Source organism: Thalassospira sp. CH_XMU1458, from assembly GCF_037027205.1.
GTDB lineage: Bacteria > Pseudomonadota > Alphaproteobacteria > Rhodospirillales > Thalassospiraceae > Thalassospira > Thalassospira tepidiphila.
The window spans coordinates 914776-972446 of sequence record NZ_JAYMDW010000002.1 but is presented as its reverse complement, the minus strand read 5'-3'; the positions used below and the strand labels follow the sequence as shown (position 1 = coordinate 972446).

The 57671-nt window shown below is 54.8% G+C and carries 51 protein-coding genes and 4 tRNA genes (1 of these 55 running past the window's edge); 43 read left to right on the top strand and 12 right to left on the bottom strand.

Annotation, left to right across the window (positions count from 1 at the left end; genetic code table 11):
* Positions 1-101, bottom strand: the 5' end (the start) of a protein-coding gene (locus WBY09_RS11960) for a cupin domain-containing protein (protein ID WP_286791197.1). The gene continues 268 nt to the left of window position 1, outside the view; the window shows 101 of its 369 coding nt (coding positions 1-101); the start codon lies at positions 99-101; the stop codon falls past the left edge of the window.
* Positions 102-362: 261 nt separating this feature from the next.
* Between WBY09_RS11960 and WBY09_RS11955 the strand changes: the two genes are divergently transcribed.
* The gene (locus tag WBY09_RS11955) at positions 363-1322 is read left to right on the top strand and encodes a PfkB family carbohydrate kinase (RefSeq protein WP_286791198.1); all 960 of its coding nucleotides are present in this window, start codon (positions 363-365) and stop codon (positions 1320-1322) included.
* Between the two features lie 149 nt (positions 1323-1471).
* Positions 1472-3121 carry a glucose-6-phosphate isomerase gene (gene pgi, locus WBY09_RS11950; RefSeq protein WP_336232789.1) on the top strand — a complete coding sequence of 550 codons (1650 nt, stop codon included), beginning with the start codon at positions 1472-1474 and terminating at the stop codon, positions 3119-3121.
* A gap of 6 nt (positions 3122-3127) precedes the next feature.
* Here the strand turns inward: pgi and WBY09_RS11945 are convergent, their stop codons facing one another.
* Genes WBY09_RS11945 through WBY09_RS11935 form a run of 3 tightly spaced genes read right to left on the bottom strand, consistent with a single transcriptional unit; the run spans position 3128 to position 4681 of the window.
* Positions 3128-3415 (bottom strand): DUF3253 domain-containing protein, encoded by a 288-nt coding sequence (locus tag WBY09_RS11945; RefSeq protein ID WP_286791200.1) that lies wholly within the window; start codon positions 3413-3415, stop codon positions 3128-3130.
* Positions 3412-3606 (bottom strand): DUF2256 domain-containing protein, encoded by a 195-nt coding sequence (locus WBY09_RS11940; protein ID WP_197147377.1) that lies wholly within the window; start codon positions 3604-3606, stop codon positions 3412-3414. The genes WBY09_RS11945 and WBY09_RS11940 overlap by 4 nt, the downstream gene beginning before the upstream one ends.
* Positions 3607-3634: 28 nt before the next feature.
* The gene (locus WBY09_RS11935) at positions 3635-4681 is read right to left on the bottom strand and encodes an NAD(P)/FAD-dependent oxidoreductase (RefSeq protein WP_197147378.1); all 1047 of its coding nucleotides are present in this window, start codon (positions 4679-4681) and stop codon (positions 3635-3637) included.
* A 194-nt stretch (positions 4682-4875) separates the two neighbouring features.
* On the opposite strand from WBY09_RS11935, the gene WBY09_RS11930 reads away from it, so the two are divergent.
* The 3 genes from WBY09_RS11930 (at position 4876) to WBY09_RS11920 (ending at position 8876) form a co-directional block, all read left to right on the top strand.
* The gene (locus tag WBY09_RS11930; RefSeq protein ID WP_336232787.1) at positions 4876-6471 is read left to right on the top strand and encodes a choice-of-anchor I family protein; all 1596 of its coding nucleotides are present in this window, start codon (positions 4876-4878) and stop codon (positions 6469-6471) included.
* A 162-nt stretch (positions 6472-6633) separates the two neighbouring features.
* Positions 6634-7368, top strand: a complete 735-nt coding sequence (locus WBY09_RS11925; RefSeq protein WP_063086944.1) for a response regulator — start codon at positions 6634-6636, stop codon at positions 7366-7368.
* 8 nt (positions 7369-7376) lie between these two features.
* Entirely contained in the window at positions 7377-8876 is a 1500-nt protein-coding gene (locus WBY09_RS11920; RefSeq protein ID WP_063086945.1) for a sensor histidine kinase, read from the top strand.
* An 81-nt stretch (positions 8877-8957) separates the two neighbouring features.
* Here the strand turns inward: WBY09_RS11920 and WBY09_RS11915 are convergent, their stop codons facing one another.
* The 4 genes from WBY09_RS11915 to WBY09_RS11900 form a co-directional block, all read right to left on the bottom strand.
* Positions 8958-10070 (bottom strand): ABC transporter ATP-binding protein, encoded by a 1113-nt coding sequence (locus WBY09_RS11915; protein ID WP_336232786.1) that lies wholly within the window; start codon positions 10068-10070, stop codon positions 8958-8960.
* 4 nt (positions 10071-10074) lie between these two features.
* The gene (locus tag WBY09_RS11910) at positions 10075-10962 is read right to left on the bottom strand and encodes a carbohydrate ABC transporter permease (protein ID WP_063086947.1); all 888 of its coding nucleotides are present in this window, start codon (positions 10960-10962) and stop codon (positions 10075-10077) included.
* Positions 10955-11863: a carbohydrate ABC transporter permease gene (locus tag WBY09_RS11905; RefSeq protein WP_286791202.1), complete on the bottom strand. Its 909-nt coding sequence runs from the start codon at positions 11861-11863 to the stop codon at positions 10955-10957. Before WBY09_RS11905 ends, WBY09_RS11910 begins: the two co-directional genes overlap by 8 nt.
* A gap of 97 nt (positions 11864-11960) precedes the next feature.
* Positions 11961-13223 carry an ABC transporter substrate-binding protein gene (locus WBY09_RS11900; protein ID WP_063086948.1) on the bottom strand — a complete coding sequence of 421 codons (1263 nt, stop codon included), beginning with the start codon at positions 13221-13223 and terminating at the stop codon, positions 11961-11963.
* Positions 13224-13489: 266 nt separating this feature from the next.
* Here WBY09_RS11900 and WBY09_RS11895 point away from each other — a divergent pair, with 266 nt between their 5' ends.
* The 3 genes from WBY09_RS11895 to WBY09_RS11885 all read left to right on the top strand — a co-directional run bounded on the left by WBY09_RS11895 (position 13490) and on the right by WBY09_RS11885 (position 16951).
* On the top strand, positions 13490-14692 hold the full coding sequence (locus tag WBY09_RS11895) for an adenylate/guanylate cyclase domain-containing protein (protein ID WP_336232784.1): 1203 nt from the start codon (positions 13490-13492) through the stop codon (positions 14690-14692).
* A 310-nt stretch (positions 14693-15002) separates the two neighbouring features.
* The gene (locus WBY09_RS11890; RefSeq protein WP_008891829.1) at positions 15003-15167 is read left to right on the top strand and encodes a DUF1127 domain-containing protein; all 165 of its coding nucleotides are present in this window, start codon (positions 15003-15005) and stop codon (positions 15165-15167) included.
* A 236-nt stretch (positions 15168-15403) separates the two neighbouring features.
* Complete coding sequence (locus WBY09_RS11885; RefSeq protein ID WP_336232782.1) at positions 15404-16951, top strand: cryptochrome/deoxyribodipyrimidine photo-lyase family protein; 1548 nt, start codon at positions 15404-15406, stop codon at positions 16949-16951.
* Positions 16952-16954: 3 nt separating this feature from the next.
* On the opposite strand, the gene WBY09_RS11880 is transcribed toward WBY09_RS11885, so the two are convergent.
* Positions 16955-18532: a cryptochrome/photolyase family protein gene (locus WBY09_RS11880; protein ID WP_286791205.1), complete on the bottom strand. Its 1578-nt coding sequence runs from the start codon at positions 18530-18532 to the stop codon at positions 16955-16957.
* Between the two features lie 263 nt (positions 18533-18795).
* Here WBY09_RS11880 and bfr (WBY09_RS11875) point away from each other — a divergent pair, with 263 nt between their 5' ends.
* From bfr (WBY09_RS11875) to WBY09_RS11855, 5 genes are all read left to right on the top strand, one after another.
* On the top strand, positions 18796-19272 hold the full coding sequence (gene bfr / locus WBY09_RS11875) for a bacterioferritin (protein WP_008891826.1): 477 nt from the start codon (positions 18796-18798) through the stop codon (positions 19270-19272).
* Between the two features lie 21 nt (positions 19273-19293).
* Entirely contained in the window at positions 19294-19785 is a 492-nt protein-coding gene (bfr, locus tag WBY09_RS11870; RefSeq protein ID WP_286791206.1) for a bacterioferritin, read from the top strand.
* Positions 19786-19959: 174 nt separating this feature from the next.
* Positions 19960-22431: a heavy metal translocating P-type ATPase gene (locus WBY09_RS11865; protein WP_286791207.1), complete on the top strand. Its 2472-nt coding sequence runs from the start codon at positions 19960-19962 to the stop codon at positions 22429-22431.
* A gap of 9 nt (positions 22432-22440) precedes the next feature.
* Entirely contained in the window at positions 22441-22830 is a 390-nt protein-coding gene (gene cueR / locus WBY09_RS11860; RefSeq protein WP_286791208.1) for a Cu(I)-responsive transcriptional regulator, read from the top strand.
* 30 nt (positions 22831-22860) lie between these two features.
* Complete coding sequence (locus WBY09_RS11855) at positions 22861-23337, top strand: c-type cytochrome (RefSeq protein WP_286791209.1); 477 nt, start codon at positions 22861-22863, stop codon at positions 23335-23337.
* Between the two features lie 74 nt (positions 23338-23411).
* Here the strand turns inward: WBY09_RS11855 and WBY09_RS11850 are convergent, their stop codons facing one another.
* Both WBY09_RS11850 and WBY09_RS11845 read right to left on the bottom strand, forming a co-directional pair.
* Positions 23412-24524 (bottom strand): sensor histidine kinase, encoded by a 1113-nt coding sequence (locus tag WBY09_RS11850; protein ID WP_197147385.1) that lies wholly within the window; start codon positions 24522-24524, stop codon positions 23412-23414.
* 35 nt (positions 24525-24559) lie between these two features.
* Positions 24560-25810, bottom strand: a complete 1251-nt coding sequence (locus tag WBY09_RS11845) for a D-amino acid dehydrogenase (protein WP_197147386.1) — start codon at positions 25808-25810, stop codon at positions 24560-24562.
* A gap of 195 nt (positions 25811-26005) precedes the next feature.
* Here WBY09_RS11845 and WBY09_RS11840 point away from each other — a divergent pair, with 195 nt between their 5' ends.
* From WBY09_RS11840 to WBY09_RS11790, 11 genes are all read left to right on the top strand, one after another.
* Positions 26006-27469, top strand: coding sequence for an NAD(P)H-hydrate dehydratase (locus tag WBY09_RS11840; RefSeq protein WP_336232779.1), 1464 nt, complete (start codon positions 26006-26008; stop codon positions 27467-27469).
* 149 nt (positions 27470-27618) lie between these two features.
* The gene (locus WBY09_RS11835; protein ID WP_336232778.1) at positions 27619-29025 is read left to right on the top strand and encodes a malonyl-CoA decarboxylase; all 1407 of its coding nucleotides are present in this window, start codon (positions 27619-27621) and stop codon (positions 29023-29025) included.
* Positions 29026-29192: 167 nt separating this feature from the next.
* Positions 29193-29277: transfer RNA gene (locus WBY09_RS11830), tRNA-Leu, on the top strand.
* A 113-nt stretch (positions 29278-29390) separates the two neighbouring features.
* On the top strand, positions 29391-30863 hold the full coding sequence (gene tig / locus WBY09_RS11825; RefSeq protein WP_336232777.1) for a trigger factor: 1473 nt from the start codon (positions 29391-29393) through the stop codon (positions 30861-30863).
* A gap of 44 nt (positions 30864-30907) precedes the next feature.
* Complete coding sequence (gene clpP, locus WBY09_RS11820) at positions 30908-31537, top strand: ATP-dependent Clp endopeptidase proteolytic subunit ClpP (protein ID WP_008891816.1); 630 nt, start codon at positions 30908-30910, stop codon at positions 31535-31537.
* Between the two features lie 301 nt (positions 31538-31838).
* Positions 31839-33104 (top strand): ATP-dependent Clp protease ATP-binding subunit ClpX, encoded by a 1266-nt coding sequence (clpX, locus tag WBY09_RS11815; RefSeq protein ID WP_008891815.1) that lies wholly within the window; start codon positions 31839-31841, stop codon positions 33102-33104.
* Positions 33105-33245: 141 nt separating this feature from the next.
* Positions 33246-35657: an endopeptidase La gene (lon, locus tag WBY09_RS11810; protein ID WP_008891814.1), complete on the top strand. Its 2412-nt coding sequence runs from the start codon at positions 33246-33248 to the stop codon at positions 35655-35657.
* 263 nt (positions 35658-35920) lie between these two features.
* Positions 35921-36193: an HU family DNA-binding protein gene (locus tag WBY09_RS11805; RefSeq protein ID WP_008891813.1), complete on the top strand. Its 273-nt coding sequence runs from the start codon at positions 35921-35923 to the stop codon at positions 36191-36193.
* Positions 36194-36304: 111 nt separating this feature from the next.
* Positions 36305-36381: transfer RNA gene (locus WBY09_RS11800), tRNA-Val, on the top strand.
* A gap of 272 nt (positions 36382-36653) precedes the next feature.
* Positions 36654-36730: transfer RNA gene (locus tag WBY09_RS11795), tRNA-Val, on the top strand.
* 180 nt (positions 36731-36910) lie between these two features.
* Positions 36911-37591 carry a hypothetical protein gene (locus WBY09_RS11790; RefSeq protein WP_336232776.1) on the top strand — a complete coding sequence of 227 codons (681 nt, stop codon included), beginning with the start codon at positions 36911-36913 and terminating at the stop codon, positions 37589-37591.
* Positions 37592-37710: 119 nt separating this feature from the next.
* Here the strand turns inward: WBY09_RS11790 and fliG are convergent, their stop codons facing one another.
* Positions 37711-38730 (bottom strand): flagellar motor switch protein FliG, encoded by a 1020-nt coding sequence (fliG, locus tag WBY09_RS11785; protein WP_008891232.1) that lies wholly within the window; start codon positions 38728-38730, stop codon positions 37711-37713.
* Positions 38731-39041: 311 nt separating this feature from the next.
* Between fliG and WBY09_RS11780 the strand changes: the two genes are divergently transcribed.
* The 19 genes from WBY09_RS11780 (at position 39042) to mce (ending at position 57625) form a co-directional block, all read left to right on the top strand.
* Positions 39042-39118 (top strand) — tRNA-Asp (locus tag WBY09_RS11780).
* Between the two features lie 284 nt (positions 39119-39402).
* The gene (locus WBY09_RS11775; protein WP_008891231.1) at positions 39403-39768 is read left to right on the top strand and encodes an NADH-quinone oxidoreductase subunit A; all 366 of its coding nucleotides are present in this window, start codon (positions 39403-39405) and stop codon (positions 39766-39768) included.
* Complete coding sequence (locus tag WBY09_RS11770) at positions 39759-40301, top strand: NuoB/complex I 20 kDa subunit family protein (protein ID WP_040823994.1); 543 nt, start codon at positions 39759-39761, stop codon at positions 40299-40301. Before WBY09_RS11775 ends, WBY09_RS11770 begins: the two co-directional genes overlap by 10 nt.
* Positions 40302-40320: 19 nt before the next feature.
* A complete protein-coding gene (locus WBY09_RS11765; RefSeq protein ID WP_008891229.1) occupies positions 40321-40950 on the top strand; it encodes an NADH-quinone oxidoreductase subunit C in 630 nt (209 codons plus the stop codon).
* Positions 40950-42128 carry an NADH-quinone oxidoreductase subunit D gene (locus tag WBY09_RS11760; RefSeq protein WP_064781505.1) on the top strand — a complete coding sequence of 393 codons (1179 nt, stop codon included), beginning with the start codon at positions 40950-40952 and terminating at the stop codon, positions 42126-42128. Before WBY09_RS11765 ends, WBY09_RS11760 begins: the two co-directional genes overlap by 1 nt.
* Positions 42125-42787, top strand: coding sequence for an NADH-quinone oxidoreductase subunit NuoE (nuoE, locus tag WBY09_RS11755; protein ID WP_063089383.1), 663 nt, complete (start codon positions 42125-42127; stop codon positions 42785-42787). Before WBY09_RS11760 ends, nuoE begins: the two co-directional genes overlap by 4 nt.
* A 1-nt stretch (position 42788) precedes the next feature.
* The gene (gene nuoF / locus WBY09_RS11750) at positions 42789-44069 is read left to right on the top strand and encodes an NADH-quinone oxidoreductase subunit NuoF (protein ID WP_008891226.1); all 1281 of its coding nucleotides are present in this window, start codon (positions 42789-42791) and stop codon (positions 44067-44069) included.
* Positions 44070-44096: 27 nt separating this feature from the next.
* Positions 44097-46157 carry an NADH-quinone oxidoreductase subunit NuoG gene (nuoG, locus tag WBY09_RS11745; RefSeq protein WP_336232775.1) on the top strand — a complete coding sequence of 687 codons (2061 nt, stop codon included), beginning with the start codon at positions 44097-44099 and terminating at the stop codon, positions 46155-46157.
* Between the two features lie 87 nt (positions 46158-46244).
* Positions 46245-47258 (top strand): NADH-quinone oxidoreductase subunit NuoH, encoded by a 1014-nt coding sequence (gene nuoH / locus WBY09_RS11740; protein WP_008891224.1) that lies wholly within the window; start codon positions 46245-46247, stop codon positions 47256-47258.
* 31 nt (positions 47259-47289) lie between these two features.
* A complete protein-coding gene (nuoI, locus tag WBY09_RS11735) occupies positions 47290-47778 on the top strand; it encodes an NADH-quinone oxidoreductase subunit NuoI (RefSeq protein ID WP_008891223.1) in 489 nt (162 codons plus the stop codon).
* An 83-nt stretch (positions 47779-47861) separates the two neighbouring features.
* Complete coding sequence (locus WBY09_RS11730) at positions 47862-48470, top strand: NADH-quinone oxidoreductase subunit J (RefSeq protein WP_008891222.1); 609 nt, start codon at positions 47862-47864, stop codon at positions 48468-48470.
* Positions 48470-48778: an NADH-quinone oxidoreductase subunit NuoK gene (nuoK, locus tag WBY09_RS11725; RefSeq protein ID WP_007089416.1), complete on the top strand. Its 309-nt coding sequence runs from the start codon at positions 48470-48472 to the stop codon at positions 48776-48778. The genes WBY09_RS11730 and nuoK overlap by 1 nt, the downstream gene beginning before the upstream one ends.
* Positions 48779-48785: 7 nt before the next feature.
* On the top strand, positions 48786-50789 hold the full coding sequence (nuoL, locus tag WBY09_RS11720; protein ID WP_336232774.1) for an NADH-quinone oxidoreductase subunit L: 2004 nt from the start codon (positions 48786-48788) through the stop codon (positions 50787-50789).
* A 6-nt stretch (positions 50790-50795) separates the two neighbouring features.
* A complete protein-coding gene (locus tag WBY09_RS11715) occupies positions 50796-52313 on the top strand; it encodes an NADH-quinone oxidoreductase subunit M (protein ID WP_008891220.1) in 1518 nt (505 codons plus the stop codon).
* Between the two features lie 11 nt (positions 52314-52324).
* Positions 52325-53764, top strand: coding sequence for an NADH-quinone oxidoreductase subunit NuoN (gene nuoN / locus WBY09_RS11710; protein ID WP_232308431.1), 1440 nt, complete (start codon positions 52325-52327; stop codon positions 53762-53764).
* A gap of 2 nt (positions 53765-53766) precedes the next feature.
* The gene (locus tag WBY09_RS11705) at positions 53767-54525 is read left to right on the top strand and encodes a biotin--[acetyl-CoA-carboxylase] ligase (RefSeq protein ID WP_197147392.1); all 759 of its coding nucleotides are present in this window, start codon (positions 53767-53769) and stop codon (positions 54523-54525) included.
* A gap of 43 nt (positions 54526-54568) precedes the next feature.
* Positions 54569-55363: a type III pantothenate kinase gene (locus tag WBY09_RS11700; protein WP_008891217.1), complete on the top strand. Its 795-nt coding sequence runs from the start codon at positions 54569-54571 to the stop codon at positions 55361-55363.
* Between the two features lie 73 nt (positions 55364-55436).
* Positions 55437-57113 carry a ribonuclease J gene (locus WBY09_RS11695; protein ID WP_197147393.1) on the top strand — a complete coding sequence of 559 codons (1677 nt, stop codon included), beginning with the start codon at positions 55437-55439 and terminating at the stop codon, positions 57111-57113.
* 107 nt (positions 57114-57220) lie between these two features.
* On the top strand, positions 57221-57625 hold the full coding sequence (mce, locus tag WBY09_RS11690) for a methylmalonyl-CoA epimerase (protein ID WP_008891215.1): 405 nt from the start codon (positions 57221-57223) through the stop codon (positions 57623-57625).
* Positions 57626-57671: the final 46 nt, after the last annotated feature.

Here is a 57671-nt window from a genome sequence, read left to right as displayed (position 1 = left end):
TTGAGATATTGGTCATTCACTTCACCAATGATCTTCGGCGACCAATAGTCGGTAATTTGATCAAAACTTTGCATCAGATTGCGTGCGACGAGTGTGCTCATGAAAATGCCCTGTTGTCTGCTAGTGTGGTTTGGTTTTGATTTCGCGACTTTATATCCGGGGCGATTTTCGCACTGAAGTCCTAATCTTTTTGGGCCAAGCCTTTTGCGCAAGAATGTGAAAAGCCGATATGCTGGCGAATGCGACGCCGCGTTCGATTAGCATTTGTCTGACGCGTTGAATCGATTTAAAAGGCGGTGGGTCCCACAGACCACATACTATTGATCCGCCGAATTTGCGGACAATTCGAACGGAGAAACGTCATGACAGCCAAAGCTGTTTGTCTTGGGGAACTGCTGATTGATTTTGTTCCGACCGTGACCGGAACCGGCCTTGCCGATGCGCCGGCCTTTGCCAAGGCGGCCGGGGGCGCACCGGGCAATGCGGCTGTGGGGTTGCAGCGTCTGGGTATTGAAACCGGTTTTATCGGTAAACTCGGCGATGATGCCTTTGGCCATTTTCTGGTCGATACCCTTAAGGCCGACAATGTCGATACATCGGGCATTGTTCTGACCAAGGAAGCCTTGACCGGGCTTGCATTCGTCTCCCTGCGTGCCGACGGGGAACGCGAATTTTCATTCTATCGCAGCCCGTCAGCCGACATGTTGCTCAGCATTGATGATCTTGATCAGGACATGCTGAAATCAACCGATCTGTTCCACTACGGAACGCTTTGCATGATTGATGATGACCCACGCGCGGCGACGCTTGAGGCGATCAAGATCGCGCGTGAAAACGGCGCGATCATTTCGTGTGACCCGAACCTGCGCCTGCCGCTGTGGCCGAGTGCGGAAAAGGCACGTGAAATCCTGCGCCTTGCAATCAGTCAGGCCGATGTCGTCAAGATGTCGGACGAGGAAATCACCTTTGTCTCCGGCAAGGATGACCTTGAAGAAGGCATCAAGGATCTGTGGTGTGATCAATGGCGCGCGATGATTGTGACCTACGGTCCCAAGGGATCGCGTTACATCACGCCGGCCTTTGATGGCTTTGTACCGTCCTTTGAAATCACCGCGGTCGATGCCACCGGGGCAGGGGATGGCTGCACGGCTGGCTTCCTGTCGCGCCTTTTGAAGGATCCGGAACTTCTGGGGTCTGAAGAAAAACTTGCAGCCGCGTGCCGCTTTGCCAATGCGGTGGGCGCGATCACGGCAACCAAACGTGGTGCCATCAACGCATTGCCGACGGAAAAAGAAGTCGAAGACTTTCTTTCGAACCGATAAGATCGCAGGCGTAAATGAAAAATCACGCGGCGGCCATAATCTTGCCGCCGCGTGCTGCAAACTGTCCCACACATGGTTTGAAACGCGTGTTAGCCTGTTGGCGATAGCACCGCATTGTTATGAATAAATTTGAATGGGCCGAGGGTGGTATGTCTGCTGATAAAATGACCGCAAGCTGGGATAAACTCGATCAACTGGGCGCGGAAGTTTCCGAAAAACTCAATCTGCGTCAGGCCTTTGCCGACGATCCTGCGCGCTTTGAACGATACAGTGCGGCCCTCAATGACCTGTTTGTTGATTACTCCAAAAACCTGATCACCGACGATGTGATGGCGGCCCTGGTCGAGCTTGCCAAGGCGGCCAATGTTGAAGGCTGGCGCGACCGGATGTTTAAAGGTGATCGGATCAATGTCACCGAAAACCGCGCGGTCTTGCATACAGCACTTCGCAATCTTGATGGCGGCCCGGTCGAGGTTGACGGCGAAGACGTCATGCCTGCGGTCAAGGAAGTGCTTGGCCGTCTGAAAGACTTTGCAGCACGTGTCCATTCTGGTGAATGGAAGGGGCATACCGGCAAGAAAATCACCGATGTGGTCAATATCGGTATTGGGGGCTCCGACCTTGGCCCGGTCATGGTCAACGAGGCGCTGCGTCCATATCACATCGATGGCATTCGCTGCCATTTTGTGTCGAACGTTGATGGCGCGCATATTGTCGATACGCTGAAATTCCTTGATGCGGAAACGACGCTTTTCATCATTGCATCCAAAACCTTCACCACAGACGAAACGCTAACCAACGCTTATTCGGCGCGTGACTGGCTTGTCGGCATGCTGAAAGACGAAGCCGCCGTTGCCAAGCATTTCGTTGCCGTCTCAACTGCGCTGGACAAGGTCGCGGCATTTGGCATTGATACCAACAACGCATTCGGTTTCTGGGACTGGGTTGGTGGACGTTACAGCCTGTGGTCGGCAATCGGTCTGCCGATCATTCTGGCCGTCGGGTATGACAAGTTCGAAGAATTGCTGCGCGGTGCGCAGTCAATGGACAACCATTTCAAAACAGCCCCGATTGAAACCAACATTCCAATGATCCTTGGTCTGATCGGGGTGTGGTATCGCAATGTGCTGGGCGCATCGAGCCAGGCGATCCTGCCCTATGATCAGCACCTGTCACGCCTGCCGGCCTATCTGCAGCAGGCCGATATGGAAAGCAACGGCAAATCAGTCACCCGTGACGGCAAGCCGATTGCCTATGAAACCGGCCCGATCATCTGGGGCGAACCGGGCACCAATGGCCAGCATGCATTTTATCAGCTGATACATCAGGGCACGGAGCTGATCCCGGTTGACTTCATTATGGCGGCCAATGCGTTGCATCCGTTGGCCAACCATCATGACAAGCTGGTGTCGAACTGCCTTGCACAGTCAGAGGCATTGATGCGCGGCAAGACCGAGGACGAAGTCCGCGAAGAGCTTTCTGGCAGTGACCTGTCACCGGCCGAGATTGATGTGCTGGCACCGCAAAAGGTGTTTGATGGCAACAAGCCCAGCACCATGATCCTCTATAAGCAGCTTGATCCGTTCACCCTTGGCCGGTTGGTCGCGATGTATGAACATAAAATCTTTGTTCAGGGCATCATCTGGAACGTCAATTCCTATGACCAGTGGGGCGTTGAACTTGGCAAGCAACTTGCCAAGGAATTGCTTCCGATGGTCGAGGGCAAGGAAGATGCCGGTGCCCGCGATGCATCGACCGCCGGTCTGATCAAACGCCTGCATGCATTGCGTGGCTCATAAGCTGGCTTAGTCGTCCTGATCATCGGTGACGATGCGCAATCGATAATGACCCGAAGGGCGGTTTTGGCCATGGCTGATGCCGCCCTTTTCAAATGTCAGTTTGCGCTCGGTACATAGTTGCTCTGCGACCTGATGCACGCGCGGCATCAAATCCCGCCAGTATGAGCCAAAGGTTTTGGCAACTTCGGACGGGCATATCGTTCTGTCTGGCCCGCGCTCTGTTGCCAGATCAATCACGCGCTGGCGCAGGATGGCATAGGTTGGCTGATCTTCGTCTTTTTGGTCAAACATCATGACACTTGGTTCTGCATGTCGGTTTTTGCAGGCTGCTTTCGCTGGCGTCGGCACCGGTCAGAGCAATACTGAACCTCGTCCCAGCAATCCTTCCATTTGCGCCGCCAGTTAAAAGGCCGCGCGCATGTCACGCAGGTTTTCTGCGGCAAATCTGATTTGCTGTGACGATGTCCATTGGCATTTTTCGGCATGACACTGCGTTCGGATCAAGTTTGTCGATTATCCGATCAGTGCTTCGACCATGGCATGTGCCGCTGTTCGGCCACTGCGCCAAGCCGCCTCGACCCGTGCGCCAAGGCACCAATCCCCTGCGGCAATCACCCGGCCATTCATGCCATTAAGGTGACTTTTGCCAAGCGGCAATTCAGTCCGCGCATAGCGCCAACGATGGGCCTGAACCGAATGAAGTTCTGGCAGTTTGACACCACTGACATCACGAAGGGCAGCCAGCAGCTTTTCAATCACGCGGTCCTTGTCTTCTTCAAGGTGCTGACGTGACCATTCCGGGCTGGCATGCAGCACCCACGGATCGGGTGTGCGACGGTGGAACATGTCATCGTTCTGGCTGCTGCGCGCGGCCCAGCTGATTTCGGGGCTCGGATACAGCATCGCGTCAAAGCCGGTCGGAAGCGGGGTTTCAAAGGCGGCCATAACCGCCCAGCACGGAGCCATGACAACCTCGTCAATCGGGGCATAGCGCGGGGCAAGCGGGCGCAAAAGATCGGCGGTCTGCGGGGCAGGGGCGGTAACGATCACACCATCAAACGGGCCGTATGTGCCGTCCAGATCATCATGGAGCATAAAACTGCGCGGGCCGTTCGGCTCGATGCCGATAATACGGTGTTGCTTCTGGATCGGGAAGGTGTCGACCAAGGGGCGGATCAGTTTGTTCATCTGCGGCGCACCCTGATACCAGGGCTCTTCGGCAAGGTTGCCGACATGGCGCGCGATCGGTGAAAGTGCCGCACCGGATTGTGCGGGGGCGGACGTTCCGCGATGAAGGTTGGGCGACCAGTTCTGGGCGGCGTTAAACTCGGTTGCTTCTTGCAAAAACGCATTAAACCCCGGATCACGCGCCGTCACATATTGCGCACCATGATTGAAATGACCAAAGTCGGTGCGCCGTGACGCCAGACGCCCGCCAAGACCGCGGCTTTTTTCAAACACCGTTACGTTCATTCCAATGCGGTGCAGCGTGCTGGCCGCTTTTAGGCCCGCCATTCCGGCACCAATGATCGCAATATTCACGTTTGACATCCGTGGCATGTGTGGCTCCTGTCTGGGTCGCGGGGCAAGTCCCGACGGATTGTTTAAAGTTATAGTTTCGATACGAAACCAGACCGGAATTGGAGCAGTCCCACCGATAAGAAATTTATGAAACTGTCACGACCGGGTCATGAAACCGTTACAACAAACACGCAGTCTGCCTGCTTTGATTACGGTTATTCCAAGGGGAAAACATGCGTTCTTCATTGATGGCGACAGCCGCTGTTTCGTTGCTTCTGACAGCCTGTGCAGGCACGGCACCCAACCAAACCAAGATGGCGGGTGACGTCATGAATGCGGGTGCGCATCCGATCACGATTGTGCCGATGGGCGAATATCGTACCGGGATGCTAGATGAAAGTGCGGCGGAAATTCCGGCATTTGATCCGGTGTCAAAGCGCATCTTTGTCGTCAATGGCGCGGACAAAGTGGTCGATATTCTTGATATGTCTGATCCGTCCGAACTGACCAAGATCGATGCGATTGATCTTTCCACCTGGGGCAAGGGTGCCAACAGTGTTGCCATCAAAAATGGCGTTGTCGCCGTGGCCGTGGAAAATACCGATAAGCAGGCACCGGGTCAGGCCGTTTTCTTTGATACCGATGGCGGGTTTATTTCAGCGGTCACCGTGGGCGCACTGCCCGACATGATCAAGTTCTCCCCGGATGGGAAATATGTTCTGGTCGCAAACGAAGGCGAGCCGAATGACGCATTCACCAATGATCCGGAAGGTAGTGTTTCGATCATTTCCATGGCCGGTGGTGCAGAAAACTTGTCCGATGATGACGTCCGCACGGTTGATTTCAAGTTCCTGAATGATGGCAAGCTGCCCTATGGCATGCGGACGTCCAATCCGGGTGCTTCAAGCGTGGCACAGGATGTGGAGCCGGAATATATCGCCGTCTCCAAGGACAGCAAAACAGCCTATGTGTCGTTGCAGGAAAACAACGCGATTGCGATTATCGATATCGACACTGCAACAGTCAAAAACGTTGCCGGTCTTGGCTTCAAGGATCATTCGGTTCATGCCTTTGATGCCAGCGACAAGGACGGCAAGATCAATATCCGCACTTGGCCGGTGATGGGCATGTTCATGCCTGACACCATCGATGCAATCAATATTGATGGCAAGGAATGGGTCCTGATCGCCAACGAAGGCGATTCACGCGACTATGACGGCTACAGCGAGGAAACCCGCGTTGGCAAACTGACGCTTGATCCGGTGGCCTTCCCAACCGCAAGCACCCTGCAAAAGGATGAAAATCTTGGTCGTTTGAAGACCACAACCGCGCAGGGCGACGTTGATGGTGATGGCGATTTCGATGTCATCTATAGCTATGGCGCACGGTCGTTCTCGGTGCTGGATGCGGACGGTGAAATGGTCTTTGACAGTGGTGATGCGTTTGAGCAGATCCTGGCGGCGAACTATCCCAATGTTTTCAATTCCTCGGATACTGAAAACTACAGCCGTGACAACCGCTCCGATGACAAGGGCCCGGAGCCAGAAGGCATTGCAAGTGGCTATGTCAATGGCACGCCCTATGCCTTTATCGGGCTGGAACGTCAGGGCGGCTTCATGGTCTATGACCTGACCAACCCGACCAACCCGCAATTCGTCACCTATCACAGTGATCGTCGTTTCTCAGGCAATCCGGAAAATGATACTGCCGGTGAACTGGCCCCCGAAGGCCTGCAGTTTGTTGATGCCAAGGACAGCCCGACCGGCAACGCAATGCTGGTGGTGGCATCGGAAGTATCTGGTAGCACCAAGGTTTATGACCTGAAGTAACCCGATTACAGCCCTGATTACTGGATATGGGGAAGCCGGGCATTGCCCGGCTTTTTCCTTTTTAAACGCCAGATGGAAAACGGTTCAAACCGGTGGCGATATCGACTAAACTCCCGCCGCGGTCGGGGACATGGCCGATGAATATCAGGGGAGTTCGGGACACTGACGACGCGACGTGAACCACATATTCTGGTCGTTGATGACGACCAGGAAATCCAGAAGCTTTTGAAGAAGTTCCTGTTACAACACGGTTTTCGCATTACCACCGTGTCCGACGGCAATGAAATGCATCGTGCACTGCGCGACTGGAAAATCGATCTGGTGATTCTTGATATCATGTTGCCGGGCGAGGACGGCTTTGCGCTGTGCCGGGATGTTCGACGGACCTCCAAGGTGCCGATTGTCATGCTGACCGCGGTGGGCGAGGATACCGATCGTATTCTTGGCCTTGAACTTGGTGCAGATGATTACCTGACCAAGCCGTTTAATCCGCGTGAATTGCTGGCCCGTATCCGTGCGGTGTTCCGGCGCTTTGAAACGGGGGCGGTTGGGCCGTCTGATAACGAAGTCGCCCCGGCGCACAAGATCATTTTCGGTGAATGGACGCTTGATATCGGATCACGCGAATTACGCGATGCTGATAATGTTGCCGTGCATTTGTCGACCGGCGAGTTTTCGTTGCTTCTGGCTCTGGTCAAAAACAACAAGCGGGCGCTGTCGCGTGAGCAGCTTGTTGATATTGTGCGCGGACAAAGCTCGCTGCCGTTTGATCGCAGTATCGATATCCAGATCAGCCGCCTGCGCCGCAAAATCGAAAAAGACGCCAAGAACCCGAAACTGATCAAGACAGTGCGCGGCATCGGCTATCAGTTCTGCGCCGACACCCAAACGATTTAGGCCGACCCATGGCCGATATGTTCGCAAAATTCAGCAACTATATGCGCCGCTACAAGCCGCGCACGCTGGGCGGGCGTATCTTTCTTTTGATGATGCTGGGCGGGCTGATCATTGCAGCCCTCAGTGCCATGGCATCCTATTATGTTATCGAGCGGGACGAACGCATTGGTCGGGCCTATACGCTGGGCTTTACCATTCGCGAACTGGTACGGATCGCCGAAAACCCCGAATTTGAAGAAAACATCATCGATATTGCTGCGCGCGATGGCATGACGATGCGCATCCTGCCATCCGATGATGTCGGGACCTTGTTACTGTTTTCCAGACCCGCACAGCACATCGCCATGCCGGTCCGACTGGCCAATACCGGTTGGCCGACCTCGGTCAAGGTGCATTTCGAACGCGGTCGTTTGAGTGCCGAACAGCGCGCCACGATCGAGGCCACCGAAAATCCCAGCCTGTTCTTTGCCGAATTGTCGCGTGAAATCGCGCGTCTTGGCCTCGAGGCACAGGTGGAAATCATGATGCCGTCGGGCAAGCGCATTCTGGTGCACCATAACGAGTTGTGGGCGAATTATTCGTCCCCGTCGCTGGTCTTTCTGATGTTCCTGATGGGGGTGGCCGCGGTTCTTGTCGTGTTTGCCGGGCTTGCCGATTTGTTGGCAGGCCCGTTCAAGCGCCTGACACGTGCGATCATTGACCATGCTGATGATGTCAGCGGCCCACCGGTCGAAGAACGAGGGCCCACAGAGGCGCGGTCAATGGCCGCGGCTTACAACGATTTGCGCGAACGTATTTCACGGATGCTGGGCGATCGCACCCGGATGCTGGCCGCCATTTCGCACGATTTGCGCACGCCCAGCACGCGGTTAAGGCTGCGCGCCGAATTCATTGAAAATGATGAACTGCGCGAGACCGTTTTGCGCGATCTTGATGAAATGGACAGTCTGCTGAATGACGCGCTTGATTTCCTTGGTGACTGGATCGCCAAGGAGGAAGAACGCACGGTTGACTTCATTTCCGTGCTTGAGGCCATCTGTGATGATTACGCCGATCTTGGCCGCCCGGTGAGCTTTGCCGGGCCGCAGCCCTTGCAGTTCAGCTCGGTCCATACGGTGTTCGGCGGCAATGATGATGCCCATTCCTTTGAGGGCAAACGCAGCATCCGGTTGTCTTGCCGTCCCGGCACGTTAAAGCGGGCCTTTACCAACCTGATTGAAAATGCCCTGAAATACGGCCATCGGGCCAATGTCAGTTTGGAAGCAACGGCGGATACGGTTTTGGTCACCATTCGTGACGAGGGGCCCGGGATTCCGGTTGAGCATCAGGACAAGGTTTTCCTGCCGTTTTATCGTGTCGAAGGATCGCGGGCACGCAGCACCGGCGGCAGTGGCCTTGGGCTGTCGATCGTGAAAACGGTGATCGATGCCCATGATGGGCGCATCGAGCTGCGCAATATGCCGGGAAAAGGTCTGGAAGTTATCGTGTCCCTGCCGCGCAGGGTTTAGGGCCATTCGGCACAGTACCGGACAGAGCAGGGCCCAAAAAGAAGAATGGCGGGTGGCCCCCAGAACCACCCGCCAATCAGATCAGATCCGCAACTCGGTATCCGGGTCAAACAGACTGATCTGAGACATGTCGGCCGAGAACGTCATGCTCTCGCCCGGTTTCGGTTGACGGTCCGGACGGACGCGCGCGACGATTTCCTTACCGGCAATTTCGATCACGGTCATGGTGTCGGCACCGGTCGGTTCAATCACTTCGACCTTGCTGTCGAAATTGACATACTGGCTGTCCGGTTCGTCCGACCCGGTACGTTTGTGGGTCAGGGCTTCGGGGCGAATGCCAAACACGACATCCTTGCCGATATAACCACGATAGCTTTCCGGCGCCTCAAACAGCGGCAGGATAATCGGGTTGCCATCGCGCGGGATGGTCAAGGCCAGCTTGCCGTTGTCTTCGGTCAGGGTCGCATCAATGAAGTTCATCGACGGCGATCCGATGAAGCCGGCAACAAACATGTTGTTCGGGCGTTCATAGATGTTCTGCGGCGTATCGAACTGCTGCAGGATACCGTCCTTCATCACCGCGATGCGCGACGCCAGGGTCATGGCTTCGATCTGATCGTGGGTGACATAAACGATGGTCGAGCCAAGACGCTGATGCAGCTTCTTGATCTCGGTCCGCATGTCGACACGCAGTTTCGCATCAAGGTTTGAAAGCGGTTCGTCAAACAGGAAGATATCCGGATCACGCACAAGCGCGCGGCCCATGGCCACACGTTGACGCTGACCACCCGAAAGCTGGGACGGTTTGCGATCCAGAAGTGCTTCGATCTGAAGCAGTTTGGCAACATCGGCAACGGCCTTGTCACGTTCCTGATTGGAAACGCCACGGATTTCGAGGCCAAAGGTGATGTTCTTGCGCACCGTCATGTTCGGGTAAAGCGCATAGGACTGGAACACCATGGCGATGTTACGGTCTTTGGGATGCACGTCGTTGATAACGCGATCCCCAATGCGGATTTCCCCGTCGGTGGCTGTTTCCAGACCTGCAATCAGGTTCAGAAGGGTCGATTTGCCGCAACCCGACGGACCAACAAGGACGAGAAACTCGCCATCGTCAATCGCCAGATTGATTTCCTTGAGAACTTCGACAGGGCCAAAAGCCTTGCGAACTTTATCGAGGGTGAGTGATGCCATTTGCTTATCCCTTCACCGAGCCGGCGGTCAGGCCGCGGACGAAGTATTTGCCAGCGAGAACATAAACCAGCAACGTCGGAAGGCCGGTCAGCAGGGCTGCTGCCATATCAACGTTGTACTGTTTCACGCCGGTTGTGGTGTTGACGATATTGTTGAGTGCGACGGTCATCGGTGCATTTGCGCCAGAAGCAAACGAGGCACCGAACAGGAAGTCGTTCCAGATCTGGGTGAACTGCCAGATGACCGAAACCACGATGATCGGGGTCGAGATCGGCAGAATAATGCGCCAGAAAATGGTGAAGAACCCGGCACCGTCAATGGTGGCTGCCTTGACCAGTTCGTCCGGGATTGAAACGTAATAGTTCCGGAAGAACAGGGTGGTAAAGCACAGGCCGTAAACGACGTGGACCAGAACAAGGCCCGGGGTCGAACTGGCAAGACCAAGCTTGCCAAGAACCTGTGACATCGGCAGCAGAACGACCTGGAACGGAATGAAGCAACCAAACAGCAGCAGGGCAAAGACGATGTTCGCCCCCTTGAACCGCCACTTGGTCAGCGCATAGCCATTGATCGCACCAAGGAAGGTCGAAATCAGAACGGCGGGGATCGCCATTTTGACCGAGTTCCAGAAATAGATTTTGATCCCGGTACATTCGACACCAACACAGGCCTCGTTCCATGCATAGTTCCATGCATCAAACGTCACCACGCGCGGCAGCGAAATCAGCGACCCTTCACGAATTTCGTCGAGTGATTTCAACGAGGTCGAAATCATGACGATCAGCGGGAAAAGGTAATAGGCCGCAAACAGGATCAGAATAAGATACAGCAACCCGCGCAGAACGGTATGCTTCCAGCCTGCATCGTGGCTATAGGTCTGAATATCAGCCATTTTTCTTGCCTCCGCGCAGTTCGGAATACAGATACGGCACAATGATCGCCATAACGGTTGCCAGCATCATCATGGCACTGGCCGCACCAACACCAAGCTGGTTACGCTGGAAGGCCATCGTGTACATGAAGGTTGCCGGAAGATCGGATGAATAGCCCGGGCCACCACCGGTAAGCGCAATGACAAGGTCAAAGCTTTTGACCGCCAGGTGGGCCAGAACGACGATCGCACTCAGGAAAACCGGGCGGATCGACGGAATGATGATACCAAAATAGATCCGGGGCAGGCTGGCACCGTCCATATAGGCTGCGCGAATGATGTCCTGATCGACGCCGCGCAATGCCGCAAGGAACATTGCCATGACAAAGCCCGATGCCTGCCAGACTGCTGCGATCACAACCGTGTAGATCGCCATGTCCGAATTGACCAGCCAGTCGAACTTGAAGCTCGTCCAGCCGAGGTCATGCATCATGCTTTCAAGGCCAAGGCCCGGATTAAGAAGCCATTTCCAGACAGTACCCGTCACGATGAAGGACAGGGCCATCGGATAAAGGAAGATCGTACGAAGCGCACCTTCGGCGCGAATACGCTGATCAAGAAGAACTGCCAGAAGGCACCCGATGATCAGGCAGGTCGCGATAAACAGACCACCAAAGATCAGCAGGTTTTCAATGGCAACATGCCAGCGTTCCATCTGCCACAGACGTTCATATTGCCGAAGCCCTGCCCAATCCCAGACGGGAAGCATGCGCGACTTGGAAAACGCCATATAGCCGGTCCACAGGATGAACCCGTAGACAAAAAACAGGGACGCAGCAAAGGACGGAGCAACAACGATCTTGGACAGATGGCGCTGGATGCTGGCCGTCAGGTTGCTTTCGGTGCTTTGAGAAGCCCCCATAACCTTTGCCTCAAAAGTTAAATGAGTGGGAAACAGGCCCCGGAAATTCCGGGGCCTGCAAATTGCTCATATCTCAGATTGTACTGATCAGATGAGATTAGTCTTTGGCCAGTTCAACAGCTTCGACCAGACGCGAGACGGCTTCGTCAGACGACATGTCGGAGTTGAAATGTGCGGTCACGACGTCAACGATCGCACCTGCAAGGTGGCCACGAAGCGCCATGCCATGTGCCATGGACGGAAGGAAACCACCGGCTTCCTGTGCGGCCTGAAGGTCAGCTTCGGACTTCTTGGCGCAATCGTCGAACTTATCAAGCGAAACGCCTGAACGTGCCGGGATCGAACCTTTGAGAAGGTTGAAGGTTTCCTGGAACTTCTCGCCAACAATCAGTTCGGCAAGCAGTTTCTGGCCTGCGACCTTGTCGTCGCCCGAAACGTTGAACATTGCAAAGCTGTCAACGTTGAACAGGTAGCCGTTTTCAGACGGGGTTGCTGCACAGATGAAGTCTTTGCCCGGTACTTTGCCAGCAGCAAGGAATTCGCCTTTTGCCCAGTCACCCATGATCTGCATGGCGGCTTCGCCATTCATGACCATTGCAGTTGCAAGGTTCCAGTCACGACCCGGGAAGTCGGCATCGACATAACCACGGATTTTGCGCATCTGGTCAAACACCGCTTTCATGGTGTCGGAGTTCAGTGCGTCTTCGTCGAGATCAACCAGAGCACTCTGGAAGAATTCCGGGCCGCCAAGGCCAAGAACGACGGTTTCAAAGACGGTTGCGTCCTGCCACGGCTGACCACCATGGGCAACCGGCGTGATGCCAGCAGCCTGAAGTTTGTCAGCAAGGGCGTTGAACTCGTCCCAGGTGGTCGGTGCGGAATCGGCACCAACTTTTGCCAGAAGGGTCGGGTTTGCCCAGATCCAGTCAACGCGGTGAACGTTTACCGGAACAGCAACATAGTCGCCTTCGTATTTCATAACGTCCTGGATCGCAGCCGGGATAACGTCATCCCAACCTTCAGCAGCGGCAACGTCATTGAGATCAGCAAGGGCACCCTGTTCGGCCCATTCCTGAATTGCCGGACCTTTAAGCTGAACAGCAGCCGGTGCATCACCCGACAGAACGCGCGAACGCAGAACGGTCATGGCTGCATCGCCAGCACCACCAGCGACCGGGCTATCAACCCAGGTGCCGCCATTGGCTTCAAAATCTTCTTTAAGGGATGCGACAGCTTTTGCTTCGCCGCCCGAAGTCCACCAGTGCAGGACTTCAGCAGTCGGCTCGGCATGAGCAAAGTTAGCAGTCGCGAGTGCAGAAAACGCCACACCAGTGGCGAGGATGGTTTTGCGCAGATACATCTAGGTTTCCTCCCTGGCTTTTAACCATTTGCAGCGACAACATGCTGCGAGAAGGGGCACAATGCATCCACAAAACTGTAACAGGGCGTTTCCAGATTGCGAACTGAAACACTTTGTTACAAAATTGGCAATATACATCGCTAATATATTGCAGAGCAGCAAAAACAATTAGGGCGTTTGTCGGCATTAAAGCTGTGACGCATCGGAATAAGTGCATCGAATTTGGTCGTGATTATCATGTGATAGCAGGGGAATAGAGGACGACCATGTGGAATAGCGCACCTGTTATCGACTGGATTGCCAAAGAAGGCCGCCTGATCGAGGATGCAAATGCCTTCCTTGACCAACTGATGACCCGGATCAACGCCCAAGGATTTCATATCGCACGCATGCGCTGCTCGATGGAGGCGCTCCATCCGCAAGTCGCCGTCTGGTCGTTTCTTTGGGATCGTGAACACGGGGCCCGTCTGTGGGAGGCCATCCATGGCATTCATGAAAGCGGTTCTTACATCGGAAGCCCGGTCGAAGACGTGAACCTGCATGGTGGCCCGGTGCGCATTCACCTTGCAAAGGTCAATCCGGCCGATCATCACCCGCTTGTCGGCGAGCTGATCGGTATGGGGTTGACCGACTATTATTGTACGCGCATTCGGTTCAGTGGCGGACGCTGGTGCGTCATGACCATCGCGACAGATCAGCCCGACGGTTTCGATGAGGCAGAAATCGCTTGTTTTGAAGGGTTGCTGGATCACGTTGGTGGGGTGCTTGAACTGCATGTGACCAAACGGATCGAACATTCGTTGCTTGATACCTATCTGGGCGAACGCACGGGCGCGCGGGTCATGCATGGTCATATTCGTCGCGGCGACGGTGAAACCATTCGTGCAGCCCTTTGGTTCAGTGACGTGCGCGATTTTACGGTTATGACCGAAACCCTGTCGGTCGAACAACTGCTTGACAGTCTTAATGTCTATTTCGAAACGGTTGAACGTGCCGTGCGCGCCCATGGGGGCGAAATTTTGCGTTTTGTCGGCGATGCGATGCTGATTGTCTTTGCCCAGGAAAACAATCAATCAGCCGAAAATGTCTGCGAAAACGCCGTGCTTGCAGCTGAGGCCGCCTTGGCGGATCTGGAAAATGTCAACCGGAAACGTTTGAAAGAAGGGCTGCCAATCCTTCGCTTTGGCGTCGGGCTTCATTACGGCGAAGTGGTCTATGGCAATGTCGGCGGTACCCACCGACTGGATTTCACCGTGATGGGGGTGGCGGTAAACCGGACAGCCCGTCTGGAAAGCCTGACCAAACAGATCGGCACACCCTTGTTGATGTCAGATGTTCTGGCAAGCCACATCACCGAGCCGACGGTTTGCTGTGGTGACTTCGCGGTCAAAGGCGTTGCCGCGCCGCTTACCGTCCATGCCCTTCAATCGGCCTTGCCGTTTGCCAAGGTCGCAGAGGGTAACGCCTAGGACAGGGCATGGGGCAGGGCGTTTTGACCTGAAAATCCGGCGAAAATGCTGCGCTGCACTATGTGCGTTCAGGTATAATTCAACTCAAAACATCAGACTTAATCGCCGTATCAGCCACGGATTGTCGGGTATGATTTGTTCATATGTGTTTATCTGTGAATAAATGGCACAGATGATATGCATTTTTTGGTGGTTGAGGATCAAGTGGAATTTCGACATATTGCAACGCGAAGCAAGCTGATGAATGCGCCAGACAGTTGGAGGTCACCTCCAAGGCAGCATTCAAAATTGTAACCCAAGGAGGTTCAACATGTTCCTGTCCAGTATTCTTGTTGCTGTTCGCCGTTGGGCCTATGCACGCTCTGTCGCGAATGAACTTTACGGCCTTGATAAGCGCGATCTTGATGATGTCGGGATTTCCCAGTGGCAGATCAAAGACGTTGCTCGTAAAGCAGCACGTGACGCGATTGCATAACGCTCGCACCATATAGGCACCCGTCAATCGGGATTGCCAATGCGGAAGCCGGACACAAGTCCGGCTTTTTGTGTTTCTGGGGTAGACTCTGGGTCAAACCAATCCGGACAAAGTCACGCAGCGTATGGAAGCAATGTTCTTGTGATCGCGAGTTCCGTTTGCATGCCGCTTGTTTGTTTCCGCATTTTAAGTCTGCCTACCACACCTAATGCAAACGTTGTCGTTGGGTGGCGCTGATGCGCACAGCAATCACAATCGTCTGGTTAAAACGCGACTTGCGTCTGCATGACCATGCGGCGCTGAATGCGGCGATTGCTGCCGGATATCCGGTTGTGTTGCTTTATGTCGTCGAGCCCGACTATTGGCGCTTGCCAGACACATCAGCACGGCATTGGCAGTTTATCCGCGCGTCCCTGCATGAACTGGCTTCTGATGTTCGTGCGCTTGGTCAATCGCTTACCGTGCGGGTTGGTAATGTTGTTGATGTCTTGGCCGGGCTCGCCGACACATTCGATATCCGTGCCATTCACGCACACGAAGAAACCGGTAATCTCTGGACATTCAAACGTGATCTGGCCGTTTCGGATTGGGCGCGCCAAAATGGCATTGCATTCCAGGAACATCGGCAGTTTGCCGTCATTCGTGGCAGGCTTGATCGCGATCACTGGCACGGGGCATGGCAGGCTTTTTTTGCCAGCCCACCGACCGGGCAGGTGCGGTTTCAAACACCTGCTGTTGATCTTGATCCCGGTACAATTCCGCAACATCCGGTGGCACACCTTTCCGCACCTTGCAATGATCCACAGGGTGGTGGACGTCGTGCGGGGATGCGGCTGCTTGACAGTTTCCTTGGCTATCGCGGACAGAGATATCACCGCGAAATGTCATCGCCCCGAACCGCGTTCGATAGCTGTTCACGGCTAAGCCCGCATATTGCCTATGGCACAGTATCCCTGCGCGAAATCATTCATGCCGTGCGTGAAAGACGGCGCGATATCCATGCCATGCCTGCAACGGATCGCCCCAAAGGCTTTCTTTCCGCACTAAAGGCATATGAAAGCCGGCTGCACTGGCATTGTCATTTCGTCCAGAAGCTTGAAACCACCCCGGGGATCGAGATTGAAAACCTGCATCCGGCCTATAACGGCTTGCGGCCTGATCATTCCGATGATCCGGGCCTTCTGGCGTGGAAAGCAGGCAAAACCGGATTTCCGTTTATTGATGCCTGTATGCGGGCCCTTGATCACACTGGCTGGATCAATTTCAGAATGCGCGCGATGCTGACAGCCTTTGTTAGTTATCAGCTTTGGCAACATTGGCGCGAACCTTCGTTGCATCTCGCCCGGCAATTTGTCGATTACGAACCGGGCATTCATTACCCCCAGATCCAGATGCAATCAGGCACGACGGGGATCAACACGCCACGCATCTATAACCCGGTCAAACAATCCAATGATCAGGACCCCGACGGTGCGTTCATCCGCCGTTGGGTGCCGGAACTGCGTGACGTGCCGGACGCGTTCATTCACGAACCCTGGCGTCTTGCCCCGATTGAACAGATTGATCTGGGCGTTGAGATCGGAAAACATTATCCAGCGCCGATTATCGATCACATGGCCGCCGCCCGACATGCGCGTACCAACATCTGGGCCATTCGCAAAAACGATGATTTCCGCGATCGGGCACAGCAAATCGTCAAGCAGCATGGCAGCCGAACATTTAAACAGAAACGACCACCGGCCGGGCGCGATAAATCCGATCAACAGATTACGTTTGATTTCTAAGCCTCAGAAAAGGCTACCTTGTTCTGATCCGGTATCAAACTTGCCATCATCAAGTTTGCTTAAGAACGCGTCGGCCTGTGCGATCAAATCACGCTTTTTGTCGTCCTTCATGCGGGCCCAGTTGCGGTATGGCATGCCAAGGCGCGGATTGTTGCCAAGCTTATCGGCGTTGCGATCCATGAAATGCCAATAAAGCGCGTTGAACGGACAGGCATCCGTGCCGGTATTGTTGCGCGGGTTGTACTGGCAGTCCTTACAGTAATCCGACATGCGGTCGATATACTTGCCACTGGCGGCATAGGGCTTTGATGCCATCTTGCCGCCATCGGCATAAAGCGCCATGCCAAAGGTGTTGGGAAGCTCAACCCATTCGAACGCATCGATATAGACCGCCAGATACCAGTCGCAGACTTCTTTGGGATCAAGCCCAGCCAGCAGGGAAAAATTGCCAATCACCATCAAACGCTGAATGTGATGGGCATAGGCATTTTCAAGCGTTTCGCCAATCGCTTGCTTCAGGCAATTCATCGGCACATCGCCATCCCAGAAAAACCTGGGCAGGTGGCGTTTGGCATCAAAATGATTGCCGCTGCCGTAGTCCGGGCCAAGATACCAGTAAAGCCCACGGACATATTCCCGCCAGCCAAGGATCTGGCGAATAAACCCCTCGACCGCGTTCAGTGGCGCCTTGCCCTCAAGATAGGCCTTCTCGGCCGCCCGGCAGACTTCATCAGGCAACAACAGCCCGGTATTGAGGCATGGGCTGATCAGGGAATGATAAAGGGTGGCACTTTTGACCGTCATCGCATCCTGATAATCGCCAAACTGCGCCAAGCGATGCTTGATGAAATGATCAAGTGCCGCAAGCGCATCCTTGCGGGTGACCGGCCAGCCAAATGACGCAATATCCCCCAGCGCATCGGGAAAATCATCGCAAACGCGATCAAGCAAGCCCTGCGTGATCTTGTCGGGCGCAAAGGTCTTTGGTGATGGGGGCGTCACATCATCGGGCAGACTTTTGCGATTGTCGTGATCAAAGTTCCATTGCCCGCCAACCGGCTTGCCATCGGGTTCCATCAGAATGCCGGTATCGCGCCGCAAACCGCGATAGAAATACTCCATCCGGAGTTCCTTGCGGTCCTTGGCAAAATCCGCAAATGCCGAAAGCGGGGCAAAGAACCGGTCGTCGGCGCGCACATCAACCGAGATATCAAGGTCTTCGGACCATTTGTCGATTTCATGTTTGACCCGCCATTCACCGGGCTCGGTGACGATAACTTCCTTGATGTTGTGCTCGGAAAGGGCGGCTTTCAGGGCATCGGTGAAGGATTTTGTCGGATGGTTTTGATAGTCAAAATACGCGACGTGAAATCCGTTTTCGCGCAATTCCTCGGCAAAGTGGCGCATCGCAGAGAGGATCATCACGATTTTTTGGCGGTGATGGGGGACATAGGTGGCCTCAACATGCGGCTCTGCCATGACGATCAGGTCCCGATTGGGATCTGCATCCTTCAGGCTTGAAAGCGACGGTGTCAGTTGATCACCAAGGATGAAACGAATGGTGTGAAAGTGCTGCTTCATGTTTTGCTTCAATCGATTGCACGGCAGTTGCGAGTCGTACGAAAACATCCGGGCACAAGATCTTTGCGAAGGGCAATTTCGCCGAACCGATTTTCATTCTCAGGGAAATCCGTGCGAATGATTTTTAGTCATTCAACCCGAGTGGCTTATTTCGATAAAATCGGCTAAATTATTGATAATGGTAATCAAAGGCGCGTTTTTTCCTTGAAACAAGCCGGGTGGATTCCCACTATCTGCATAGCCCAACCATCAGGAGAGCCATGATGAAAGGTGATCCCAAGATCATCACATATCTTAATCGCATTCTGACCAACCAGTTGACTGCGATTAACCAGTATTTCCTGCATGCCAGAATGCTGCGGGACTGGGGCGTGGAAGAAATGGGCGAGTATGAGTACAAGCTCTCGATCAAGGAAATGAAACGCGCTGACGACACGATTGAGCGCATTCTGTTTCTTGAAGGTCTTCCCAACCTCCAGAACCTCAACAAACTGATGATCGGCGAAAATGTCGAAGAGATCATCAGCTGTGACATGAAGTTTGAGTTGGCGTCTCTGCCGCTTCTGCGCGAAGCCATCACCGCCTGTGAAAAGGCCGAAGACTTTGTGACGCGCGATCTGCTTGTGAAATTCCTGGAAGAACAGGAAGAGCACGTTGATTGGCTTGAGACCGAAGAATGGCAGCTCGAAAATGTCGGGATTGCAAACTACATCCAGAGCCGTTCAGGCGACGGCGACTAATCAGATCAGGAGTATTACGCCATGAAGGGTAGTAAAAAGGTCCTCGCCGCGCTGAACAAACAGCTCACTGCCGAACTGTCGGCGGCGGATCAGTACAACACACATGCTGAAATGTATGCCGATTGGGGCCTGCATTCGCTCTATGAGCGCATGCATCACGAAAAGGATGAGGAACTCGAACACGCAAAACGTCTGATCGAGCGTATCCTGTTCCTTGAAGGCGTGCCCGATACCGCATCGCGCGAACCGATCAAGATCGGCAAAACCGTGCCCGAGATGATGAAAAACGATCTCGAACACGAATATCACGTGATCAATCTTCTGAAAAAGGCGATCAAGATCGCCGAGGCAGAGGATGATTTCCAGACCCGTCAGATGCTGGTCGCCCTGCTTGATGACAGCGAAGAAGATCATGCCTATTGGCTGGAACAGCAGATCCGCCTGATCGACATGATGGGCCTGCCGAACTACATCCAGTTCCGCGCAGCCGGGGAACCAAACCCGGAAGGCTGATCATCGGCCAACAAACAATTTTCAGAAGGCCCCGGCAATGTCCGGGGCTTTCTTTTTGGTATCAGAGTGTTAGCCCTGCATTTTTACATATCGCTTTTTTATCTTGACCTTCCAGTTGCTGGAAGGTCTATCGTGCCCCATATCTTGTAATAACCCCTTTTTGAGGTGCGTGATATGGATCGCCGAACAGACGAGTACGATACCGCAGCAGGCGGTGGGGCATCCGTGCAGCCGACTGCCAATACCAGCGAAGTAAACCTCGAGATCGAAGGCATGACCTGTGCAAACTGCGCAGGCCGCGTTGAAAAGGCCATTGCTGGTCTCGATGGTGTTTCTGATGTCACCGTGAACTTTGCACTTAACAGCGCAAATGTGCATTTTGACGACAGCAAGCTTGATACATCCAAAATCGCCGAGGCAGTCGCGGATTCAGGCTATAGCGTCGTGACCCAGCAGTTTTCCTTTGATGTCGATGGCATGACATGCGCGAACTGTGCCTTGCGGGTTGAAAAGGCACTTTCGGCATTGCCGGGCGTCACCACGGCAAGTGTCAATTTCGCGCTGGAACGTGCCGATATCTCGGCCCTGTCGGGCAAGGTCAACGATGCCATCGCGATCAAGGCGATTGAGGATGCCGGCTATCACGCAACGTCACGCAACAAATCCGGATCCGAAGACGGTGACGCAGACGAAGCGGCACGCAACGAGAAGAAACAGGACAAATCCCTGATCCTTCTTGCGGTATCGGCATTGCTGACCGCACCATTGGTTTTGCAGATGGTCTGGATGAACCTTGGTGTTTCCTATCATCTGCCGGCATGGGTTGAACTTGTACTTGCGACCCCGGTTCAGTTCTATATTGGTGCGCGCTTCTATCAGGGGGCATATGCGGCCCTGCGCCATCGCAGTGCCAACATGGATGTGCTGGTCGCACTCGGGACATCGGCGGCCTATTTCCTCAGCCTCTATAACATGCTGACGGCCAATGCCGGGCAGACCCATCTTTATTTCGAAGCATCGGCTGCGATCATTACCCTGATCCTTGCGGGTAAAATCATGGAAGAACGCGCCAAACGCGGGGCATCAGCGGCCATTCGTGAGTTGATGGCGCTGCGTCCACGTCGTGCGCGCAAGGTGGTCGCGGGCGAAGGCGAACAGGATGTTGCGATTGAAAGCCTTATGGTCGGCGATATCGTTCGCGTCCTGCCGGGCGAACGTGTGCCGGTCGATGGCAAGGTTCATGCCGGTGAAAGTGAACTTGATGAAAGCCTGATCACCGGGGAAACCCGGCCCGTGGCACGTGTTAGTGGCGATACGGTCGTTGGTGGCGCGGTGAATGGCACCGGACGTCTTGATATCGAAGTCAGTGCGGTTGGCGATGATACGACGCTGTCGCGCATCATTCGCCTGGTTGAAAAGGCTCAGACCGGCAAGGCGCCGGTGCAGAAGCTTGTCGACCGGGTATCGGCCGTGTTCGTGCCGATTGTGGTTGTCATTGCACTGCTGACCTTGGCCGCCTGGTTGTTTACCGGCTTTGGCGCAGAGGCATCCATCGTTGCCGCCGTCTCCGTGTTGGTGATTGCATGTCCTTGTGCGCTTGGTCTGGCGACGCCGACTGCGCTGGTGGCCGGTACCGGCAGTGCTGCGCGCAACGGCATCCTGATCCGTAATTTCGAGGCGCTTGAACAGGCCCATAATGTCGATACCGTCATCTTTGATAAAACCGGCACCCTGACGGAAGGTACGCCGACCGTGCGCGATATCTGCCCGGTTGAGGGTGTTGACCGTAATGAGTTGCTGCGCCTGACAGCAGCCGTTCAGGCCGCCAGTGAACATCCCCTGGCGCGTGCAGTTGTCTCGATTGCCAAGGATGAAGGTGTGTCGCTGCCTGATATCGATAACTTCAAGGGCAAAACCGGTGCCGGTGTCATGGCCGATGTTGAAAAGCACAAGATCGCCATCGGCAGCGAAGCCTTGCTGAGTGATCTTGATATTGCAGGTCCGCCGCAGGATCTGGCAAAGGACATCAAGAAGCACGAAGGCGAAGGCAGAACCGTTATTCTGGTTGCGATTGATGGCAAGTTTGCAGGGTACCTGACACTTGAGGATCGCATTCGCGAAGGTGCCAAACAGGCGATTGCCGATCTGAAGGCACGCGGTATTTCATCGATCATGTTGTCGGGTGACAGTCAGGATGTCGCAAGCCACGTGGCACGCGAACTTGGTCTGGAACGCGGCGAAGGTCGTATTCGCCCGCAAGACAAGGCACGTGAAGTCGAAAAACTCCGCAAGGAAGGCCGTCATGTCGCCATGGTTGGTGACGGCATCAATGATGCCCCGGCACTGGCCGCGGCCGATGTCGGTATTGCCATGGGCGGTGGCACCGATGTTGCCATGGAAACGGCTGGCATCACCCTGATGCGGTCTGATCCGGCACTTGTGTCTGCCGCGATTGATATTTCGATCGCCACCCGTCGCAAGATCGCACAGAACCTGTTCTGGGCCTTTGCCTATAACGTGGTGGGTGTTCCGTTGGCAGCATTCGGTGTTCTGAGCCCGGCGATTGCCGGTGCGGCGATGGCGCTCAGCTCCGTCTCGGTTGTTGGTAACTCGCTGACATTGCGGCGCTGGACAGTCCGGAAATAGGAGAGGGCGATGAACATTTCTGATGCCGCGACTGAATGTGGACTTCCGGCGAAAACCATCCGTTATTACGAGGATATCGGTCTGGTTTCGCCGGGGCGCCTGGCCAACGGGTATCGCGACTATGATGAAAACGATCTGCACAAATTGCGGTTTCTGCAACGTGCCCGCGGGCTGGGGTTTTCGGTCGAAGACTGCCGGGTGTTGCTGTCACTTTACGAGGACCGCAACCGTGCCTCTTCCGATGTAAAGGAAATTGCTAAAACCCATCTGGCAGAGATCGAACGCAAGATCGCCGAACTTCAAAGCCTGCGCGATACATTGTCTGATCTGGTGCAGTCCTGTCACGGCGATGATCGTCCGAACTGCCCGATCATCAATGATCTCGCCCGCAAGGTATGATCCCGAAACCCAAAAGAATGAGAGAGCACATTGAAGAATAAAGGTGTTATGGCGCTTGGCGCCCTTATCGGTGCGGCGATTATGTATGGCATCGTCACATTCTTTGGCCCGGACGGGATCACGGATCAGGATGTCTCGTTGCGTCCTGATGATCTGCAACTGGTGGCGCGGGGCAAGAAAATCTATGACGCAAATTGTGCGTCCTGCCATGGTGCCAGACTTGAGGGCGAAGCCAATTGGCGTGAACGCGGTCCTGACGGTTTGCTTCCGGCGCCACCCCACGACGAAACCGGCCATACCTGGCATCATCCCGATCAGGTGTTGTTTGAACTGACCAAGTACGGACCGGCGGCGATGGCCGGGGGCGATTATAAATCGGCCATGCAGGGATATGAGGGCGTGCTAAGCGACGAGGAAATCATTGCCAGCCTGTCTTACATCAAAAGCCGCTGGCCCAAGGACGTCATCGCGCGGCACGACCAGATCAATCAATCTGCGGCCCAGTAAGGCCTTGAAATCAAAAGACCCGCCTTGGACATGTCCGGGCGGGTCTTTTGATAAACAGAGTTAACGATATCAGGTTACGGCCGGGGCAGGGTAATGCGCACGGTCGTACCCTTGCCAAGATCGCTTTCGATACTAAGTCGACCGCCATGCAGTTCGACCAGAAGCTTGGCCAGCGGCAGGCCAAGACCGGTGCCGACACTTTCCTTCACCCCGGATGGATGAAGCTGCGAGAATCGGGCCAGCGCACGGGGAATGTCATTCGGGCTCATGCCGACACCATTATCCTCGATCGCAAAACTCACGTCTTCGTCGGTTGTGGTCAGTCCGATGCGGATCTTGCCGTGTTCGGGCGTGAATTTTGCCGCGTTACTCAGGATATTGATCAGGATCTGTTTGAGTTTCAGCTTGTCACACAGCATCGATACCGGCTGATCCGGCAGATCAAATTGCAATTGATGGCTGCGACGCGAAATATCATCCCCGACAAGCCGGGCGGCATCGCGTATCACCGAACCAAGATCAGCCTCTTCAAGCTGCAAGGTCATGGAACCGGCCGAGAGCTTTGACACGTCCAAAACATTATTGACCAGTTCAAGCAGATGCTTGCCCGCCTCGTAAACGTCGCGGCCGCATTCGCGATACCCGTCAGGCAGATCGCCAAGAACCCCATGCGCAATCAGTTCGGAGTTGCCGATAATCGCATTAAGCGGTGTGCGCAATTCATGGCCCATATTGGCGATAAAGTCGGATTTTGACGCGTTGGCATCCGACTGATTGCGGTTTTGCTCCATCAAGGTACGTTCGGCCTGTGCCTGACGGTCATTTTCAAGCAATGTCATCAGCACCGCGGTGCGCGTTTCATTGTTCTGGCAGTATTCAAGCGGCGCGATGGAAAGGTCGCAGACATGGCTTTCCTTGGCAGCACCGACCAGAATGATATCGCCGCGCCAAGTCCGGCCCGAAGAAAACACATCTTCGATATCGCTCATCAGACCTTTGGAAATGAAACCGGCCTTGCGGCCAAGCATGCGATCACGCGAAACGCCGATCAAACGCGCGATGGCCTCGTTACATTGCATGACGATGCCGTTGCGGTCGCAAATGACGGCGGCATAGGGCAGGGCGTTCAGAACAACCTGGTCGGCCAATGGCACATTGGTTGAACCAATTGGTGTGTTGCTGGTCATGTCAGCCCGTGATCCCATAATAATCAGGTCGTCCGCTAAAAGCGGTCGATACCCAGCCCCGTCAGAGAGATGTCAGGGGTCTTGTCGCTGATGAGATCGGCGACTGCTTTTGCTGATCCGCAACTCATCGTCCAACCCAACGTCCCATGCCCCGTATTAAGGTATAGATTAGCATACTTCGTATCCCCAAGAACAGGGGCAGAATCCGGCGTTACCGGCCGCAAACCCGACCAGAAATCGATGCTGGAGCGATCACCTGAATTCGGGAATAATTCCAGTGCTTTATCAACGATAAGTTTTTGGCGGCGTAGCGACATCCGAAGGTTATAGCCATCAAGCTCCGCTGTGCCTGCAACTCGAAGGTGTGTGCCGAGGCGCGAATACACCATTTTCACGCTATCATCGATCAGGGCCGTTTCGGGTGCCCCGGAATAGCCTGTGGTATCGATGCTGATCGAGTATCCCTTGCACGGATAAATCGGCAGTTTAATGCCAAGCGGGGCCAGCATCAGCGGGCTGTAGCTGCCCAGACAGACCAGAAAGGCATCCGCATGGATGTCACCCTTGTCAGTTTGAACACAGGTGATCTTTCCCTGATCGTGCACAAGGCCGGTGATGTTGGTGTTGAAGTGGAATGCGGCACCCTTGGCGATGCAATGTTCGCTCAGACATTCGGTGAATTTACGCGCATCACCGCTTTCATCATCGGGGGTAAAGCTGCCGCCAATGATCGGTGCTGTGGCATCACGCAAGGCCGGTTCGATGTTAAGACATTCTTGGGGCGAGACAAGTCGACGTTTAAGCCCGTATTCCTGCATCTGGGCGGTGGCCTTTTCGACCGCGACCATGTCCTGCTCAGTGCGGCAGATATGCAGAATACCGCGTGTGCTATGATCGTATTCAAGATCAAGCTCGTCGCGAAGCGCACGCAGACAATCGCGGCTATAGATCGCAACGCGAAGCGCCTTTTCCAGATTGATCCTGGCCCGTGCATCGGTGCAGTTGCGCAAGAACCGCAAGCCCCATGAAAACAGCTGCGGGTCAAAGCGCATCCGAAACAGAAGCGGTGCTTCTTCCCGGCCAAGCCAGCCCAGGATTTGCTTGGGCGTGGATGCATTCGCCCAGGGTGTGGCGTGACAGGCGGAAATCTGACCGCCATTGGCAAAGCTTGTTTCCTGCGCGCTGGCATGCCGGCGATCAACGACCGTAACCTGATGACCATTTTGCAAAAGATACCAGGCCGCCGTTGTCCCGATGACCCCGGCGCCCATGACGACTACATGCATGCGGGCAAAGCCTTGCTGCGGAAAGTTTAGTTTTGCGGTCTGATGGTCAGCCTTTCTGCCAACTATCCGACATGCGAATTTCGCTGCACTATAGTGGGGTGAAATTTAAATGGCTACAGTCGACTGGACCTGTTTTAAATGCTGTCTTGATGCACAACGCAGACCGGAAGTTCACGACAAGGATGACGGGGTGAAATGTTTGAAATCCTGACAACCGATCAAATGTACGAAGCAGACCGCCGCACGATCGAAGGCGGCATTCCCGGCGACGTTTTGATGCAGAATGCCGGTCGCGCCGTGTTTGAGGAAATCATCCGTCACTGGTCGCCACGTTCCGTATCGGTGTTGTGTGGCCCCGGCAACAACGGTGGTGATGGTTTTGCCATCGCCAAGCTTCTGCGCGATGAAGGCTGGTCGGTGCGCTTGGGTCTGATGGGCGATGTGGCTGATCTTAAAGGTGACGCAGCCCTGCATGCCGCCCGCTGGGAAGGGGCGACCGAACTTCTTTCACCCGCCCTTGTTGTCGGCGCGGATCTGGTGGTCGATTGCATTTTCGGGGCCGGACTTGCGCGCGCCATCACCGGCGATGTTGCCGAACTTGTCACCACAATCAATTCAAGCCCGTGCAGCGTTGTTGCGGTCGATGTGCCATCGGGTGTCGATGGCAATTCCGGCATGGTTCTGGGTGTCGCCGTCAAGGCCGACCTGACCGTGACGTTTTGTCGCGCGAAGCCCGGGCACTATCTTTTGCCGGGTCGTTTGATGTGCGGTGAACTGGCCGTACGCGATATCGGCATCACCGATCAGACGGTGCTTGATATTGCGCCGGCCTGCTGGCGAAACGATCCGGTTTTGTGGCGGGCTGGCATCCATTGGCCGGGGCTTGAAGGCCACAAATACCATCGCGGGCATCTTTTGGCCTTTGGTGGCGCTACCATGACCGGGGCAACCCGCCTTGTGGCGCGTGCCGCACGCCGATCCGGTGTGGGGCTTCTGACCATCGTGGCAGATGCGCAGGCGTTGCCGATCTACGCATCCGATGCGCCGGGCAACATGACCGCCCCGATGTCTGCGTTTGATGCGCTTGTGAATGACTGTCGTCATAATGCCTTTGTCATCGGGCCGGGATTTGGGGTTGGTGATGATACCCGTGCCCTTGTTCTGAAACTTTTGCATCTGTGCCGGGCGACGGTGCTTGATGCCGATGCACTCACAAGCTTTGCAGAAGATCCGTCTACCTTGTGCTTTGCCGTACAAGGCCCGACCGTCCTGACCCCGCACGAGGGCGAATTTGCCCGCCTGTTTCCCGATATCACCGGTGACAAGCTGTGTCGGGCACGCGCAGCGGCCAAACGCTGTAGCGCAACTGTCCTGATCAAGGGGGCTGATACGGTGATTGCTGCCCCCGACGGGCGGGCAGCAATCAGTGCGGTCGATGTGCCTTGGCTGGCAACTGCAGGATCGGGTGATGTGTTGGCCGGGATCATTGGTGGGTTGATGGCGCAAGGCATGGACAGTTTTGACGCCGCCTGCATGGGGGTATGGCTTCATGCACGAAGCGGGGCGGATATTGGGCCGGGACTGATCGCTGAAGACATCCCGGAACATCTTCCGGCTGTCTTGCGCGAACTGTGGCTGGCGTCACGTAAAAAGGCATGACGTGAAATAAGGTGAATAAGAAGTCGCCGCAGCCGCTGGCACTTACGGTATAATCACCCGATATAAAAACGGTATGGCGTGATGGGATAGAACATCACGCATTGAGGAAACAATTTGAAGTTCTTCTGATATCGGAGTGGGAGACAGGCATGTCTCAGACGTTTCTCGACAGAACCCTTGATAATCTTCGCGGCGCTTGGCGCGAACTGCGCGATAGCCCAGTGGTGCGTGGCCTTGGTTTTGATGAAAGCCAGACCCGCCAGGACCGTTGGCGCGAACAGATCGCCGATTGTCTGGCAAGGCGCGGTGGGGCGGTATCGGCCCGTGCGCGTGCAGCCGCGCTTGGACATGATTTCTTACGTCTTGATGATGCGGGAAAACGTGAATTCCTGCATCTTCTGGTCAATGAATTCGGTGTGGATCGCGACCGTGTTGCGGCTGTGATGGCCGATTGGACGGCGGCTGATGATCTGGCAGAACAGGCATTGCTTGAAACCGAACTGCGTGCCGCACTGGTGCCGCCATTTCGTTTGATCCTCAAGGAATTCAATTCGTTACCACAAGGTGTGAAGTTCCTGGTTGATCTGCGCGCCGATCTTTTGCGCTGGCGCAAGGAGGCCCCGGGACTTGCCATTCTGGAACGTGATCTCAAGACATTGCTGGCAAGCTGGTTTGATATCGGCTTTCTGGAACTGAGCCGCATCACATGGAATTCACCTGCCGCACTACTTGAAAAACTGATCGCCTATGAAGCGGTTCACGCCATTCAAAGCTGGGATGACCTTAAACGTCGACTGGCGTCGGACCGGCGGTGTTTTGCCTTTTTCCATCCCGGTATGCCGGACGAGCCGCTTATTTTCGTGGAAGTTGCACTTGTGAACGGCATTGCAGGCAACGTCGATGAACTGATCGAAAGCAAGGATGACGATTTGGGCGCCACGGAAAAGGCGCCCAAAAGCGAAACGAAGCCCGACACGGCGATCTTCTATTCTATTTCGAACGCGCAGGCCGGATTGGCGGGAATCAGCTTTGGCGACTTCCTGATCAAACGGGTGGTCGCCCAATTGCAACGTGATCTGCCGCATCTCAAACAATTTTCTACCCTGTCGCCGATACCGGCACTGCGCAGCTGGATGGACCGGCAGCTTGATACCATGGCCAAGGGGGAGGAAACCGGACTGCCCAAGGCGATTGAGGCCGCCTTGACCGATTGCGATGACTTGCTGGGGCCGAAACCACCCGCGACCAGCCCGGACGAAGTTTCCGAGCGCACGCGGGCAAATATCGAGTACCTGACGGCGTGGTATCTTTTGAATGCCAAGCGTCCCGGCATGGATACCGCCTTTGATCCGGTCGCGCATTTTCATCTGAGCAACGGTGCGCGGGTTGAACGACTGAACTGGAACGGCAATGCCAAGGAAAATGGCTGGAACCAGTCATTCGGGATGATGGTGAACTATCTCTATGACCTTTCGACCATCGAAAAAAATCACGAAAGTTACGTCGGGCAGGGCAAAATTGCGGTTTCCAGTGCCGTAAAACGTCATTTCCGCTAGGGTTGCGTTACCTGAAATCGGCTGATTGCCGTCGATTTAGGCCCTGTTTGATGGATATTTTCGACAAGATTGCGTTTGTCGAAAAGGCGATGCTTGCATGAGGGGATCGAAGTTTGTATTAAGGCGCACTCATTCCGGTGTGACCGGAGTGATTTCTATGCTTGTGTGCGGGTGTGGCGGAACTGGTAGACGCGCTGGATTTAGGTTCCAGTGGAGCAATCCGTGGGGGTTCGAGTCCCTTCACCCGTACCATAAGCAGGCCGAAAATTTGACCGGGTACCATATTCGTTTAGTCGTATTGACTTTCTGACGTCCGGACTGCGTCGCGTAACGGACATTATTCGAACCAAGCAAAAGAGTTATCTATGCAGGTTACTGAAACCAAAAACGAAGGCCTGGCGCGCGAGTTCAAAGTCGTCGTGCCCGCCGCACATATCGAAGAAAAAGTCGTCGCCAAACTTGACGAGATCAAGGATCAGGTTCGCCTGCCGGGCTTCCGTCCGGGCAAGATTCCGGCGAAACTCCTGCGTCAGCGTTACGGCCAGGCCGTCATGGGCGAAGTCCTTGAAGCCGCTGTTAACGAAAACACCGGCAAGGTTCTGAACGACAATGACCTGCGCCCGGCTGTTCAGCCGAAAATCGAAGTCACCAAATTCGATGAAGGCGGCGATCTGGAATTCGACATCGCAGTCGAAATCATCCCGGCCATCGAAGCAATGGACTTCAAAAAGCTGAAGCTGACCCGTGAAGTTGTTGAACTTGACGACAGCAAGGTGAACGAAACCCTCGATCGCATCGCATCCGCACAGGGTACGACCGCACCGCTCGCACGTAAGCGCAAGTCCAAAGCCGGTGACGTTGTTGTTATCGACTTCCTGGGCAAAATTGACGGTGAAGCGTTCGAAGGCGGCAAAGCCGAAGATTACGAACTCGAACTCGGTTCGGGTTCCTTCATCGAAGGTTTCGAAGATCAGCTGACCGGTGTGAACGCTGGTGACGAAGTCGTCGTCAAAGTGAAATTCCCGGAAGCTTACGGTGCTGCCGAACTCGCAGGCAAAGACGCTGAGTTCGACGTAACCGTCAAGGAAATCAAGGAAAAGAAACCGGCTGAGCTGGATGATGAACTGGCCAAGAAACTCGGTCAGGACAGCCTTGAGTCCCTTAAGGAAGCGATCCGCAAGGACTTTGGGCGCGAATACGAATCGGTTTCCCGTCAGAAAATGAAGCGTCAGCTTCTTGACGCGCTGGCTGAAAACCACAGCTTCGAACTGCCGAAGTCGCTTGTTGAAAACGAACTCGAAGGCATCATTGGCCAGATCAAACAGGCCCGTGAAGCTGGACAGGAAGACGACGAAACCAAAGGCAAGTCCGAAGAAGAGCTGACCGAAGAGTTCCGCGAAATCGCAGAACGTCGCGTTCTTCTGGGTCTTCTGCTTGCAGAAGTCGGCCGTGAGAATGAGATCCAGGTCACTCAGGAAGACGTCAACAAGGTCCTCGTTGCCGAAGCCCAGAAATATCCGGGTCAGGAACAGCAGGTTATCGAATTCTATAAAAATAACCCGCAGGCCTTGCAGGCGCTTCAGGGCCCTGTATATGAAGACAAGGTCGTTGATTACATCGTCGAACTCGCCAAGGTAGAAGAAAAAACCGTTTCGGTTGAAGACCTTCTGAAGCCGGAAGAGGAAGACGAAGCTCCGAAGAAGAAATCGGCTGCTAAGAAAGCACCGGCGAAAAAGGACGCAGAGAAAAAGGCTCCGGCTAAAAAAGCCCCGGCCAAGAAAGCTGCAGCCAAAAAGCCGGCCGCTAAAAAAGCTGCTGACAAATCCGAAGACAAGTAATCCGGCCGGACACGGTTTAGGATCATGCAGGGAGATTGCAGTTGATGATTGAAGAACGGATGAATTCGCTTGTACCGATGGTCGTTGAACAGACCAGCCGTGGCGAGCGTGCCTATGACATCTTTTCGCGCCTTCTTAAGGAGCGCATCGTTTTCATCAACGGTCAGGTCCATGACGGCATGTCGTCACTGATCTGTGCGCAGTTGCTGCATCTCGAATCGGAAAATCCGGATAAGGATATCTCGCTTTACATCAACTCACCGGGCGGTGTTGTGACCTCGGGTCTCGCCATCTATGACACCATGCAGTACATCCGTTGCGATGTCTCCACGGTGTGCATGGGGCAGGCGGCATCCATGGGCTCGCTGCTTCTGATGGCCGGTGCAAAAGGCAAGCGTTACTGCCTGCCCAATGCACGCGTCATGATCCACCAGCCGTCAGGCGGCTTCCAGGGTCAGGCATCGGACATCGAAATTCATGCCCGTGAAATTCTGGCTCTGCGTCAGCGTCTTAACGAGATCTATGTCGAACATACCGGCCGCGATCTCAAGACCATCGAAGACGCAATGGAGCGTGATAACTTCCTCACCCCTGATCAGGCCAAGGAATTTGGTCTGATCGACGAGGTCGTTACATCGCGTCCGAAGCCGGAAAGTGATGAAAAGAAAGACTGATCACTCAGGTGTGATTGGTGGAAACGCCCCGGTGATCGGCCGGGGCGTTTTTTTATGTCTTGCCTCATGGCAGTTTTAAGTCATAGACAAGAGTATGTGCAGGCTTGGGCGTTATTGTTCGGAACTTGCTGGCCGCCCGAACGTTTGGGTGATTAATGCAAGGGGTTTCGCAACCAAGATAGCGAACCCATATCAAACATGACGCCATAAAGCCGAAAAGCGCAGATTAAACGTTGAGATCGGTATCGTTTACCGGCTAACATGGCGATAAAAGATAACGTCAAACGTAATTGGGGTTTGTATGAGCAAATCGAATAGCGGGGACTCCAAGAACACTCTGTACTGTTCTTTCTGTGGAAAGAGCCAGCACGAGGTTCGCAAGCTCATCGCCGGTCCAACCGTGTTCATCTGTGATGAATGCGTAGAGCTTTGCATGGACATCATCCGCGAAGAGCACAAAACACATCTCGTCAAATCGGCAGACGGGGTGCCTTCTCCGCAAGAGATTTGCAAGGTCCTTGATGACTATGTCATCGGTCAGGGCCATGCGAAGAAAGTTCTCTCGGTCGCGGTTCACAACCATTACAAGCGCCTGCACCATTCCAGCAAGAATGAAGACATCGAGCTGGCAAAATCGAACATCATGCTGGTCGGTCCGACCGGTTGCGGTAAAACGCTTCTGGCCCAGACCCTGGCACGTATTCTTGATGTGCCGTTCACCATGGCAGATGCCACCACCCTGACCGAAGCCGGTTATGTGGGTGAGGATGTCGAAAACATCATTCTCAAGCTGCTGCAGGCTGCTGACTACAATGTCGAGCGGGCCCAGCGCGGCATCGTCTATATCGACGAAGTCGACAAGATTTCGCGCAAGTCTGACAACCCGTCTATCACCCGTGATGTTTCGGGCGAGGGCGTGCAGCAGGCATTGCTCAAGATCATGGAAGGCACTGTTGCTTCCGTTCCGCCGCAGGGCGGCCGGAAACATCCGCAACAGGAATTCCTGCAGGTCGACACCACCAATATCCTGTTCATCGTCGGCGGTGCGTTCGCTGGCCTGGACAAGGTGATTTCCCAGCGTGGCAGGGGCAGCGCAATCGGCTTTGGTGCCGATGTCCGTGGCCCTGATGAACGCCGTGCGGGTGATGTTCTGCGCGAAGTCGAGCCGGAAGATCTTTTGAAGTTCGGTCTTATCCCGGAATTCATTGGTCGTCTGCCGGTTCTGGCAACGCTCGAAGACCTCGACAACGAAGCTCTGGTCCAGATTTTGACCGAGCCGAAAAACGCACTGATCAAGCAGTATCAGCGCCTGTTCGATATGGAAGACGTGAAACTCACCTTCCAGACAGATGCGCTCAAGGCGATTGCCGACAAGGCAATTGAACGCAAGACCGGTGCGCGTGGTTTGCGCTCGATCATGGAAGGCATCCTGCTTGAAACCATGTTCGATCTGCCGACCATGGAAAGTGTCGAGGAAATCGTCATCAACGCTGACGTCGTTAATGGAAAGGCAAAGCCGTTGCTGATCCATGCAGAACGTCGTGAAGGTGTTGAAAATACTGCCTGAACGTAATTCCCGCACCGGCAACTATTGCGGTGCGGGAAATCCGGATTATCTAACGATTATCTAAAACATGTTCGCGTTGCTGGCGGGGCCTATGGCAGGACCGCACAGCAGCGTTACGGCTCAGAGTAGGGAAAGAACATAATGGTCGAATTGGCGCGTGGCGAAATATACCCGGTGCTGCCGTTGCGTGACATTGTCGTGTTCCCGCACATGATTGTTCCGCTGTTTGTCGGACGTGAAAAATCGGTGCGTGCACTCGAAGATGTGATGCGCGAAGACAAGCAGATCCTGCTTGTCACCCAGAAAGACGCCGGTCTCGATGACCCGGCTGTCGAAGATCTCTATGAAATTGGTACTGTCGCAACTGTCTTGCAGCTTCTCAAGCTGCCGGACGGAACCGTCAAGGTATTGGTTGAAGGCGGAAAACGTGCCGAAATTACCGGCTACGTTGATAATCCGGAATTCTTCCAGGCCTATGGCTCGGTGCGTGAAGACAGTGACGAGGATGACAGCGAACTCGAAGCGCTGGCCCGTTCTGTCGTCACCCAGTTCGAACAGTACATCAAGCTGAATAAGAAAATTCCGCCTGAAGTTCTGGTGTCGGTCAATCAGATCGAAGAACCGGCCAAGCTTGCCGACACGGTGGCATCCCACCTGTCGCTCAAGATTTCCGAAAAGCAGGAATTGCTGGAAACCAAGCTGGTTGGCGATCGTCTGGAACGTATTTTCGGCTTCATGGAATCCGAAATTGGCGTGTTGCAGGTTGAAAAGAAGATCCGCAACCGCGTCAAACGCCAGATGGAGAAAACCCAGCGCGAGTACTATCTGAATGAACAGCTCAAAGCCATTCAGAAGGAACTGGGCGAGGGCGAAGACGGCAAGGATGAAGCTTCTGAAATCGAAGAGAAGCTGAACAAGGCCAAAATGCCCAAGGAAGCCAAGGAAAAGGCACAGGCAGAACTCAAGAAACTGCGCAATATGAGCCCGATGTCGGCAGAAGCCACCGTGGTGCGCAACTATCTTGACTGGATGGTGTCCATTCCGTGGAACAAGCGTTCGCGTGTTTCCCATGACCTGAAAAAGGCCAAGAAGGTGCTCGACAAGGAGCATTACGGTCTGGAAAAGGTCAAGGAACGCATCCTTGAATATCTTGCGGTTCAGGCGCGTACCAAAAAGGTCAAAGGTCCGATCCTTTGCCTTGTTGGTCCTCCCGGTGTTGGTAAAACCTCGCTTGGCAAGTCCATGGCCAATGCGACCGGGCGTAGCTTTGTGCGCATGTCACTCGGTGGGGTTCGCGATGAATCCGAAATCCGCGGTCACCGCCGGACCTATATCGGGTCCATGCCGGGCAAGATTGTCCAGGGCATGAAAAAGGCGAAATATTCCAACCCGCTCTTCCTTCTCGACGAGATCGAAAAGATGGGGTCGGACTTCCGCGGCGATCCGGCCTCGGCTCTGCTTGAGGTATTGGATCCGGAACAGAACTCGACCTTTAACGATCACTATCTCGAAGTCGATTACGATCTTTCGGATGTGATGTTTGTCACCACGGCCAACTCGCTTCGCATGCAGCAGCCGCTGCTTGATCGTATGGAAGTCATCCGGATTTCCGGTTACACCGAAGACGAGAAAGTCGAGATCGCCAAACGTCACCTCATTCCCAAGCAGGTCAAGGATAACGGCCTGAAGAAGGGGGAATGGAGCATCTCGGACGAGGCACTTCGTGATCTGATCCGCTATTACACCCGTGAAGCCGGTGTGCGTAGCCTCGAACGTGAATTGGCCAAGCTGGCCCGTAAGGCGACCAAGCGTATCATGCTTGAAAACCTGAAAACGGTTCGTGTCACCCCGCGGACACTTGGCAAATATGCCGGTATCCGCAAGTTCCGCTTCGGCGAGACCGAGGGTGAAGATCAGGTCGGTGTTGTCACCGGTCTTGCCTATACCGAGTTCGGTGGTGATCTGCTTCAGATCGAATCTGTTACCGTCCCGGGCAAGGGCAACATGAAAACCACCGGTAAACTCGGTGAAGTCATGACGGAATCTATTCAGGCGGCGACCTCGTTTGTCCGTTCGCGTGCGGTTGATTTCGGGATCAAGCCAACCTTGTTCCAGAAACGTGACATCCACGTTCACGTGCCAGAAGGCGCCACCCCCAAAGACGGCCCGTCGGCCGGTGTTGGCATGGTGACTTCGGTTGTTTCGGTTCTGACCGGCAACCCGGTGCGCAAGGACGTTGCGATGACCGGCGAAGTCACGCTGCGTGGCCGTGTGCTTGCGATTGGCGGTTTGAAAGAAAAGCTCTTGGCTGCGTTGCGCGGCGGGGTGAAAACCGTTCTGATCCCGCAGGAAAACGAAAAGGATCTCGAAGAGATTCCGGACAATGTCAAACGCGGCATGGAAATCATTCCTGTGTCGCATGTTGACGAAGTTCTGAGCCACGCCTTGGTCAATCCGCTTGTCCCGATTGAGTGGGAAGAAGAGGTTGATGACGTTGCTGTCAAATCCAAGGACGGCGAAGAATCGGAAATCGGCGGCGTGACGACTCACTAGGGATCGTTAGAACGCGCAGAAAACAAGGGGGCCGACACTGTCGGCCCCCTTTTTCTGTGGATAACTTTGCCCAAGAATCGGCGCAGGAACATGTCGGGATTGGTGTAAAGCGCAAAAAATCGAAAAAAACGTCAAAAACCGCAGAAAACTGCGTCTCTCGCATTGACGAGCTGTTTGCGACCTGCTTACACTGCCCATGCAACAGGTTTGGGGCAAACCAAATTTCCTCATAACTCCGAACGTCCAAACAAGGGGGCCAGGAAGTGAATAAAAACGATCTCGTTGGAAGTGTAGCTGCTAAAGCTGATCTGTCCAAAGCTGACGCTGCCAAGGCAGTAGACGCTGTTTTCGATTCCATCACCGATTCTCTGAAATCCGGCGACGAAGTTCGTCTGGTTGGTTTCGGTACCTTCGCTGTCGCTGCTCGCGCTGCTTCAAAAGGTCGCAACCCGCGCACCGGTGAAGAAATCGACATCCCGGCATCGAAACAGCCGAAGTTCAAGGCTGGTAAAGGCCTTAAGGACGCCGTCAACTAAGTTTGACGATGTTCAGCTAAAAAATGCCGGTGACTTGTGTCACCGGCATTGCTTTTTGGAAAATCCATGCTATGTTCCGCTCCGCTTCGGGGCAATGGACCCCAAGAAGACGGGTGATTAGCTCAGCTGGTTAGAGCATCTCGTTTACACCGAGAGGGTCGGGAGTTCGAATCTCTCATCACCCACCATGATAAAGGCAGCCCTAAAGGCTGCCTTTTTTCTTTTCCCGATATTTGCGAATCATCCTGCCCAAGTTTGGCATTTCAGAGCCGCTTCACGCATGTGTCATGTGCCTGAAAATACGGGGAAATCATGCTGTTTTGGCTGGCTTGGGTTGAGCATTTGCCAAAGATAATCCGCCCTCAAATAGAAGTTACATTTTTATGCAAAACTGGCATTGCTTTTTGGGGAAACCATGGTAAGTTCCGCCCGCTTCCGCAGAACAGCGCGGTTTGCAAAAGGGTGATTAGCTCAGCTGGTTAGAGCATCTCGTTTACACCGAGAGGGTCGGGAGTTCGAATCTCTCATCACCCACCATGATAAAGGCAGCCCTAAAGGCTGCCTTTTTTCGTTTCCGGATTTTGCGTATCCCGACGCCTTGTAAGCAGTTGCTTTGCTTCCCCATATCGTCCTTCGGACAGGGGTTTGTATAAGTTGACGCTTGGTCGGCGGACAGGCACAGTTGATGCCATGGTCAAGAGAATCGGAACCTTCAAGATGAACAGTAATCCGGCCTGCCATCCGTCTGGCCCTGAGCGTAACAGCCTTGTCACAATGCCAAAGCGCTTTGCGCGTCAAACGTGGTCGATATGCCGACAGGTTCTGATCGTTCTGTGTCTGCCGGTAATGCTTGCCAGTTGCTATCTACCGGAGGCCTTCACCATTGATCTGTCCATGGAGCGTAATGGCGACTATCGCCTGAGCTACCGTGGTTTGCTGGTACAGCCAAACATTACCCAAGGCCTTCTGGACAAGAGCCTGGATGCGGAGGGTGAAAAGGAAAAGGTCGCCAAGGTTCTGGCAGATCTCAAGCGCGATTCGGCTGTAAGACAGCTGACCTATACCGGGCGCGGTGTGTTTAACATGGTCTATGAAAAGCGTGGCAACATCATGCGCGAAAAAAGCTTCGTCTTTGTCCGCCGGCAATCGCGCATACTGGAAATGTTCTTTAATTCCGAAAGAAACACCGTTGAAATTCGGGGCGGCTTTGTCCCGGATCAGTATCAGGACCGCCTGACGGCACTCGGCTACCAGATGACCGGCAAGATCGAGGTTCGCACGACCGCAGGGGTACGCAGCCACAACGCGGCAGAATTCCGTGAAATCAACGGTCAGAACCGCTTGCGCTGGGAAATTCAGTCGATCTCTGATCCGGTCCCTAACGTCATTCTGGGCTAGGGCAGGGTCGTTTGGCTTAGCACGGGGTATTTCCCATCTAGTCGCGCCTGACGAACGAAAAAAGGGACAGCATTGGCTGTCCCTTTGGTGTTTGTGCAGTTGCGGTATTTTGGTGGGGGCTAGAAGACCATTTCGTCTTCGGCACCGCCTTCGGAAATGACGATCTGGCCCTGTGCGGCCAGTTCCTTGGCCAGCTGGACGATCATCATCTGCGACTCTTCGACGTCGGACAGACGAACCGGGCCAAGCGCGTCCATATCTTCCTTCATCATCTTGCCGGCACGCTCGGACATGTTCTTGAAGAACAGGTCGCGCATCTGATCGGTCGAGCCTTTCAGGGCCAGGGCAAGCTTGTCCTTTTCGACCTGACGCAGCAGCGTCTGAACGCCGTTGTTGTCAAGCCGCGCAAGGTCTTCGAAGGTGAACATAAGCGCCTTGATCTTCTCGGCCGAATCACGGTTACGTTCTTCAAGCGCAGTGAGAAATCTGTCCTGACTTTGGCGGTCCAGGCTGTTGAAGATATCCGCCATTAATTCGTGGTTATCACCGCGCGAACCGCGCGCAAGGTTCGACATGAACTCGGTGCGCAGCGTCTTTTCAATGTTATCGAGAACTTCTTTCTGAACCGCTTCCATGCGCAACATACGCATGATGACTTCCATCGAGAAGTTTTCCGGCAAAAGCGAGAGAACCGACGCAGAATGTGCGGGTTTGAGTTTGGACAGAACCACACCGACGGTCTGGGGATATTCGTTTTTAAGGTAGTTCGCCAGAACCGCTTCGTTCACGTTGTTCAGCTTGTCCCACATGGTACGACCCGCAGGACCGCGGATCTCTTCCATGATGCCGTTCACGCGGTCTTCGGGCAGAACCTTGGAAAGCAGGCGTTCGGTGGTATCAAACGAACCGACCAGTGACCCGGTTGAAGACAGCTGGTCAGCGAATTCGACGAAAAGGCGCTCAACGATATTAGAGTTGATCGTACCCAGGCTCGACATGGTTTGGGAAATCTCTTTGATTTCCTCATCATCCATCATGCTGAACATCTTGGTTGCGTGCTCTTCCCCAAGAGCAAGCATGAGAATCGCTGCCTTTTCAGGTCCGGCCAGTGATCTGTATTCTTCTTTTACGCGCCCCACGGGTGGTCTTCTCCGTCGTAATGACTCTGTTCGGGGTGGAACCTGACGCCCGAACCTGCCTCTATCGCACCGTAAGATAGGGGTTATTTGTCAACAATTCTATAAAAGCCGACACCCCTTTGCAAAGCCCCATCGGTATAAAGCGCCCTAAATGTACAAAATTGATTAATGCCGTACAATTTCGGGGCCAAATTACCCCGCAAAGGGTGATGTTTGCGGGCGCAATTGTCGAATGGGTTGAAATCGTTGCTAGCTGCTTGACTTGGTTTGGGGGGTGGTCTAACAAAGGCGCGCCGATTGATGGTCATTTTGCGGGCGTAGCTCAGTTGGTTAGAGCGCCGGCCTGTCACGCCGGAGGCCGCGAGTTCAAGTCTCGTCGCTCGCGCCATGATCCATCATCTGTTGTCTTTTTTAGGGCGAATTGTCTTTTCCGCGGTCGCCTTTTCTTGTGTTGCTAATGCTGCTTCGCACGATTGGGTCTTGATCATCTCGACGTCCAGCCCGATATCGGACGATAGTAAACGGTAAAAAGATTAGAAAGTTTCCGGTCTTAGAGCATGTTCAACGTGCTTGGGGACTGGAACTTGTGCGGTGCATACGTTATGGTGCGCCGTAATTGGCCAGGTGGGGACCTGGTCGGGTCAAAAGGCCTGTTCTTGAGAGGTCAGAGAGATGCAAGAGCTTCTTTCGGAATATCTTCCGATCCTGGTGTTCATCGGGATCGCCGTCGGTCTTTCGGCGGTAATCGTCATCGCGTCGCTGGTTCTTGCCAAGCAGGCACCGGATGTTGAGAAACTGTCCGCATACGAATGCGGGTTTGCGCCGTTCGAAGACGCGCGCATCAAGTTCGACGTTCGGTTCTATCTGGTCGCAATCTTGTTCATTATTTTCGACCTCGAAGTCGCCTTCCTGTTCCCGTGGGCTGTAACCCTCGGTGATATCGGAACATTCGGCTTTGTATCGATGGTGATCTTCCTGGCTGTTTTGACGGTCGGCTTTATCTACGAATGGAAGAAGGGAGCTTTGGAATGGGAGTGAGCACCAACTCAGGCGCACCCCTGGCACCCGGTTCGGATCAGGATGCAATGCTTAAGGGCGTGTTTGACGAGATGAACGACAAGGGCTTTGTCCTTGCCAATCTCGATAAACTCGCAAGCTGGGCAAGCACCGGTTCCTTGTGGCCGATGACTTTCGGTCTGGCCTGCTGTGCTGTTGAGATGATGCATTCGGCGGCGTCGCGTTATGACCTTGACCGTTATGGTCTGGTTTTCCGCCCAAGCCCGCGTCAGTCGGACGTGATGATCGTTGCTGGTACCCTGACCAACAAAATGGCCCCGGCACTGCGTAAGGTCTATGACCAGATGGCAGAGCCGCGTTGGGTTATTTCGATGGGCTCGTGCGCCAATGGCGGCGGTTACTATCACTATTCTTATTCGGTGGTACGCGGTTGTGATCGCGTTGTGCCGGTGGACGTATACGTTCCCGGGTGCCCGCCGACAGCCGAAGCGCTGATTTATGGCGTGATGCAGCTGCAAAAGAAAATCCGCCGTACCGGTGTCCTGACACGCTGATCCGTAATAGGGGGCTTGCATGAGCGAACTGCTCAGCGATAACAGCGCTGCTTTGAAAGATCTGAAAGATCTGGTGGCGTCACAGCTGGCCAACGAAATTCTCGAAAGCGAGATTCGTTACGGCGAGCTGACCATCGTCGCCAAGCGCGATGATATCCTTAAAGTTCTGACCTTCCTTCGGGATGATACCGGCTGCTTGTTCAAGCAGCTGATTGATGTTTGTGGTGCAGACTACCCGGAACGCATCGAGCGTTTCGACGTCGTTTATCACCTGCTGTCTCTCAAGCATAACCTGCGCATTCGTGTGAAGGTCCGTACTGACGAAGACACCCCGGTACCAAGCTGTGTTTCGCTGTTCAGCGCCGCCGACTGGTTCGAGCGCGAAGCGTGGGACATGTACGGTATCTTCTTCGCCGGTCATCCGGATCCCCGCCGTATTCTGACCGATTACGGTTTTGAAGGTCATCCGCTGCGCAAGGACTTCCCGCTGACCGGGTATGTCGAAGTGCGTTATGACGACGAACAGAAGCGTGTTGTCTACGAGCCGGTCAAACTGGTTCAGGATTTCCGTAATTTCGATTTCGAAAGCCCATGGGAAGGCATCCAGCATGTTCTTCCGGGTGATGAAAAGGCGGAGGGCAACGCCTGATGTCCGAACAAAAAATCAAAAACATGACCATGAACTTCGGCCCGCAGCACCCTGCGGCGCACGGCGTTCTGCGTTTGGTTCTGGAAATGGACGGCGAAGTCGTCGAACGTTCCGACCCGCATATTGGTCTTCTGCACCGTGGTACGGAAAAGCTGATCGAATATAAGACCTATATTCAGGCAACTCCGTATTTCGACCGTCTCGACTATGTCGCACCGATGAACCAGGAACATGCATATTGCCTGGCCATCGAAAAGCTGATGGGCGTCGAAGTGCCCAAGCGTGCGCAGTATATCCGTGTTCTTTATGCGGAAATCGGTCGTATCCTGAACCACATTCTGAACCTGACCGCGTTCGCGCTGGACGTTGGTGCGATGACCCCGCTTCTGTGGGGCTTTGAAGAACGTGAAAAGCTCATGGAATTCTATGAGCGCGCCTGTGGCGCCCGTCTTCACGCCAACTACTTCCGTCCGGGTGGCGTTGCTGCCGATCTTCCGGCAGGCTTGCTTGATGATATCGACGCATGGGCAGACCAGTACGAAATCTTTATGAAAGACTTCGACCGCGTCCTGACCGGCAACCGTATCTTCAAACAGCGTACGGTCGATATAGGTATCGTCAGTGCCGAAGAGGCCCTTGATTGGGGCTTCACCGGTCCGAACATCCGTGCATCGGGTCTGGCGTGGGATCTGCGTAAATCGCAGCCTTATGACTCGTACGAAGAATTCGACTTCGACATTCCTGTCGGCAAGAACGGCGATTGCTATGACCGCTTCCTTGTCCGTTTCGAGGAAATGTGGCAGTCGCTGAAAATCATCAAGCAGGCCATCAAAAATATGCCGGATGGTCCTGTCATTGTTGAAAACAACAAAGTGGCACCGCCGTCGCGCGCCGAAATGAAGCGTTCGATGGAAGCCCTTATTCACCACTTCAAACTCTTCACCGAAGGTTTCCACGTACCGGCCGGCGAATGCTATGCCGCGGTCGAGGCACCGAAAGGCGAGTTTGGTGTGTATCTTGTTTCGGATGGCTCGAACCGTCCGTATCGCTGCAAAATCCGCGCCCCGGGGTTCCCGCACCTCCAAGGCATCGACTTCATGTCCAAAGGTCACATGCTGGCCGACGTCGTTGCCAATATCGGGTCGCTAGATATCGTGTTCGGTGAGATTGACCGATGAGCCATTTGAGAAGACCAGCTCCGAAAGAGCTTCAGCCGACCAGCTTTGCTTTCACGCCTGAAAATCAGGAAAAAGCAAAGAAGATCATCGCCAAGTATCCGGAAGGCCGCCAGCAGAGCGCGGTCATGCCGCTGCTTGATCTGGCACAGCGTCAGACCGAAGGTAACTGGGTTCCGACCGTCGCAATGGATTACATTGCCGACATGCTCGAAATGCCGGCCATCCGCGTCTACGAGGTCGCAACCTTCTATACGATGTATAACCTTGCCCCGGTGGGTAAGAACTTCATCCAGGTTTGCACCACAACGCCGTGCTGGCTTCGCGGTTCTGCCGACGTTGTCGATACCTGCAAAAAGGAACTCGGCATCGGCGTTGGTGAAACCACCGAAGACGGTCAGTTCACCATGATCGAAGTCGAATGCCTTGGTGCGTGTGTCAACGCACCGATGATGCAGATCAACGACGATTATTACGAAGACCTGACGCCGGAAACGACCAAGGCCATCCTCGATGCCCTCAAAAAGGGCGAGAAGCCGAAAGCCGGTCCGCAGAGCGGCCGCAAAGGGTGCGAGCCGATCGATGGTCCGAAGGTTCTGAAGGCATTCTGTGGCTGCGGCGCAGCCCCGCAGGATGCTGATGCAAGCGAAGGGGACGCCTGATATGCTGCAGGATAAGGATCGTATCTTTACCAACCTGTATGGTTTCCAGGATTTCGGCCTTAAAGGCGCGCAGTCCCGTGGTAACTGGGATGGTACCAAGGCATTGATCGAAAAAGGCCGCGACTGGATCATCGACGAGATGAAAGCATCCGGTATGCGTGGTCGTGGGGGCGCTGGCTTCCCGACCGGCCTGAAATGGTCCTTCATGCCCAAGGAATCTGATGGTCGTCCGAGCTACCTGGTTGTGAACGCCGACGAAGGCGAGCCGGGTACCTGTAAAGACCGCGAAATCATGCGCAATGATCCGCACACCCTGGTCGAAGGTTGCCTTCTGGCCAGCTTCGCGATGAATGCGCATGCGGCCTATATCTATATCCGTGGTGAGTTCTATCACGAGGCATCCAACCTGCAGCGCGCGATTGACGAGGCTTATGAAGCCGGTTTGATCGGTAAAAACGCCTGTGGTTCTGGTTGGGACTTTGACCTTTACCTGCATCTTGGTGCTGGTGCTTACATCTGTGGCGAAGAAACCGCCCTGATCGAAAGCCTGGAAGGTAAAAAAGGCCAGCCGCGCCTGAAACCGCCGTTCCCGGCGAACGCAGGCCTTTATGGTTGCCCGACCACGGTCAACAACGTTGAATCGATTGCGGCTGTTCCGACCATTCTGCGTCGTGGCGGTTCGTGGTTCGCCGGTTTTGGCCGCGAAAACAACCACGGCACCAAGTTGTTTGCCATTTCCGGTCACGTCGAAAAGCCGTGCACTGTCGAAGAAGCCATGAGCATCCCGCTCAAGGAACTGATCGAAAAGCATTGCGGCGGCGTTCGCGGCGGCTGGGACAACCTTCTTGCGGTTATTCCGGGCGGTTCGTCTGTTCCGCTGATGCCCAAAGACGTCTGTGATGACGTTCTTATGGACTTTGATGGCCTGCGTGAAGTCGGCTCCGGTCTTGGGACCGCTGCTGTCATCGTCATGGACAAGTCAACTGACATTGTCTACGCGATCGCGCGTCTGTCGGAATTCTACAAGCATGAAAGCTGTGGCCAGTGCACGCCGTGCCGTGAAGGTACCGGCTGGATGATGCGCATGATGACGCGCATGGTTCGCGGCGAAGCCACGCTCGATGAGATTGATCTGTTGTGGGATGTGACCAAACAGGTCGAAGGCCACACCATTTGTGCGCTTGGCGATGCTGCTGCATGGCCGATTCAGGGCCTTATCCGTCACTTCCGTCCCGAAATGGAACGTCGGATCAAGGAATATCGCGCACGGATCGCGGCCTGAGAGAGGCCTGTTGAGAGGGATTGAGACATGCCGAAACTAACAGTTGACGGTATTGAAGTTGAAGTAGAAGCCGGGGCGACAGTCCTTCAGGCCTGTGAAGAGGCCGGTAAGGAAATCCCGCGTTTCTGCTATCACGAACGCCTGTCAATCGCCGGCAACTGCCGTATGTGTCTGGTGGAAATGGAACGTGCGCCGAAACCGGTCGCATCCTGCGCCATGCCTGCGGCAGATGGAATGGTGATCAAAACCGATTCCGACCTTGTGAAAAAGGCACGCAACGGCGTGATGGAATTTCTGCTGATCAACCATCCGCTGGATTGCCCGATTTGTGACCAGGGTGGTGAATGTGATCTTCAGGACCAGGCCATGGCCTATGGTTTTGACTCTTCACGTTACGCCGAGAAGAAACGTGCGGTAAAGGACAAGGAACTGGGCCCGATCGTCAAAACGATCATGACCCGTTGCATCCACTGCACCCGTTGCGTTCGCTTCTCCGAGGAAGTCGCCGGTGTCGGCACCATGGGTGCTGTCTACCGTGGCGAGGACACCGAAGTCGGACCATATATCGAAGCCTCCATCAATTCCGAGCTTTCAGGCAACCTGGTTGACTTGTGCCCGGTCGGTGCGCTGACCTCCAAGCCGTATGCGTTTACCGCGCGTCCGTGGGAGCTCAAGAAAACCGATAGCGTCGATGTCATGGACGCGGTTGGCTCGAACATTCGTATCGATGCCCGTACCGGCGAAGTGATGCGCGTTCTGCCGCGCACCAACGAAGATATCAACGAAGAATGGATTTCGGACAAAACCCGTTACGCCATTGATGGCCTGAAACGTCAGCGCCTTGACCGTCCGTATGTTCGCAAGGATGGCAAGCTGCAGCCGGCAAGCTGGGACGAAGCATTTGCTGCGATCAAGGCAAAGGTTTCTGGCCTGGATGGCAAGAAAATTGCCGCTCTTGCGGGTGACACGGTCGATTGTGAATCGATGACCGCGTTGAAAGATCTGATGGGTAAGCTTGGTTCGCCGAACCTTGATTGCCGTCAGGACGGATCGAAGATCGGTGGCCCGCGTGCCTCCTATATCTTCAACAGCACGATTGCCGGTATTGACGAGGCAGATGCATGCCTGATCGTTGGTGCCAATGTCCGTGCCGAAGCGCCGATCATCAATTCCCGTCTGCGCAAACGCTGGCGCACGACCGCTGGCGATTTCAAAGTCGGCATCATTGGTGAAAAGTGGGATCCGACCTACAAGAACGATTATCTTGGTGCCGGCCCGGAAACCCTTCAGGAAATCCTGGATGGCAAGAACGAGTTCGCCAAGGTTCTCAAGGCTTCTGAAAAGCCGATGATCATTGTCGGCATGGGCGCGCTGAACCGTGAAGACGGTGACGCGGTTCTTGCTGCCACCCGCGCCATTGCCGAGAAATACGGCATGGTTTCCGGTGAATGGAACGGCTTTAACGTTCTGCACACCGCGGCATCACGTGTTGGCGGTCTTGATCTCGGCTTCGTGCCGGGTGAGGGCGGTCTGGCAACCAATGACATTCTCGATGGTGCCGCCAAAGGCGATATCGAGGTTGTCTATCTTCTCGGTGCCGATGAAGTCGACATGAGCAAACTGGAAAAGGCATTTGTCATTTACCAGGGTGCAATGGGTGATGCCGGTGCGCAGGCAGCCGACGTGATCCTGCCGGGGGCTGCTTACACCGAAAAGAATGGCACCTATGTCAACACCGAAGGCCGCGCCCAGCAGGGCTGGCGTGCGATCTTCCCGGTTGGTGACGCGCGTGAGGACTGGGCGATTGTCCGTGCACTTTCCGGTGCGCTGGATCTGACCCTGCCATACAACAATATCGATGCCGTTCGCTCGCGTATGGTGGAACTCAGCCCGACCTTTGCGTCGCTGAATATTCCGACCAAGGCAGAATGGACCGATTTCGGTGTGTCAGGTGACATGAAGTCTGATGGCTTCGTATCGCCGGTTCGCAATTTCTATATGACCGACCCGATCAGCCGTGCTTCGGTGACGATGGCCAAATGTACTGAGGCCTTTGTCAAGGATGCGGCTGCCGAGAAGGTTGCCTGAGTAAGGGGAGCGACGATCTGATCGTCGCTCATCCCGCAAGGGGGTGTCCCAATTTTGGGACGAAACGCAAAAGATACGGTTTGACCGATGGAACTTCTTTGGGACGGATATATTGAACCGCTCGTCTGGATCGTCGCCAAAATTCTGGCGATTGTTCTGCCGTTGCTGGGTGCTGTCGCCTATCTGACCTACGCCGAGCGTAAGGTCATCGGTGCTATTCAGCTCCGTAAGGGCCCGAACGTTGTGGGGCCGTTTGGCCTTCTGCAGCCGCTTGCCGATGGTTTGAAGCTGTTTCTGAAAGAAACAATCATTCCGAGCAGCGCGAACAAGGGCGTGTTCATCATCGCCCCGATGCTGACCTTTATTCTGGCAATCATTGCCTGGGCGGTTATTCCGTTCGACGAGGGCATGGTTCTGGCCGATCTGAATGTCGGTATTCTTTACATCTTCGCGATTTCTTCGCTGGGTGTTTACGGTATCGTGATGGCCGGTTGGGCATCGAACTCCAAATACGCCTTCCTTGGTGCGCTGCGTTCCGGCGCCCAGATGGTTTCGTATGAGATTTCGATTGGCCTGATCATCATCTCGGTCCTGCTGACGACCGGTTCGCTGAACCTCAGCGACATTGTCCGCGGGCAGGTCGGTGGTATCTGGGAGTGGAACTTCGTTTATCACTTCCCGATGTTCATCGTCTTCATCGTATCCATTCTGGCAGAAACCAACCGCGCGCCGTTTGACCTTCCCGAAGCGGAAGCCGAACTGGTCTCGGGTTATAACGTCGATTATTCGGCGATGACCTTTGCGCTGTTCTTCCTGGGTGAATACGCGAACATGATCCTGATGAGTGGCCTGTGCGCCATTCTGTTCCTGGGTGGCTGGAGCGCGCCGTTGCCGTTCCTCGAATTCATCCCGGGCGCAATCTGGTTCATCATCAAGATCTGCTTCGTTCTGTTCATCTTCCTGTGGGTCCGTGCAACCTTCCCGCGTTACCGTTATGACCAACTGATGCGTCTGGGCTGGAAAATCTTCCTGCCGCTGTCCTTCGCATGGGTCATGCTGGTTGCCACGTTCCTCGTTGTTTTTGACAAGGTCCCGGCCTGATCGCCGCGCATCGGAAAGAGAGAGGTAAACGATGTCATTTATTGATCGGACGGCCCGGAGCTTCCTGCTCGCGGAACTCGTTTCGGGAATGGCGCTCACCTTGAAATACATGTTCAAGCCCAAGGTGACGATCAACTACCCGTACGAAAAAGGTCCGCTGAGCCCGCGTTTCCGTGGCGAACACGCACTGCGCCGTTACCCGAACGGCGAAGAGCGTTGCATCGCCTGCAAACTTTGCGAAGCCATTTGCCCGGCACAGGCCATCACCATTGAGGTCGAACCGCGCAACGATGGTTCGCGTCGTACCACGCGTTACGACATTGATATGACGAAATGCATCTATTGTGGCTTCTGCGAGGAAGCCTGCCCGGTGGATGCCATCGTCGAAGGTCCGAACTTCGAGTTCGCAACCGAAAACCGCGAGGAGCTGTTCTATGACAAGGACAAGCTGCTGGCAAACGGCGAGCGTTGGGAAGCCGAGCTTGCTGCACGATTGGAGGCAGACGCACCTTATCGGTAAGTGTCGCGTCTGATCGTTAGAAAGAGAGTTCATGGGCCGTTGTAAGCCATTGGGGCAGCAACGGTTCGCCAAGGGGGTACCTTATGGTCGTACAGGCTTTGGCTTTTTACCTGTTTGCTACCGTCGCGGTCTTGTCCGCGACTGCGGTTGTGACCGTTCGCAACCCGGTGCATTCGGTACTGTTGCTGATCTTGACATTCTTTAACGCAGCCGGACTTTTCGTCCTGCTGGGTGCCGAGTTTCTCGCCATGCTGCTGGTCGTCGTCTATGTCGGCGCGGTTGCAGTCCTGTTCCTGTTCGTCGTCATGATGCTCGACATTAACTTTGTCGAAATGCGTCAGGGCTTTTTGAACTACCTGCCGATCGGCGTTCTGATCGCGGTTGTTCTGTTTGTCGAACTGGCACTGGTTGGCGCTGGCTGGACCCTTACGGATGAGGCGGTCGCGGTTCTCGCGCAGCCGACACCGGCAGGTCTGACCAACGTCGAAGCACTCGGTCAACTGATCTACACCGATTACGCATACATCTTCCAGGCGGCTGGTCTGGTTCTGCTTGTTGCGATGATTGGCGCAATTGTCCTGACACTGCGTCACCGTGAAGGTGTCCGTCGTCAGAAAATCTCCGAGCAGGTCAAGCGTACCCGCGCTGATACGCTTGAAGTCAAAAAAGTTCCGGTCGGAAGGGGGATCTGATGGAAATCGGTCTTGCACATTATCTGACCGTCGCGGCGATCCTTTTCACACTCGGGATCTTCGGCATCTTCATGAACCGCAAGAACGTCATCATCATCATGATGTCGATCGAGCTGATGCTGCTGGCGGTCAATATCAATCTGGTCGCGTTCTCGTCGTTCCTCGGCGACCTCGTCGGACAGGTATTTACCATCTTCGTTCTGACGGTTGCTGCGGCTGAAGCGGCAATTGGTCTGGCGATCCTGGTCGTCTATTTCCGTAACCGCGGCACCATCGCGGTTGAAGACATCAACATGATGAAGGGGTAAGGCAGATATGTATCCGTTGATTGTATTCCTGCCCCTGATCGCGGCAATCCTTGCCGGGGCCATCACGCTGGTCGGCGCCATGTCGACCGCAAAGGATGCCCCGCATGACAGCCATGGTCATCACCATCATGGTGTGTCCTCGTCTGATCGTCTGGCACAGCTGGTCACCGTTGCCGGTGTCGTGATTGCCTTTGTGATTTCGATCTTTGCCTTTGTCGATGTTGCCCTGGGTGGCAACCCGGTTGTGATTGAACTGTTTACCTGGATTTCCTCGGGCAGCTTTGATGCGTCCTGGTCGCTGCGTATTGATACGCTGACCTGTGTGATGCTGATTGTTGTCACCGGTGTGTCCTCGATGGTTCATATCTATTCCATCGGCTATATGTCGCATGACCCGGACAAGCCGCGCTTCATGGCGTATCTCAGCCTGTTCACCTTTGCGATGCTGATGCTGATTACCGCCGACAACCTGATCCAGCTGTTCTTCGGCTGGGAGGGCGTTGGTCTGGCGTCTTACCTTCTGATCGGCTTCTGGTATTCCAAACCGTCGGCATCGGCTGCTGCGATGAAAGCCTTCATCGTCAACCGTGTCGGTGACTTCGGCTTTGCCCTTGGTATCTTTGCGGTTTATGTCCTGTTCGACAGCGTTCAGTTCGACGTCATCTTTGGCAATGCCGAAGAAGTCGCGGGCACGACCCTGATGTTCCTGGGCCATGAGTTCTCAGCACTCGAGATCACCTGCTTCCTGCTGTTCATCGGTGCGATGGGTAAATCGGCACAGCTTGGTCTGCACACCTGGCTTCCGGATGCAATGGAAGGCCCAACCCCGGTTTCCGCCCTTATTCACGCGGCAACCATGGTGACGGCCGGTGTGTTCATGGTCGCGCGTCTGTCGCCGATCTTTGAATATGCTGAAACCACCCTGATGATCGTGACCATCGTTGGTGCGTCGACCGCGTTCTTCGCGGCCACCATCGGCTGTGTTCAGAACGACATCAAGCGCGTCATTGCCTATTCGACCTGTTCGCAGCTGGGCTATATGTTCTTTGCCTGCGGCGTGTCGGCCTATTCGGCAGGTGTCTTCCACCTGATGACACACGGCTTCTTCAAGGCGCTTCTGTTCCTTGGTGCCGGTTCGGTCATCCATGCCATGTCTGATGAACAGGACATGCGCAAGATGGGCGGCATCGCCAAAATGGTTCCGCTGACCTTTGCTGTGATGGTGATCGGGACGTTGGCGATTACCGGTGTTCCGGGCTTTGCGGGTTACTATTCCAAGGACCTTATCCTTGAAAGCGCCTATGGGGCACATACCGGCGTTGGCCTGTATGCGTTCTGGGCAGGTATCCTTGCGGCTCTGATGACCTCGTTCTACAGCTGGCGTCTGATCTTCCTGACCTTCTTCGGCGCTCCGCGCGCTGATGAACGCACCATGGCGCACGTGCATGAAAGCCCGGCGATCATGACCGGTCCGCTCCTGTTCCTGACCGTCGGTGCTGTCTTTGCCGGCTGGTTCGCGAAGGACTGGTTCGGTGGCGGCGACTTTGAAGAAATGCTGACCTTCTGGAATGGCGCACTCTTCATGGCCGAAGGTCACAACGCTCTGGAAAATGCACACCATGTTCCGGGTTGGGTGAAATGGGCACCGTTTGTTGCCATGATCTCTGGTCTGTCGCTTGCGATTGTCATGTACAAGCTCGTCCCGTCGCTTCCGCGCACGCTGGCCAACACCTTCAACGGTGTTTACCGCTTCGCGCTGAACAAATGGTACTTCGACGAGCTTTATGACAAGATTTTCGTCAAGCCGGCCTTTGCTTTGGGCTATGGCTTCTGGAAATCAGGGGATGGTGCCATCATCGATGGTTGCGGTCCGGATGGTGTGGCAGCTGCTTGCCGTAACATCGCACGTCGCGTCAGCGCCATTCAGAGTGGTTTCGTCTATCACTATGCATTTGCGATGCTGATCGGCATTGCAGCGCTGGTCTCCTACACAATTTGGAAGATGGGTTAACGGGCGATGAGTGATTGGCCAATTCTTTCGATCGTCACTTTCCTGCCGCTGGTCGGTGCAGCCCTGCTGCTGCTGATCAATGGTGAAGAGGCGACTGTTGCCCGCAATTCCCGTTGGGTTGCGCTTTGGACCTCGGGGTTCACATTCCTCGTATCCTTGATGCTGTGGGTGAACTTCGATGCAACGACCGCAGATTTCCAGTTCGTCGAGCAGGCGGACTGGATGCCGGGTCTGAACATTTCCTATCACATGGGCGTTGACGGTATTTCCGTTCTCTTCGTCCTGCTTGCGACCTTCCTCACACCGATTTGTATCCTGTCGGCATGGGAAGCGATCCAGAAGCGCGTGAAGGAATACATGATCGCCTTCCTCGTTCTTGAAACGATGATGGTCGGCATGTTCAGTGCCCTTGACGGTCTGCTGTTCTATCTGTTCTTTGAAGGCGTCCTGATCCCGATGTTCATCATCATCGGCGTCTGGGGTGGTCAGCGTCGCGTCTATGCGGCATTCAAGCTGTTCCTTTATACCCTTCTTGGTTCGGTCCTGATGCTGGTGGCACTGCTTGCGATGTATTTCGAAGCGGGCACCACCGATATCCCGACCCTGATGGAATACGGCTTCGATTATAATATGCAGCTCTGGCTGTGGCTGGCCTTCTTCGCATCGTTTGCCGTCAAGGTGCCGATGTGGCCGGTCCATACCTGGCTGCCCGATGCCCACGTTGAAGCACCGACAGCTGGTTCTGTGATCCTGGCTGGTGTGCTGTTGAAAATGGGTGGTTACGGTTTCCTGCGTTTCTCGCTGCCGATGATGCCGCTGGCATCTGAAACCTTCGCACCGCTCGTCTTCACGCTGTCGATTGTTGCAATCATCTACACGTCGCTGGTCGCCCTTGCGCAGCAGGACATGAAAAAGCTGATTGCATATTCGTCGGTCGCCCATATGGGGATCGTGACCATCGGTGCATTCACCTTTAACCAGCATGGTATCGAAGGTTCGATCTTCCAGATGCTCAGCCACGGTGTGGTTTCCGGTGCACTCTTCCTGTGTGTCGGTGTGGTCTATGACCGTATCCATACCCGTGAAATCGACGCCTATGGTGGTCTTGTCCACCGTATGCCGAGCTACGCACTGATCTTCATGTTCTTCACCATGGCATCGGTCGGTCTGCCGGGTACGGGCGGGTTCGTTGGTGAAATCCTCGCACTTCTGGGTGCGTTCGAAGCCAACACCTGGGTCGCCTTCTTTGCGGCAACTGGTCTGATCCTTGGTGCGGCCTATGCGCTGTATCTCTATCGCCGGATTATTTTCGGGGCACTCACCAAAGAGAACCTGAAAACCATCCTCGATCTGAGCCCGCGTGAATGGATTATCTTTGCACCGCTGGTGATCATCGTTCTGTGGATGGGGGTCTATCCGGTCTCCTTCCTCGACATCATGCATGTCTCGGTTGAGAACCTCGTCAACCAGGTCGAAACGGCCCAGGCTGCAGCGGCACAAGCCGCCCAGCTGGCTGCGAATTGAGGGGAATGAACATGGGAGTTTCTATGCTCAACCTCGGGGCCGCGCTGCCCGAAATGTTTATGGCAGTTTCTGCCTTGGCGCTGTTGATGCTTGGGGTTTTCGCCGGCAAGGACAAATCCTTCCGCACCGTATCCTGGCTGGCAGTTGCTGCCCAGGTCATTACCATCGCACTGGTGGTAATGGGTGATGGTGGTTCGGCATTCTTTGGTCAGTTCAGTGCTGATCCGTTTGCCAAGTTCTGCAAGGTCCTGATCCTGATCGGTTCTGCAACCGGCATTATCATGGCCATGAACTTTGCCGAGCGTGAAAACATGGCACGCTTCGAGTTCCCGATCCTGATCTCTCTTGCCACGCTTGGCATGATGGCGATGGTATCGGCAACCGATATGCTGTCGCTGTATCTTGGCCTCGAACTGCAGTCGCTTGCGCTTTATGTTGTTGCGGCCATCCGCCGTGACACCGTGCGTTCGACGGAATCGGGTCTGAAATACTTCATCCTCGGGTCGATCGCCTCGGGCATCCTGCTGTATGGCATGTCGATGGTCTATGGCTTTACCGGCACCACGAACTTCACCGTTCTGGGCAATACGCTTGTCGGTGGTGAACTGCCGCTGGGTGCGCTGGTTGGTCTGGCCTTCATCTTTGCCGGTCTGTGCTTCAAGGTTTCCGCTGTTCCGTTCCACATGTGGACCCCGGACGTTTATGAAGGTGCGCCGACCCCGGTCACGTCCTTCTTTGCTGTTGCCCCGAAGATTGCCGGTCTGGCGCTGTTCATCCGCGTTGCCGTTGGTCCGTTTGGCGGTGCTGTCGAAGACTGGCAGCAGATCATTGTCCTGATCTCCATCCTGTCGATGGCGGTTGGTTCGTTTGCCGCACTTCGTCAGGAAAACATCAAACGTCTGATGGCTTATTCGTCCATCGGTCACGTTGGTTTCGCACTTGTCGGTCTGGCCGCAGGCACGCAGGAAGGTGTCACTGGTGTTCTGGTTTATCTGGGTATCTACCTTGTCATGAACCTTGGCACCTTTGCCGTCATCCTGTGCATGCGTCGTAACGACCGCATGAACGAGGAAATCACCGATCTTGCCGGTCTTGCGAAAACCAAGCCGCTGATGGCTGCGATCACTGCGATCTTCATGTTCTCGATGGCAGGTATCCCGCCGCTGGCTGGCTTCTTTGGCAAGTTCTATGTCTTCAAGGCAGCCGTCGATGCCGGTCTTGTGACGCTTGCAGTAATTGGCCTCGTGACCTCGGTCGTCAGTGCCTATTACTACCTGCGTATCATCAAGGTCATGTATTTCGACGAGCCGGTCGAAGGCTTTGATCGCAATGGTACCGAGATGAATGTCATCATGGCGGTTGCCACGATCATCATCCTGGCCTTCGTCTTCTTCCCGAACCCGCTGATGGATAGCGCAGCTGTTGCCGCGGCATCGCTGTTTGGGATGTAAGAATGGCATTGCGAACGATCCGTCTTCCCGAAGGTTTCACCCTTCACGAACTGGAAGCGGTCGACAGCACGAATGAAGAGGCCAAGCGCCTCGCAGACAAGGGCGCCCAAAGTGGCGCCCTTGTTATAGCCAGAACCCAGACGTCTGGCCGGGGCCGCCGTGGCCGTGCCTGGTCGTCACCGGTGGGTAATCTGTATTCGTCGCTGTTGCTGCGTCCGACCTGTTCACTGGCCGAAGCCGCCCGTCTGACCTTCCTGATCGCTGTTGCCATGGCCGAGGCGGTTGAAACCGTCACCGGCGGTATGGTGCGCCCGGACTGCAAATGGCCCAATGACCTGATGGTCAATGATCGCAAGATTTGCGGTATCCTGCTAGAAAGTGCCTCCAATCAGGGGGCCGCAACCGATTATCTTGTGATCGGGGCAGGGGTAAATGTCGCCTTTTTCCCCGACGATTCCGAACGCCCGGCAACCTCATTGGCGGCGTTGGGGGCACCGGTTTCGGTTACGGATCTGATATCAACTTATGTTGCGCGCGTTGCGCACTGGTTGCCGATCTGGGAACAGGACGGTTTTGCACCGATCCGCGAAGCTTGGCTGGCGCGCGGATATGGCATTGGCAAACCGGTTGTCGCCCGTCTGACCGAACGCGAACTTCAGGGAACTTTCGTCGGGCTTGATGAGGGGGGCGAACTTATCCTAAGAGAAGACAGCGGTTTTGAGCACCGCATCGGGGCTGGCGAAGTGTTCTTTGCCGCCTGATATAACGAAATAGCTTGCTTTGTAGCGGAGGCTTGTAAGCATCATGTTGCTTGCGATTGACGCCGGGAACACCAACATCGTCTTTGCGGTTTTTGATGGCGATACCATCAAGGGCCAGTGGCGCTGTTCCACCACCACCGAACGCACCGCGGACGAGTTGGGCGTGTGGTTGCACCATCTTTTCACGCTGTCTGGCGTGCCCAAGGATGCGATTACGGGGGCGATTATTGCCACTGTGGTTCCGGCTGCGGAATTCAGCCTCAAGACCCTGTGTCGCCGCTATTTCAACGTCGAACCGATGGTTGTCGGGGATCCTGCGGTCAATCTTGATATGAAAATCATCATGGACCGACCAAGCGAGGTGGGCGCTGACCGCCTTGTCAACGCGATTGCCGCCCACGAACTGTTTGGCGGGCCGCTGGTGGTGCTTGATTTCGGGACGGCCACGACCTTTGACGTGGTCGATGGCAATGGTGATTACCTTGGCGGTGTGATTGCACCGGGTGTCAACCTGTCGATCAAGGCCCTGCATATGGCCGCGGCCCAGTTGCCGATGGTCGCAATCGAAGCCCCGCGCAGTGTGGTGGGCAAAAACACGGTCGAAGCCATGCAGTCAGGGGTCTATTGGGGCTATGTCTCGATGATCGAAGGGTTGCTTGCGCGTATTCGCCAACAGCAAAATGTCGACCAGATGAAAGTCGTGGCAACCGGCGGGCTTGCGCCGCTCTTTACCAAGGCGGTTGATGAAATTGAATATCTGCATGGTGATCTGACCATGCTGGGTTTGTTGATGATCTATCGTCGCAACAGCCAGCAGACCGAACGCCCTACAGGATAAAGACTTGCGTGACGCAAGGGGAACGATTATCCCGCATGTAATTGATGCGCCGAAAACAAAGGATATAGCTTCCGTGGATTTGTATTTGCCAAAAGATGACGTTTTGTTCGTGCCGCTCGGAGGTTCCGGCGAAATTGGCATGAACCTGAACCTTTATGGCTATGACGATCAATGGTTGATGGTCGATATGGGGGTTTCGTTCGGCGAGGAAGGCTTGCCCGGCGTCGATGTGGTCATGCCCGACCCGACCTTTATCGAGGAACGCAAGGACAAGCTGCTTGGCTTGGTCCTGACCCACGCGCACGAAGATCACTTGGGCGCGGTGCCGTATCTGTGGCCGCGTTTGAAATGCCCGATTTACGCGACCCCGTTTGCCGCCGAATTCCTTAAGGCAAAGCTGTCTGAAACCGATTTTGCCGACCAGGTGCCGATCCATGTGATCGAACTGGGAGGCCGGTTCCAGCTTGGTTGCTTTGATATCGAATTCGTCACCATGACGCACTCGATCCTGGAGCCCAACGCGCTTGCGATCCGCACGCCCAAAGGCCTGATTGTCCATACCGGCGACTGGAAGTTCGATCCCGATCCCCAGATTGGCGAGGCATCAGATGTCAAAAAGCTCGAAGCCCTGGGCGATGAAGGCGTCATGGCGCTGGTCTGTGATTCGACCAATGTGTTCTCAGAGGGCAAAACAGGCTCCGAAGGCGACGTTGCCAAGAACCTGTCCAAACTGTTCGCCGAACACCCGCAGGGGCGCATTGCCGTTGCCTGCTTTGCCACCAACGTTGCCCGTGTGCAGTCCGTGATCGAAGCCGCCCACGAAAACGGTCGTTGTGTCGGGCTTGCCGGCCGGTCGCTTAACCGCGTAACAGAGGCCGCGCGTGAAGTCGGCTATCTTAAAGGCTATCCGAACCTTCTGACCGACGAAGACGCGATGGAAGTGCCCAAGGATCAGGTGCTTTTGCTGTGCACCGGATCACAGGGCGAACCGCGTGCCGCATTGTCGCGCATTGCCAAGGGCGATCATCCGACGGTTCAACTCGATCCGGGTGATACGGTGGTGTTTTCGGCGCGTGAAATTCCTGGCAATGAAAAGTCGATCGGCTATATCCAGAACCTGCTGATTCGCCGTGGCGTCAAAGTCATCACCGCGCGCGATGAACCGATCCACGTGTCGGGCCATCCGGGCCGTGAAGACCTGACCCGCATGTATCAGCTGACCCGCCCGAAAATTCTTGTGCCGGTGCATGGCGAAACCCGCCATCTGTGCGAACAGGCCGCCCTTGGTGCAGAATGCCAGATCCCCGAACAGGTCATCCCGCATGACGGCACGGTTATTCGGCTGGCGCCCGGCGATGCCCACGTTATCGGCGTGGCAGAGGCCGGTGTTCTCGCCCTTGATGGCGGTCGGTTGCTCAAACGCGATGCCGATACCTTCCGTAACCGCAATCGCATCGTTTGGAACGGCGTGATGTTTGTGACCGTGGTGCTCAACCAGTTTGGCGAAATGGTCAATGAACCGATGATCACAGCCCCCAGCCTGTTTGACGAGCCCGGCGAAGAAACCCGTCTGGATCAATTTGCTGCCGAAATCGGCAATCGCATTGATCAACTTAATGACGAAGAAGTCATGGACGATGCCACGGTGATCCTTGCCGTCCGTCAGGCCCTGCGCCGTCCGGTGCGTCAACGCATGGGCAAACGCCCGCTGATCGAAGTCCATCTGGCGCGCGTGAAAGAGCAGGGCTGATTGAGCACGCAGGCAACCGCATTCGACCAAAAGCGCAGTTGTCTTAAAGATGTTCACCGTCCTAGATTGGCCCCAATCGGGCAGATGAAAGACGCAAGGAGAACACCATGATTGGACGGCTGAACCACGTTGCGATTGCTGTGCCGGACCTTGAGGCCGGGATTGCGCAATATCGCGATGTTCTGGGCGCAAAGGTCTCGGAGCCGCAAGACGAGCCTGATCACGGCGTGACGGTTGTGTTTGTCGAACTGCCCAATACCAAGATCGAACTGCTCTATCCGTTGGGGGACAACTCCCCGATCAAGGGTTTCCTTGAAAAGAACGCGTCGGGCGGCATTCATCATGTCTGCTATGAGGTCGATGACATTCTGGCCGCGCGTGACAAGCTGCAGGCAAGTGGTGCACGTGTTCTGGGCGATGGTGAACCCAAGATCGGTGCCCATGGCAAGCCGGTTCTGTTTTTGCATCCCAAGGATTTCAACGGAACCCTGGTCGAACTCGAACAGGTTTGATCTACCCCCTCAGGAGATCCGCCTCACAACGTCCGGCCTTGCAAAA

Coding starts and splice junctions, on each gene's coding strand:
- WBY09_RS11955 (WP_286791198.1), top strand. CDS start 363: ATGACAGCCAAAGCTGTTTGTCTTGGGGAACTGCTGATTGATTTTGTT.
- pgi (WP_336232789.1), top strand. CDS start 1,472: ATGTCTGCTGATAAAATGACCGCAAGCTGGGATAAACTCGATCAACTG.
- WBY09_RS11945 (WP_286791200.1), bottom strand. CDS start 3,415: ATGATGTTTGACCAAAAAGACGAAGATCAGCCAACCTATGCCATCCTG.
- WBY09_RS11940 (WP_197147377.1), bottom strand. CDS start 3,606: ATGCCGAAAAATGCCAATGGACATCGTCACAGCAAATCAGATTTGCCG.
- WBY09_RS11935 (WP_197147378.1), bottom strand. CDS start 4,681: ATGCCACGGATGTCAAACGTGAATATTGCGATCATTGGTGCCGGAATG.
- WBY09_RS11930 (WP_336232787.1), top strand. CDS start 4,876: ATGCGTTCTTCATTGATGGCGACAGCCGCTGTTTCGTTGCTTCTGACA.
- WBY09_RS11920 (WP_063086945.1), top strand. CDS start 7,377: ATGGCCGATATGTTCGCAAAATTCAGCAACTATATGCGCCGCTACAAG.
- WBY09_RS11915 (WP_336232786.1), bottom strand. CDS start 10,070: ATGGCATCACTCACCCTCGATAAAGTTCGCAAGGCTTTTGGCCCTGTC.
- WBY09_RS11910 (WP_063086947.1), bottom strand. CDS start 10,962: ATGGCTGATATTCAGACCTATAGCCACGATGCAGGCTGGAAGCATACC.
- WBY09_RS11905 (WP_286791202.1), bottom strand. CDS start 11,863: ATGGGGGCTTCTCAAAGCACCGAAAGCAACCTGACGGCCAGCATCCAG.
- WBY09_RS11900 (WP_063086948.1), bottom strand. CDS start 13,223: ATGTATCTGCGCAAAACCATCCTCGCCACTGGTGTGGCGTTTTCTGCA.
- WBY09_RS11895 (WP_336232784.1), top strand. CDS start 13,490: ATGTGGAATAGCGCACCTGTTATCGACTGGATTGCCAAAGAAGGCCGC.
- WBY09_RS11890 (WP_008891829.1), top strand. CDS start 15,003: ATGTTCCTGTCCAGTATTCTTGTTGCTGTTCGCCGTTGGGCCTATGCA.
- WBY09_RS11885 (WP_336232782.1), top strand. CDS start 15,404: ATGCGCACAGCAATCACAATCGTCTGGTTAAAACGCGACTTGCGTCTG.
- WBY09_RS11880 (WP_286791205.1), bottom strand. CDS start 18,532: ATGAAGCAGCACTTTCACACCATTCGTTTCATCCTTGGTGATCAACTG.
- bfr (WP_008891826.1), top strand. CDS start 18,796: ATGAAAGGTGATCCCAAGATCATCACATATCTTAATCGCATTCTGACC.
- bfr (WP_286791206.1), top strand. CDS start 19,294: ATGAAGGGTAGTAAAAAGGTCCTCGCCGCGCTGAACAAACAGCTCACT.
- WBY09_RS11865 (WP_286791207.1), top strand. CDS start 19,960: ATGGATCGCCGAACAGACGAGTACGATACCGCAGCAGGCGGTGGGGCA.
- cueR (WP_286791208.1), top strand. CDS start 22,441: ATGAACATTTCTGATGCCGCGACTGAATGTGGACTTCCGGCGAAAACC.
- WBY09_RS11850 (WP_197147385.1), bottom strand. CDS start 24,524: ATGACCAGCAACACACCAATTGGTTCAACCAATGTGCCATTGGCCGAC.
- WBY09_RS11845 (WP_197147386.1), bottom strand. CDS start 25,810: ATGCATGTAGTCGTCATGGGCGCCGGGGTCATCGGGACAACGGCGGCC.
- WBY09_RS11840 (WP_336232779.1), top strand. CDS start 26,006: ATGTTTGAAATCCTGACAACCGATCAAATGTACGAAGCAGACCGCCGC.
- WBY09_RS11835 (WP_336232778.1), top strand. CDS start 27,619: ATGTCTCAGACGTTTCTCGACAGAACCCTTGATAATCTTCGCGGCGCT.
- tig (WP_336232777.1), top strand. CDS start 29,391: ATGCAGGTTACTGAAACCAAAAACGAAGGCCTGGCGCGCGAGTTCAAA.
- clpP (WP_008891816.1), top strand. CDS start 30,908: ATGATTGAAGAACGGATGAATTCGCTTGTACCGATGGTCGTTGAACAG.
- clpX (WP_008891815.1), top strand. CDS start 31,839: ATGAGCAAATCGAATAGCGGGGACTCCAAGAACACTCTGTACTGTTCT.
- lon (WP_008891814.1), top strand. CDS start 33,246: ATGGTCGAATTGGCGCGTGGCGAAATATACCCGGTGCTGCCGTTGCGT.
- WBY09_RS11790 (WP_336232776.1), top strand. CDS start 36,911: ATGAACAGTAATCCGGCCTGCCATCCGTCTGGCCCTGAGCGTAACAGC.
- WBY09_RS11775 (WP_008891231.1), top strand. CDS start 39,403: ATGCAAGAGCTTCTTTCGGAATATCTTCCGATCCTGGTGTTCATCGGG.
- WBY09_RS11770 (WP_040823994.1), top strand. CDS start 39,759: ATGGGAGTGAGCACCAACTCAGGCGCACCCCTGGCACCCGGTTCGGAT.
- WBY09_RS11765 (WP_008891229.1), top strand. CDS start 40,321: ATGAGCGAACTGCTCAGCGATAACAGCGCTGCTTTGAAAGATCTGAAA.
- WBY09_RS11760 (WP_064781505.1), top strand. CDS start 40,950: ATGTCCGAACAAAAAATCAAAAACATGACCATGAACTTCGGCCCGCAG.
- nuoE (WP_063089383.1), top strand. CDS start 42,125: ATGAGCCATTTGAGAAGACCAGCTCCGAAAGAGCTTCAGCCGACCAGC.
- nuoF (WP_008891226.1), top strand. CDS start 42,789: ATGCTGCAGGATAAGGATCGTATCTTTACCAACCTGTATGGTTTCCAG.
- nuoG (WP_336232775.1), top strand. CDS start 44,097: ATGCCGAAACTAACAGTTGACGGTATTGAAGTTGAAGTAGAAGCCGGG.
- nuoH (WP_008891224.1), top strand. CDS start 46,245: ATGGAACTTCTTTGGGACGGATATATTGAACCGCTCGTCTGGATCGTC.
- nuoI (WP_008891223.1), top strand. CDS start 47,290: ATGTCATTTATTGATCGGACGGCCCGGAGCTTCCTGCTCGCGGAACTC.
- WBY09_RS11730 (WP_008891222.1), top strand. CDS start 47,862: ATGGTCGTACAGGCTTTGGCTTTTTACCTGTTTGCTACCGTCGCGGTC.
- nuoK (WP_007089416.1), top strand. CDS start 48,470: ATGGAAATCGGTCTTGCACATTATCTGACCGTCGCGGCGATCCTTTTC.
- nuoL (WP_336232774.1), top strand. CDS start 48,786: ATGTATCCGTTGATTGTATTCCTGCCCCTGATCGCGGCAATCCTTGCC.
- WBY09_RS11715 (WP_008891220.1), top strand. CDS start 50,796: ATGAGTGATTGGCCAATTCTTTCGATCGTCACTTTCCTGCCGCTGGTC.
- nuoN (WP_232308431.1), top strand. CDS start 52,325: ATGGGAGTTTCTATGCTCAACCTCGGGGCCGCGCTGCCCGAAATGTTT.
- WBY09_RS11705 (WP_197147392.1), top strand. CDS start 53,767: ATGGCATTGCGAACGATCCGTCTTCCCGAAGGTTTCACCCTTCACGAA.
- WBY09_RS11700 (WP_008891217.1), top strand. CDS start 54,569: ATGTTGCTTGCGATTGACGCCGGGAACACCAACATCGTCTTTGCGGTT.
- mce (WP_008891215.1), top strand. CDS start 57,221: ATGATTGGACGGCTGAACCACGTTGCGATTGCTGTGCCGGACCTTGAG.